54 protein-coding genes and 1 tRNA gene (2 of these 55 running past the window's edge) are annotated in these 56,887 nt (G+C 57.7%); 38 read left to right on the top strand and 17 right to left on the bottom strand.

Annotated features, from left to right (window positions below):
• On the bottom strand, positions 1–2,355 hold the 5' portion of the coding sequence (locus V8L70_RS04395) for an ATP-binding protein (RefSeq protein ID WP_336268965.1). It extends 1,311 nt beyond the left edge of the window; the window shows 2,355 of its 3,666 coding nt (coding positions 1–2,355); it begins with the start codon at positions 2,353–2,355; its stop codon lies beyond the left edge, outside the window.
• A 457-nt stretch (positions 2,356–2,812) separates the two neighbouring features.
• Between V8L70_RS04395 and V8L70_RS04390 the strand changes: the two genes are divergently transcribed.
• The gene (locus tag V8L70_RS04390) at positions 2,813–3,118 is read left to right on the top strand and encodes a helix-turn-helix domain-containing protein (protein WP_336268964.1); all 306 of its coding nucleotides are present in this window, start codon (positions 2,813–2,815) and stop codon (positions 3,116–3,118) included.
• Here the strand turns inward: V8L70_RS04390 and V8L70_RS04385 are convergent.
• Together V8L70_RS04385 and V8L70_RS04380 are read right to left on the bottom strand one after the other, a co-directional pair.
• Positions 3,115–4,152, bottom strand: a complete 1,038-nt coding sequence (locus tag V8L70_RS04385) for a histone deacetylase family protein (RefSeq protein WP_336268972.1) — start codon at positions 4,150–4,152, stop codon at positions 3,115–3,117. The genes V8L70_RS04390 and V8L70_RS04385 overlap by 4 nt on opposite strands.
• Positions 4,130–4,855, bottom strand: a complete 726-nt coding sequence (locus V8L70_RS04380; protein ID WP_101147293.1) for a GntR family transcriptional regulator — start codon at positions 4,853–4,855, stop codon at positions 4,130–4,132. Before V8L70_RS04380 ends, V8L70_RS04385 begins: the two co-directional genes overlap by 23 nt.
• Positions 4,856–5,083: 228 nt before the next feature.
• On the opposite strand from V8L70_RS04380, the gene V8L70_RS04375 reads away from it, so the two are divergent.
• The 6 genes from V8L70_RS04375 (at position 5,084) to V8L70_RS04350 (ending at position 12,789) form a co-directional block, all read left to right on the top strand.
• Positions 5,084–6,640 carry an ABC transporter substrate-binding protein gene (locus V8L70_RS04375; RefSeq protein ID WP_101147294.1) on the top strand — a complete coding sequence of 519 codons (1,557 nt, stop codon included), beginning with the start codon at positions 5,084–5,086 and terminating at the stop codon, positions 6,638–6,640.
• 76 nt (positions 6,641–6,716) lie between these two features.
• A complete protein-coding gene (locus V8L70_RS04370; protein WP_101147295.1) occupies positions 6,717–7,697 on the top strand; it encodes an ABC transporter permease in 981 nt (326 codons plus the stop codon).
• A complete protein-coding gene (locus V8L70_RS04365) occupies positions 7,694–8,527 on the top strand; it encodes an ABC transporter permease (RefSeq protein WP_101147296.1) in 834 nt (277 codons plus the stop codon). Before V8L70_RS04370 ends, V8L70_RS04365 begins: the two co-directional genes overlap by 4 nt.
• 9 nt (positions 8,528–8,536) lie before the next feature.
• Entirely contained in the window at positions 8,537–10,177 is a 1,641-nt protein-coding gene (locus V8L70_RS04360; protein ID WP_101147297.1) for an ABC transporter ATP-binding protein, read from the top strand.
• 35 nt (positions 10,178–10,212) lie between these two features.
• Entirely contained in the window at positions 10,213–11,592 is a 1,380-nt protein-coding gene (locus V8L70_RS04355) for an FAD-binding oxidoreductase (protein WP_101147298.1), read from the top strand.
• Positions 11,593–11,664: 72 nt separating this feature from the next.
• Positions 11,665–12,789: a pyridoxal phosphate-dependent aminotransferase gene (locus tag V8L70_RS04350; protein ID WP_101147299.1), complete on the top strand. Its 1,125-nt coding sequence runs from the start codon at positions 11,665–11,667 to the stop codon at positions 12,787–12,789.
• Between the two features lie 156 nt (positions 12,790–12,945).
• Here the strand turns inward: V8L70_RS04350 and V8L70_RS04345 are convergent, their stop codons facing one another.
• The 6 genes from V8L70_RS04345 to V8L70_RS04320 all read right to left on the bottom strand — a co-directional run bounded on the left by V8L70_RS04345 (position 12,946) and on the right by V8L70_RS04320 (position 18,276).
• On the bottom strand, positions 12,946–13,899 hold the full coding sequence (locus tag V8L70_RS04345; protein ID WP_101147300.1) for a branched-chain amino acid transaminase: 954 nt from the start codon (positions 13,897–13,899) through the stop codon (positions 12,946–12,948).
• Positions 13,896–15,002 (bottom strand): class II histone deacetylase, encoded by a 1,107-nt coding sequence (locus V8L70_RS04340; protein WP_101147301.1) that lies wholly within the window; start codon positions 15,000–15,002, stop codon positions 13,896–13,898. The genes V8L70_RS04345 and V8L70_RS04340 overlap by 4 nt, the downstream gene beginning before the upstream one ends.
• The gene (locus V8L70_RS04335; protein ID WP_101147302.1) at positions 14,999–16,030 is read right to left on the bottom strand and encodes a histone deacetylase family protein; all 1,032 of its coding nucleotides are present in this window, start codon (positions 16,028–16,030) and stop codon (positions 14,999–15,001) included. Before V8L70_RS04335 ends, V8L70_RS04340 begins: the two co-directional genes overlap by 4 nt.
• 21 nt (positions 16,031–16,051) lie before the next feature.
• Positions 16,052–16,999, bottom strand: a complete 948-nt coding sequence (gene lhpI / locus V8L70_RS04330; RefSeq protein ID WP_101147303.1) for a bifunctional Delta(1)-pyrroline-2-carboxylate/Delta(1)-piperideine-2-carboxylate reductase — start codon at positions 16,997–16,999, stop codon at positions 16,052–16,054.
• Between the two features lies 1 nt (position 17,000).
• Positions 17,001–17,357 (bottom strand): RidA family protein, encoded by a 357-nt coding sequence (locus V8L70_RS04325; RefSeq protein WP_101147304.1) that lies wholly within the window; start codon positions 17,355–17,357, stop codon positions 17,001–17,003.
• 151 nt (positions 17,358–17,508) lie between these two features.
• Positions 17,509–18,276, bottom strand: coding sequence for a helix-turn-helix transcriptional regulator (locus V8L70_RS04320; protein WP_101147305.1), 768 nt, complete (start codon positions 18,274–18,276; stop codon positions 17,509–17,511).
• 197 nt (positions 18,277–18,473) lie between these two features.
• Here V8L70_RS04320 and V8L70_RS04315 point away from each other — a divergent pair, with 197 nt between their 5' ends.
• Positions 18,474–19,844, top strand: coding sequence for a glycosyltransferase (locus V8L70_RS04315; RefSeq protein ID WP_101147306.1), 1,371 nt, complete (start codon positions 18,474–18,476; stop codon positions 19,842–19,844).
• Between the two features lie 107 nt (positions 19,845–19,951).
• On the opposite strand, the gene V8L70_RS04310 is transcribed toward V8L70_RS04315, so the two are convergent.
• Positions 19,952–20,038: transfer RNA gene (locus V8L70_RS04310), tRNA-Leu, on the bottom strand.
• Positions 20,039–20,152: 114 nt separating this feature from the next.
• Between V8L70_RS04310 and queA the strand changes: the two genes are divergently transcribed.
• The 5 genes from queA (at position 20,153) to secF (ending at position 25,799) form a co-directional block, all read left to right on the top strand.
• Positions 20,153–21,184 carry a tRNA preQ1(34) S-adenosylmethionine ribosyltransferase-isomerase QueA gene (gene queA / locus V8L70_RS04305; RefSeq protein WP_336268963.1) on the top strand — a complete coding sequence of 344 codons (1,032 nt, stop codon included), beginning with the start codon at positions 20,153–20,155 and terminating at the stop codon, positions 21,182–21,184.
• 92 nt (positions 21,185–21,276) lie between these two features.
• Positions 21,277–22,395: a tRNA guanosine(34) transglycosylase Tgt gene (tgt, locus tag V8L70_RS04300; protein WP_008959754.1), complete on the top strand. Its 1,119-nt coding sequence runs from the start codon at positions 21,277–21,279 to the stop codon at positions 22,393–22,395.
• A gap of 130 nt (positions 22,396–22,525) precedes the next feature.
• Positions 22,526–22,852, top strand: coding sequence for a preprotein translocase subunit YajC (yajC, locus tag V8L70_RS04295; protein ID WP_007111584.1), 327 nt, complete (start codon positions 22,526–22,528; stop codon positions 22,850–22,852).
• A 132-nt stretch (positions 22,853–22,984) separates the two neighbouring features.
• Positions 22,985–24,838: a protein translocase subunit SecD gene (gene secD / locus V8L70_RS04290; protein WP_336268962.1), complete on the top strand. Its 1,854-nt coding sequence runs from the start codon at positions 22,985–22,987 to the stop codon at positions 24,836–24,838.
• A 34-nt stretch (positions 24,839–24,872) separates the two neighbouring features.
• On the top strand, positions 24,873–25,799 hold the full coding sequence (gene secF, locus V8L70_RS04285) for a protein translocase subunit SecF (protein ID WP_008959756.1): 927 nt from the start codon (positions 24,873–24,875) through the stop codon (positions 25,797–25,799).
• A gap of 113 nt (positions 25,800–25,912) precedes the next feature.
• Here secF and V8L70_RS04280 read toward each other — a convergent pair whose 3' ends face one another.
• The gene (locus V8L70_RS04280) at positions 25,913–26,707 is read right to left on the bottom strand and encodes an inositol monophosphatase family protein (RefSeq protein ID WP_035564573.1); all 795 of its coding nucleotides are present in this window, start codon (positions 26,705–26,707) and stop codon (positions 25,913–25,915) included.
• A gap of 235 nt (positions 26,708–26,942) precedes the next feature.
• On the opposite strand from V8L70_RS04280, the gene trmJ reads away from it, so the two are divergent.
• From trmJ to V8L70_RS04195, 17 genes are all read left to right on the top strand, one after another.
• Positions 26,943–27,695, top strand: a complete 753-nt coding sequence (gene trmJ / locus V8L70_RS04275; protein WP_336268961.1) for a tRNA (cytosine(32)/uridine(32)-2'-O)-methyltransferase TrmJ — start codon at positions 26,943–26,945, stop codon at positions 27,693–27,695.
• A gap of 127 nt (positions 27,696–27,822) precedes the next feature.
• Positions 27,823–28,710 (top strand): serine O-acetyltransferase, encoded by an 888-nt coding sequence (gene cysE / locus V8L70_RS04270; RefSeq protein ID WP_336268960.1) that lies wholly within the window; start codon positions 27,823–27,825, stop codon positions 28,708–28,710.
• Positions 28,711–28,788: 78 nt separating this feature from the next.
• The gene (gene iscR / locus V8L70_RS04265) at positions 28,789–29,256 is read left to right on the top strand and encodes a Fe-S cluster assembly transcriptional regulator IscR (RefSeq protein ID WP_035564577.1); all 468 of its coding nucleotides are present in this window, start codon (positions 28,789–28,791) and stop codon (positions 29,254–29,256) included.
• Between the two features lie 39 nt (positions 29,257–29,295).
• Entirely contained in the window at positions 29,296–30,462 is a 1,167-nt protein-coding gene (locus V8L70_RS04260) for an aminotransferase class V-fold PLP-dependent enzyme (RefSeq protein WP_336268959.1), read from the top strand.
• 30 nt (positions 30,463–30,492) lie between these two features.
• Entirely contained in the window at positions 30,493–30,819 is a 327-nt protein-coding gene (locus V8L70_RS04255; RefSeq protein WP_336268958.1) for a HesB/IscA family protein, read from the top strand.
• Between the two features lie 212 nt (positions 30,820–31,031).
• Entirely contained in the window at positions 31,032–31,457 is a 426-nt protein-coding gene (ndk, locus tag V8L70_RS04250) for a nucleoside-diphosphate kinase (protein ID WP_008959763.1), read from the top strand.
• An 89-nt stretch (positions 31,458–31,546) separates the two neighbouring features.
• Positions 31,547–32,746 carry a dual-specificity RNA methyltransferase RlmN gene (gene rlmN, locus V8L70_RS04245; protein ID WP_336268957.1) on the top strand — a complete coding sequence of 400 codons (1,200 nt, stop codon included), beginning with the start codon at positions 31,547–31,549 and terminating at the stop codon, positions 32,744–32,746.
• A 143-nt stretch (positions 32,747–32,889) separates the two neighbouring features.
• Complete coding sequence (gene pilW, locus V8L70_RS04240; protein WP_336268956.1) at positions 32,890–33,624, top strand: type IV pilus biogenesis/stability protein PilW; 735 nt, start codon at positions 32,890–32,892, stop codon at positions 33,622–33,624.
• A 47-nt stretch (positions 33,625–33,671) separates the two neighbouring features.
• Entirely contained in the window at positions 33,672–34,736 is a 1,065-nt protein-coding gene (locus V8L70_RS04235; RefSeq protein WP_336268955.1) for a RodZ domain-containing protein, read from the top strand.
• 8 nt (positions 34,737–34,744) lie between these two features.
• A complete protein-coding gene (ispG, locus tag V8L70_RS04230) occupies positions 34,745–35,860 on the top strand; it encodes a flavodoxin-dependent (E)-4-hydroxy-3-methylbut-2-enyl-diphosphate synthase (protein ID WP_336268954.1) in 1,116 nt (371 codons plus the stop codon).
• Between the two features lie 61 nt (positions 35,861–35,921).
• Positions 35,922–37,223: a histidine--tRNA ligase gene (gene hisS / locus V8L70_RS04225; protein ID WP_336268953.1), complete on the top strand. Its 1,302-nt coding sequence runs from the start codon at positions 35,922–35,924 to the stop codon at positions 37,221–37,223.
• Positions 37,224–37,326: 103 nt separating this feature from the next.
• Positions 37,327–37,983: a YfgM family protein gene (locus V8L70_RS04220; RefSeq protein ID WP_008959769.1), complete on the top strand. Its 657-nt coding sequence runs from the start codon at positions 37,327–37,329 to the stop codon at positions 37,981–37,983.
• A complete protein-coding gene (gene bamB, locus V8L70_RS04215; RefSeq protein ID WP_336268952.1) occupies positions 37,980–39,164 on the top strand; it encodes an outer membrane protein assembly factor BamB in 1,185 nt (394 codons plus the stop codon). The genes V8L70_RS04220 and bamB overlap by 4 nt, the downstream gene beginning before the upstream one ends.
• Positions 39,161–40,564 (top strand): ribosome biogenesis GTPase Der, encoded by a 1,404-nt coding sequence (gene der, locus V8L70_RS04210; protein WP_336268951.1) that lies wholly within the window; start codon positions 39,161–39,163, stop codon positions 40,562–40,564. The genes bamB and der overlap by 4 nt, the downstream gene beginning before the upstream one ends.
• A 239-nt stretch (positions 40,565–40,803) precedes the next feature.
• Positions 40,804–41,412 (top strand): hypothetical protein, encoded by a 609-nt coding sequence (locus V8L70_RS04205; RefSeq protein WP_008959772.1) that lies wholly within the window; start codon positions 40,804–40,806, stop codon positions 41,410–41,412.
• Positions 41,413–41,535: 123 nt separating this feature from the next.
• Positions 41,536–42,339, top strand: coding sequence for a M48 family metallopeptidase (locus V8L70_RS04200; protein WP_008959773.1), 804 nt, complete (start codon positions 41,536–41,538; stop codon positions 42,337–42,339).
• A gap of 41 nt (positions 42,340–42,380) precedes the next feature.
• Positions 42,381–42,641: a hypothetical protein gene (locus tag V8L70_RS04195; RefSeq protein WP_008959774.1), complete on the top strand. Its 261-nt coding sequence runs from the start codon at positions 42,381–42,383 to the stop codon at positions 42,639–42,641.
• 96 nt (positions 42,642–42,737) lie between these two features.
• Here the strand turns inward: V8L70_RS04195 and aroE are convergent, their stop codons facing one another.
• The 5 genes from aroE to V8L70_RS04170 are packed head-to-tail and all read right to left on the bottom strand — an operon-like array spanning position 42,738 to position 47,402.
• On the bottom strand, positions 42,738–43,556 hold the full coding sequence (aroE, locus tag V8L70_RS04190; protein WP_336268950.1) for a shikimate dehydrogenase: 819 nt from the start codon (positions 43,554–43,556) through the stop codon (positions 42,738–42,740).
• Entirely contained in the window at positions 43,553–44,506 is a 954-nt protein-coding gene (gene hemF / locus V8L70_RS04185) for an oxygen-dependent coproporphyrinogen oxidase (protein WP_008959776.1), read from the bottom strand. Before hemF ends, aroE begins: the two co-directional genes overlap by 4 nt.
• 58 nt (positions 44,507–44,564) lie before the next feature.
• A complete protein-coding gene (gene tsaC / locus V8L70_RS04180; RefSeq protein WP_336268949.1) occupies positions 44,565–45,122 on the bottom strand; it encodes an L-threonylcarbamoyladenylate synthase type 1 TsaC in 558 nt (185 codons plus the stop codon).
• Between the two features lie 43 nt (positions 45,123–45,165).
• A complete protein-coding gene (gene dprA, locus V8L70_RS04175) occupies positions 45,166–46,320 on the bottom strand; it encodes a DNA-processing protein DprA (RefSeq protein ID WP_336268948.1) in 1,155 nt (384 codons plus the stop codon).
• 32 nt (positions 46,321–46,352) lie between these two features.
• On the bottom strand, positions 46,353–47,402 hold the full coding sequence (locus V8L70_RS04170; RefSeq protein ID WP_336268947.1) for a LysM peptidoglycan-binding domain-containing protein: 1,050 nt from the start codon (positions 47,400–47,402) through the stop codon (positions 46,353–46,355).
• A 192-nt stretch (positions 47,403–47,594) separates the two neighbouring features.
• Between V8L70_RS04170 and def the strand changes: the two genes are divergently transcribed.
• The 7 genes from def to V8L70_RS04135 all read left to right on the top strand — a co-directional run bounded on the left by def (position 47,595) and on the right by V8L70_RS04135 (position 55,142).
• Complete coding sequence (gene def, locus V8L70_RS04165; RefSeq protein ID WP_008959780.1) at positions 47,595–48,107, top strand: peptide deformylase; 513 nt, start codon at positions 47,595–47,597, stop codon at positions 48,105–48,107.
• 62 nt (positions 48,108–48,169) lie between these two features.
• On the top strand, positions 48,170–49,174 hold the full coding sequence (fmt, locus tag V8L70_RS04160; RefSeq protein WP_336268946.1) for a methionyl-tRNA formyltransferase: 1,005 nt from the start codon (positions 48,170–48,172) through the stop codon (positions 49,172–49,174).
• Positions 49,171–50,508, top strand: coding sequence for a 16S rRNA (cytosine(967)-C(5))-methyltransferase RsmB (rsmB, locus tag V8L70_RS04155; RefSeq protein WP_336268945.1), 1,338 nt, complete (start codon positions 49,171–49,173; stop codon positions 50,506–50,508). Before fmt ends, rsmB begins: the two co-directional genes overlap by 4 nt.
• Before the next feature lie 49 nt (positions 50,509–50,557).
• Complete coding sequence (locus tag V8L70_RS04150; protein ID WP_008959783.1) at positions 50,558–50,764, top strand: dodecin; 207 nt, start codon at positions 50,558–50,560, stop codon at positions 50,762–50,764.
• A 175-nt stretch (positions 50,765–50,939) separates the two neighbouring features.
• Positions 50,940–52,313: a Trk system potassium transporter TrkA gene (gene trkA, locus V8L70_RS04145; protein ID WP_008959784.1), complete on the top strand. Its 1,374-nt coding sequence runs from the start codon at positions 50,940–50,942 to the stop codon at positions 52,311–52,313.
• Positions 52,314–52,365: 52 nt separating this feature from the next.
• Positions 52,366–53,814 (top strand): TrkH family potassium uptake protein, encoded by a 1,449-nt coding sequence (locus tag V8L70_RS04140; protein WP_008959785.1) that lies wholly within the window; start codon positions 52,366–52,368, stop codon positions 53,812–53,814.
• A 44-nt stretch (positions 53,815–53,858) separates the two neighbouring features.
• Entirely contained in the window at positions 53,859–55,142 is a 1,284-nt protein-coding gene (locus tag V8L70_RS04135) for a TraB/GumN family protein (protein WP_336268944.1), read from the top strand.
• Positions 55,143–55,159: 17 nt separating this feature from the next.
• Here V8L70_RS04135 and V8L70_RS04130 read toward each other — a convergent pair whose 3' ends face one another.
• Complete coding sequence (locus V8L70_RS04130; RefSeq protein WP_336268943.1) at positions 55,160–55,963, bottom strand: tRNA-uridine aminocarboxypropyltransferase; 804 nt, start codon at positions 55,961–55,963, stop codon at positions 55,160–55,162.
• 179 nt (positions 55,964–56,142) lie between these two features.
• On the opposite strand from V8L70_RS04130, the gene bioB reads away from it, so the two are divergent.
• Positions 56,143–56,887: the 5' portion of a biotin synthase BioB gene (gene bioB, locus V8L70_RS04125; RefSeq protein WP_101147332.1), read on the top strand. 335 nt of this gene lie beyond the right edge of the window; 745 of the gene's 1,080 nt are visible here — the first part of the coding sequence; it begins with the start codon at positions 56,143–56,145; its stop codon lies off the right edge, out of view.

Here is a 56,887-nt window from a genome sequence, read left to right as displayed (position 1 = left end):
CTGGCTTGCCAGCCGCTCCTTGGTATCTTTTAGCTTGGCGGGGTCGACGCCCTGCTCGGCCAGCTCCTGGCTAAAGGCCTCTTCCAGCTCCGCGCGCTGGCGCTGGTGTTCGCTGTTGGCGTCGCTCAACTGCTGTTTATACTGGCGCAGCTGGGCATCCAGGCTATCCACCTGGCTCTGGCCGTCGGCCTTGAGCTCCAGCAGCTGACTTTGATGGGTCTCGCTGAGGGCGGTGAGCGCCTGCTGCTTCTCTTCGCGCAGCTCCTTTTGCGCCTGCTCTTGGCTGGCTAACGCGGTTTGATGAGCCGCGCGACGCTCCTGCTGACGCTTGGTATGGCGCTCCTGCTGCTGGCGGCGGGCCTCTATCGCAAACTCGACTTCCTGCTCGGCGCGCTTGTGGGCCATGCGGCCCTGATCCTGGGCTTCATCAGCCTGCTGTACCCGCTCGTTATGCTGCTTGAGCGCTTTCTCGGCGGCCTGGCTCTCCGTTTGCACCCGCCGTTTGGCGCCATCCGCCTCTTCGATAGCGGCCAGCAGGCTGGCTTCGTCCTGGGCGTAATCTGGCAGGGCAATGGCGGAAAGATCCAGCGCCAGCCCGAACAGGTCATCGCTAGCGCCTTCGGCCAGCTGCGGGGCGAGGTCACGCCGCTCCAGCAGCTCCGGGGCAATCACTTTGCCTAGCTGCTGCTCCCAACCGGGGCGGTGGTAGCGCAGGAAGTGGCGCAGGCTGCCCTGCTCCGGGTCGCGCTGCTGATAGAGCGCGTAGCAGCGCTGCTCGGCGCGCTCCAACTGCTGGCGAAGCTGCACCAGCTGCTGTTCGGCACTGTCGCGCTCGCGTTTGCGGCTTTCAAACTCCCGGCGCAGGCCATCCAGGGTAGCGGCCGATGCGTTGCGCTCCTGCTGGGACTGATCCAGGCGGGCCTGGGCAAGCTCCGCCTCGGAAGCCTCTTCAGCGGTCTGGGTCGAGAGCGAAAGTTGCGCTTTTAGTTCGGCTAGCTGCTCGACACCGAGTTCCAGCTGCGCCTGATACTCGCCCTCCAGGCGTTGGCGCTCCTGCTGGTAGCGCTCGTTAAGCTGCTGTTCGGACTCCCACTGCTGCTCCCGGCGCAGGGCTTTCTCTTCGACCAGGGCGTCGATCAGCTCCTGGGATTCACGGGTCTGGCGGGCCAGCGCCTCTGAAAGCTCGCGCAGCCGCCCGTCCAGGCGCGCCTGGCTCTCTTTTACCGCGTCCTGCATCACGTTCAGGTGGGTGCGCAGCTGGTCGCGCTGCTCCCGCCACTGGGGCAGCGCGTTGATGTCGCGCTCCAGGGCAGGCATGTCTGCCTCGGCGTATTGCTCGTACTGGGTTTGCAGGTCGTTAAGGCGGCGCTGGGTCTGCTGTAAATCGCTGACCACTTCGCTGTGGCGGTCGTTTAGCTTATCCCGCGCCTCACTATAGTCGCTCTCCCGCTGCTGGAATTCGCGGTGATGGCGGGCAAGCTCAGCATCCACATCGGCCATCTGGCGCTCTGCTTTCTGGCGGTCCTCTTCTAGCTGGGGCTTCAGTTGCCACAGGGTGGCATCTAGGTCGGCGAGTTCGCGGTCGATACCGGCGAGCCGGGCGAGAGAGGCCTGCAGCGGTTCCAGGCGCATGGATTGGCGCATCTGGGCGATCCACTCCCGCGCTTTGGTGTTGCGGATCCGAGTCACCGGCAGCTCGACGCCATCCTCTTCGAAAATCGCCGCCAGCATGGTTTTGAGGGTGTCCATCTTGCCCTCTTTGGCATGCACCGCCGAGACCAGCTTTTCGATATGACGGATGCGCCGCTCGGGTTTGACCAGACTGAACTGCGACGCGATCTGACGCAGCTTGAGGCCGTCGCGGCTGTTGCCGTGCAACTGGGTAAAGTCGTTCTGGATCACCGAGCGAAATTCAGAGGTCGCGCCCAGCTTGGGCGATACCGGCGTACCGTTACGCCGCAGGCCGCTGGCCCACTGGGTGTAGTCCAGCGCCGCCACGCCCGCCTCGCTCTCGACCAGATAGTCTTCCGGCTGGTAGGGCGCGCCGACAAAGCGGTACTCCACCCCGCCTTCTTGTTTACGCGTGAGCACCGCCTGACAGATATTGCCCGCTTCGCGGCGGTATTCGTACACCAGGTAGCTGTTGCGATTAGGCAGGTAAAACGCATCAAACTTCATGCGCGTTTTGGGCACGACCTTGTTGGGTAGCTCGCCGTAAAACACCGGCACCAGCCGCTGTAGCGTGGTTTTACCGGAGGCGTTGGTGCCGCAAATATTGGTGTGGCCGTCCACACACAGTTCGACCACGCCTTCCAGGTGGCCGTGAATCATCACGATGCGTAGCAGGTGGGCCATGCCGTGTCCTTTCGATGACTATTTCAAGGGCGATCTCAATGACGAGCCGGATCGTTTTGCTGATCGCCGAAAGTGGCTAGTTTGCCACTCTTACTTGATACAAGCCAAAGCAGCATTTTCTGGCGGCGCTGGATGGCTTGTGTTTTGAACAACCTCAGCTTCATGTCATTTTCTTTCTGCATCCTTTCTGCAATGCTTTCTGCATTCCTCAGTTTGCAGAAAGCATTTAGGATTAACGATTTTTAGTGCGGCTTTTGAAACTTACTTTATGATTCAACAGCTCGCAGCCCGTCGTTGTTGTAGCCAATGGCAATAATCACATTCAGATTGAAAAAATCGTACTGGCGATTAATTTCACGCTAACTTCCACGCTGATCCAACAAGAATATCTTGTGAGTTGCCTCCCACTACAGCCCACCTTCTTGGTATATGCTTTGAATAATTGAGGAAGAAAGAGATGGATAAATCCATTTTAGATATGGTGCATGAAACGGCTCAAGACCTGCACGCAGCTGGTGTGATGAAAGAAACCACGCTGCGCGAGTTCGATGCGCTCTGCCTGCCACCCGTCACAGAGTACACAGCAATACAGATCAAGCGGATTCGCACTAAGAATCATGCCAGCCAAGGCGTGTTCGCGGCCTATCTGAATACCAGCATATCCACGGTTCAGAAGTGGGAACAAGGCCAGAAGAAACCCAATGGCCCTTCGCTTAAGTTGCTGAACCTAGTGGCGGAAAAGGGGTTGGAAATACTGGCTTAATCTTTATTACTTTCTACTCTGCCCACCAACCCCTCAAAGAAACTCACCGCGTTGGCTTCCAACCCTTCCAGGTAGTAACCGCCCTCCTGCACAACTAGCGTGGGCATGTTCAGGCTTGCTACTTTGCGGCCAAGCTCAGCGAATCCCGCGGTAGAAACGGCGACTTTGGCTTGCGGATCGAGTTCGTAGATATCAAACCCTAGCGCCAGCACAATCGCATCCGGCTCGAACAGGCGGATGACCTGGCAGGCTTCTTCCAGGCGGTCAAAGAACACCGACTCCTTTGATCCATGGGGCATTGGCAGGTTGAGGTTATAACCCAGCCCTGCGCCCTGCCCGCGCTCATCTTCGAAGCCGGTGACCGCCGGGTAGAAGTTGGTGGTATCACCGTGGATCGAGATATACAGCACATCGTCGCGCTGATAGAAAATTTCCTGAATGCCCTGGCCGTGGTGCATGTCGGGGTCGAGCACGACGATGCGCGGGTAGCGCGTTTTAAGATGCTGTGCGGCAATCGCAGCATTGTTGAGAAAGCAGAAGCCACCGGCGGAATCGATGCCCGCGTGGTGGCCCGGCGGGCGCGATAGCGAATAGGCGAATCGATCACCGGCTATCAGAGCCTCTGCCCCGGCGACCGCACTTTGCGCGGACCAATAAGCAGACTGCCAAGTGTACTGGCCCACCGGGGCGCTACCGTCGGCCAGATAACGCCCAGCTTCTGCCAAGATGCCGCGCAGGGCGTTGGGCGAACGCACGAAGATATTGGAGATCACCTCTTCACCCCAGTCCTCCCCAAGGGCATGCCAGCGCCGGTGGGCACTTTCGAGAAAGCGCAGATAGGGCAGTGAATGCACCGCTCTCAATGGGCCCACGCCATAATCGCCGGGTGCTTGAACATCGAAGTTCATCCGCTTGGCCGCTGCCAGCAGTTGTGTGGCGCGCTCCGGCACTTCCTGGGGCGTGCGCATCTTTCCGCGGGAGAAGTAGGTTTGCGGCTGATGAAGCAGTTGGTCAGCGTGGAAGAACGTCTTCATCGGCACTATTTTCATCAGAACTATCTCCGGTTTCGCCCACACCCTTCACCACGAATTTGCGGGCAACGCCTATGTGGTAGTCAATCGCCTCACGGCAGGCGGCCGGGCTACCACTATCCAGCGCGTCGAGCAGCTTAAAGTGGCTGGTGGCGATGGTGTCGGGGGCTTCATGGGTTTTGGTAATCAGGGTGATGCAGAGGCGCAGTTCATGGGTCAGGTCGTCAAACGCGCGCAACAGTCGCTCGTTGCCGGCGTAGTGCAGCATGAGGCGGTGAAACTGCAGGTCCTCTTCAATCCGACGGGTGCCATCGTTACCGGCTGCTGCCTCACAGAGCACCTCAACCTGCTGCTTAAGCGCGCGCTGGGCTTCCGGCGTATAGCGCTCCGTTAAGCGCTGAATTGCATGACGCTCAAGGCATAGCCGCAAATCAAACACATCTTCGAGTTCAACGGTATTCAACGCGCGGACAAAGAAGCCGCGGCGAGGTTTGGAGATCAATAAGCCACGGCTTTCCAGCAAGCGCGCGGCCTCACGAACCGGTGCGCGGCTAACGCCCAAGTCACGGGAAAGCTGTACTTCCGAAAGCCGTTCGCCGGGTAAAAAGTGTTGCTGAATAATCGCTTGGGTCAAATAGTCAGCCACCTGCTCGACAAGGTTCTGCTGCTGGATTAAGGGCCTGGGAGCCGCCGTTGATAAGGCCATAAAATTTACTCGTGGGGTGTGGCGCGTTTCCTTAAGTATGACGAAAAATAACCATTTGTCGACGAACGATTGCCGACTGTCGACAGTTTTGCCACATGCTGCTAAGTTCAAAGTGCAAGGTTCAAAAAGGCCCCCAACAACCCACACAACTGGGCCTAACACGCCACGCCTCGCTCGCCTAACGACTACGTAAACCCATTACGTGCTAATAACCGAGGAGCAGGAAACATGAAAAAACCTTTAGCTTTGGCTATTTCCGCTGCAGCACTTGCTTTCACCTCCGCCGCCCTGGCCGATGACCCCAAAGAGGGCGGTGTGGTTAACACCATTATCCAGCCGGAGCCGCCCGGCCTAGTGCTAGGCATGGTTCAGAACGCCCCTACACGCACCGTCTCGGGCAACATCTACGAAGGCCTGTTGCGCTACTCCACCGACCTTGAACCCATGCCGCAACTGGCGGAGTCGTGGGAGGTCAGTGACGATGGCCGCACCTACACCTTTCACCTGCGTGAAGGCGTTACCTGGCACGATGGCGAAGCCTTTACCGCCGAAGACGTGGTGTTCTCCGCCGATGTCTTCCACCGCGAGTTGAACCCAAGCGCCCGCGCCGTGCTACAGCACGTGGAAAGCATCGAAGCCACTGACGATCACACCGTTGTATTTACCCTGACGCAACCCTTCGGCCCTTTCCTGCTCTCGTTTGAAGCAGGCACCTTTACCATGGTGCCCGAACACCTTTACGCGGGTACCGATTTCCGCAACAACGAACACAATGATCACCCCATTGGCACTGGCCCGTTCAAGTTCGACAACTGGGAACGCGGCACCGTCATCGAGCTGGTCAAGAACGAAGAGTATTACGAAGAGGGCTTGCCCTACCTGGACGGCGTGAATTGGCACGTTATTCCTGACGGCGCTTCCCGTGCAGTGGCGTTCGAGAACGAGACCATTGATGTACTGCCCAGTGGCACCGTCGAGAACTTCGATATTCCCCGCTTGGCCGAAATGGATAACGTCTGCATGACCGAAGAGGGCCACGAGTACTTCAGCCCCTTTGCCATGCTGTGGATGAACAATCGCGAAGGCCCCACCGCGGATAAACGCTTCCGTCAGGCGGTGATGTACGCCATGGATCGCGAGTTCGCCAAAAATGTGCTGTGGAACGGCCTGGGCAATGTCCCGCTCTCCGCCTTTGGCTCCAATGCGCGCTTCCAGAACGATGATCTGGAACCCTACGACTACAACCCGGATCGCGCCCGCGAGCTGCTGGATGAAATGGGCTACGACGGTGAAGAGATCACCATTCTGCCGCTGCCCTACGGCGAAACATGGACCCGCTGGGCCGAAGCCGTGCAGCAGAACCTGCGCGAAGTAGGCATCAATGTCGAAACCCAAGCCACCGATGTGGGCGGCTGGAACCAGCGCCTGGGCGATTGGGATTACGATCTCGCCTTCACCTATCTTTACCAGTACGGCGACCCGGCACTGGGTATTTCACGCACCTACCTTTCCGACAACATTGCCAAGGGCTCGCCCTGGAATAACGTGGAAGGCTATGAAAACGAGCGTGTCGACGAACTCTTCAACGAGGCCGCCACGGCCTACCCTGACGAAGAGCGCGAAAAACTTTACCGCGAAGTACAGGAAATCCTGCACGAAGACGTGCCGGTTGGCTGGCTGATGGAGCTGGGCTTCCCAACCCTGTATCGCTGTGATGTTCAAAACCTGGTCACCTCCGGCGTGGGTGTTAACGACGGCTTTAAAGATGCTTGGCTAGACCGCTAAACCCAAGCCACCCAGGTAGCGCGAGCTACCTGGGTTTTTCAGCCATGTCTTGAAGGTATTAGCCAGGAAACGACTTATGGTTTACGCGCGCCTAATCCTAATGCGGCTTTTCAAAGCCGTCATTGTGCTGTTTTTAATCGTTATTTTTAACTTTCTGCTGATTCAGCTGGCCCCCGGTGACCCGGCTGCCATTCTGGCCGGTGAAGCGGGTGCCGCGGATCAGGAGTTTCTTAATCAGTTGCGCGAGCGCTTTGGGCTCGATCAGCCGATGTACGTTCAGCTGTGGCGCTATATATCAGGTATCGCCGTACTCGATTTTGGTTACTCCTACCGCTTGGGCGTTCCGGTGTTTGATCTGATTATGGATCGCTTGCCCGCCACCCTGCTGCTCACCGGCACCGCTTTCGTGCTCTCGCTGGTACTCGGTATCGTCGCAGGTTCAATGGCTGCAGCAAGGGTTAAAAAACCTTCCGGCTCCATCATTATGGCGTTGGCGCTGGTGTTCTACGCCACGCCGCTGTTCTGGGTCGCGCTGATGTCGGTGGTGGTGTTCTCGGTCTACCTGGGTTGGCTGCCCGCCTACGGGCTTTACACCGTGGGAGCGGGCCACACGGGGTTTGCGCTGGTGCTTGATGTTGCCCAGCACTTGGTGCTCCCGGCGACCACCTTAGCGCTATTTTTTATGGCGATTTACACCCGCATGACGCGCACATCAATGCTGGACGCCGCGCAGCAGGATTACGTCAAAACCGCCCGCGCCAAAGGCTTGAAGCCCAGCATTATTCAGCGCCGCCATGTGTTGCGAAACGCCCTGCTGCCGATCATCACGTTAGCAGGCCTCCAGGCGGGGCAGATGGTCGGCGGCGCGATCCTGACCGAAACCGTGTTTGCTTGGCCCGGTATTGGTCGGTTGATGTTCGAAGCGCTGCAGCAGCGTGACTACAACCTGCTGCTGGGCATCTTCTTCTTCTCAGCGGCCTTGGTCATCGTCTTCAATATCATCACCGATCTGGTCTACAGCCTGGCTGATCCACGCATCAAAAAGGGGGCCGCATGAGCTTTTTCGCACGCTTCGCGCAAAACCGTGGCGCCCTCGTCGGGCTGATCATCCTGCTGCTGATTATCGCCATGGCGATACTGGCGCCGCTGCTGTTTCCTGAATCGCCCTGGCGCATGGTGCAACGGCCCTTTTTGCCGCCGCTCTCGCAAGATGGCTTTCCGCTTGGCACCGACACCATGGGCCGCAACGTGGCCTCGGGCTTAATGCACGGCGCCTGGGTATCGCTGCTGATTGGCTTGGTTTCCACTTGCGTGGCGCTCTTGATCGGTGTGCCGCTGGGTGCCATTGCTGGCTACTATGGCGGCATCATCGATGATGTATTGATGCGCTTTACCGAGTTCTTCCAGACCATTCCCAACTTCGCGCTGGCGATTGTGCTGGTGGCCATTATGCAGCCCAGTATCACTTCGATTGTGCTGGCGATTGCGATTGTCAGCTGGCCACCGGTAGCGCGTTTAGTGCGCGCCGAGTTTATGTCGCTGCGCAACCGAGAATACGTGGAAGCGGCGCGTTTGGTTGGTCAGTCCAACAGCACGATCATTCTGCGTCAGATTCTGCCCAACACGCTGTCGCCGATTATCGTGCTGGCATCGCTCATGGTGGCCACCGCGATTTTGCTGGAGTCGGCGTTGTCTTTCCTCGGCTTGGGCGACCCTAACGTGATGTCCTGGGGCTACATGATCGGCGCTGCGCGCACGGTGATTCGTCAGGCGTGGTGGCTAAGCTTCTTCCCTGGCGTGGCGATTCTGCTCACCGTTTTGGCGTTAAACCTGGTGGGTGAAGGGTTAGACGACGCACTGAACCCCAAACTATCACGCGAGCGCTAAGGACTTTATATGCCTATTACAGAGAATCCATCGGCTGACACCGTCCTCAGCATTCGCGACCTTAATATTGCGCTCCCCAAAGGCGCGGATCGCGCTCTGGCGGTGGAGGATGTGAGCTACGAGGTAAAGCGCGGCGAAATCATGTGCGTAGTCGGCGAGTCCGGCTCCGGTAAATCGATGGCCGCCAACGCGGTAATGGGGCTACTGCCCAAGGGCGTGAACGCCACCCATGGCGAGATACTGTTCGAGGGGCAGGACCTGCTCGCCCTGACGGAAAAGCAGCACCGCGCCCTGCGCGGGCTAAAAATTGGCATGATCTTCCAGGAGCCAATGACCGCCCTTAACCCGCTGATGCGAGTCGGCGCGCAAATTGCCGAGGTGTTCGAAGCCCACGGCCAGCTCACCCCCAAAGAGCGTCAGGCTCGCGCCCTGGAACTGTTGATCGAAGTGGGCATTCCACAGCCGGAGAAGGCCATTCGCGCCTACCCGTTCGAGCTTTCCGGCGGCCAGCGCCAGCGGGTCATGATCGCCATGGCGCTGGCGCTGGAGCCCATTCTGCTGATTGCCGATGAGCCCACCACCGCGCTGGATGTCACCACGCAAGCGCAGATTCTGGAGCTTATTCGCGACCTTCAGCAGCGGCGCGGCATGTCGGTGATGTTTATCACCCACGACTTTGGCGTGGTGGCCGAAATTGCCAATCGCGTTTGCGTCATGCGCCACGGCAAGATCGTCGAGCTGGGTGACGCCAAGTCGGTGCTTGAGAATCCTCAAGACGCCTATACCCAAGCGCTGATTGCCGCGATTCCCAGCAATGCGGTGCCACCCCACCGTGAAACCAGCCAAGTCGCCCCGCTGCTGGAGATCAAGCAGCTCAATAAGGTCTTTCGCTCCCGGGGCGGGTTCCTTAAACCTTCTCGCGAAGTGCGCGCCCTTGAGGATGTATCGCTCACCTTGGCGCGGGGTGAAACCGTAGGCATCGTAGGCGAATCCGGCTCGGGGAAATCTACCCTCGGACGCTGCGTGGTGCGTTTGGAACACCCCGACAGCGGCGAGCTGCTGCTGGATGGGGTGAACCTTTCCCAGCTGAAAGGCGACGCACTGCGCCGAGAGCGCCACCGGGTGCAGATGATCTTCCAAGACCCTTACGCTTCGCTCAACCCACGCACCAAAGTGGGCATGGCGATTGCCCAGGGGCCGATTGCCAACGGCACGCCCAAAGCCGCGGCGCTTAAACAGGCAGGCGAGCTGCTCGATATGGTCGGTTTGGGCGCCAGCGCCGTGGAACGCTTTCCTCACGAGTTTTCCGGCGGCCAGCGTCAGCGTATCGGGATTGCCAGAGCGTTGGCGCTTAATCCTGAGTTGATCGTGGCGGATGAAGCCGTCTCGGCGCTGGATGTTTCGATTCAGGCCCAGGTGCTGGAACTTCTAGAAGAGTTAAAACAGCGCCTCTCGCTTTCGCTGCTATTTATCACGCACGACCTGCGCGTCGCCGCGCATATCTGTGACCGCATTGTGGTCATGCAGAATGGCCGCATCGTCGAGCAGGGCAGCGCCGAGCAGATCTTCCTCGCCCCAAAAGAGGCGTATACCCAGGATCTGCTAAAGGCGATTCCCGGTCGCGAAGCGCCGGTGGCGGCGACAGCATGATTTATCGAACGGACAAGATAGGCTAAGGAAAACACATGCAAATAACCCTGGAAGCGCTGCGCGCTATTGTAGGCCCGGCCCACGTATTGACCGGCGACGATGTGCATAGCCGCCGCGTGGACTGGATGACCGGCGCGCCCTGCCAGGCAGGCGCGATTGTTCGCCCGGCGGATACTGAACAAGTCGCCGCGGTGATGCGTGCCTGCCATGAGGTGCAACAGCCGGTAGTGACTCACGGCGGCCTCACCGGCCTGGTTCACGGTGCAGAAGCGAGCCCGAATGAGCTGGTGATTTCGCTGGAACGCATGACCGCCATCGAAGAGATCGATCAAGTAGGCGGCACCCTCACCGTGCAGGCCGGGGCACCGTTGCAACGGGTTCAGGAAGCCGCGAAAGAGGTCGGCCTGCAGTTCCCGCTGGATCTAGGTGCTCGGGGCAGTTGCACGATTGGCGGCAATATCGCCACCAACGCCGGTGGCGTTCGGGTAATTCGCTACGGCATGATGCGCCAGCAGGTACTTGGCCTGGAGGCCGTGATGGCGGATGGCCGGGTGGTCAGTTCCCTGAACCGCATGCTGAAAAACAACGCCGGTTTTGATTTAAAGCAGCTATTCATCGGCAGCGAAGGCACCCTGGGCATCGTGACCCGCGCGGTGCTACGCCTGCAGCCGCCGACGCCCAGCGAGCAAACGGCGCTGGTAGCCTGCCCTTCGTTTGAGGCGTTAACCGGGCTACTCAGCCATATGGGCAAAGCGCTCGGCGGCAGCCTGGGTGCGTTTGAAGTGATGTGGCAAAATCACTACCGGTTGCTCACTGAAACCCTGGACCGCCACACTCCGCCGATTGCCACCGAGCATCCGTTTTATGTAATTATCGAGTCGCTGGGCAGCGATGCCGAGCGCAATGCCACTCAGTTCAGCGAAGCATTAGAAAGTGCATTAGAGAACGAGCTGATTGTCGATGCGGTGATTGCGCAGTCGACTACCCAGCGCGATGGGCTTTGGGCGATTCGTGAAGATATCGAGGGGCTGGTCAAGGGCATGGCGCCGGTGCTTACCTTCGATGTCAGCCTGCCGATTGCCGATATGCAGCGCTACACCGATGCCTTGGAAGCGCAGCTAACCCAGCGCTGGCCCGAGGCGCGTTTGGTGGTCTTTGGCCACCTGGGCGATGGCAACCTGCATATCTCCGTTAGCGTGGGGAGCGCTGAAGTCGAGGTGCGCCGTGAAGTGGAAGCGATGGTCTATCAACCGCTGGCCGCACTGGGCGGCTCGGTCTCTGCCGAGCACGGCATTGGCCTGGAGAAACGCCCCTGGCTGAGCACCTGTCGCTCCAGCGCCGAGATCGCACTGATGCAGTCGCTCAAGCAGGCGCTCGATCCGCTTAATCTGTTAAATCCCGGTAAAGTACTTTAAATAAGAGTGCGTTAAATAAACGCGCTACGTTAATCGTTACTACTGATTTGAAAATCGTTTTTAGGAATCGTTATGCCTTCTCAAAGCACGCCCCCTTATCCCAACCACTTACTGAGTGAAGGCCCTGTTAATCCGTTTCCGGGCATTAAGGTGCTGGAGCGTCGACTTGGCCGAGAGATCCCCCATCGGCTGGGCTCAAACGAAGGTCTGGACATGCCTCACCTTGCCCTGCGCGACCACTTTGGCGATGCCCTGGCTGAACACGTTTACTGCTACGGAGATTCCGAAGCGCTAGGGGTGCGCCAACGCCTGAGCGCGCAGCAGGGGATTGCGCTGGAAACGATGCTGGTGGATGCCGGTGCCGATAGCTTAATCGCCCTGGCGCTGCGCACCACCTGCGAACCGGGCGACACCGTGGTGAGCACCGCCGGCACCTACCCCACCTTGGGCTATTTTGCCAAAGGCCAGGGCTGCCGTTTGATCGAGCCCAGCTATTTTGAGGCGCCCGGTGTGCTGGCCCCCGATCTGGAAGCACTTATCGCAGCGGCACATCAGGAGAACGCGCGGCTGGTGTATCTGGCCAACCCGGATAACCCCAGCGGCCATTTGCACAGCGACAGCGCCATCCTCAAGCTGCGCGAGGCGCTGCCTGACACCTGCTGGCTATTGTTAGACGAAGCCTATGGGGATTTCCGTGATGACGCGGGTAGCGATTTCGCTGCCAAAGCCATACCGGGAGTGATTCGCCTGCGCACGCTCTCCAAGGCTCACGGTCTAGCGGGCCTGCGCATTGGCTATGCCATCGCCGACCCTGAAGTGCTGGCAATGATGATGAAGGTGCGTATTCACTACGCGGTCTCGTCACTGACTCTGGCCGCTGCGGAAGTGGTGCTCGATCACCCTGACGAAGTGCAACAACACGTTTCCGACGTAAAAGCCCGTCGTGAGCAGCTGGCTGAGCACTTTCGCGCACTGGGTGCCGACGTGCTCCCCAGCGCCACCAACTTCATCGGCATTCGCCTGCCCAGCGCCGAACTCGCCGCCGAGGTACATCAGCAGCTGCTCGACGAAGGCGTATTAGTCACGCGCCTGACACACCCAGAACTTGCCAATGTGATACGTATTACGGCGGTACAAGCAGCGCTGGAACCGGGGAGATTGAACGCTCTCGAACAGGCGATTAAAGAACACGCCTGATTCAGTTGGTAAATTTGATCAGTAGGTGGGAGGGCAGGTTGGAGCGAGGGTCTTTCGCCCATGGATGGCGAAAGTAGCGCCCATGGACGGGTTCACAGCGCCCTCGCGGAAACCTGCCCTCGCACCGGGGCATGCTGATTGCCTGCCACAATAACCCTAAGGCGTTAACCAATGCCTGAAATCATTCAGTTCGCCGCGCACCGCCTGACGATATAAGCCCTGCAGTTGCGCCGTCACGCTGTCTTGGCTGATGGGTTCGTTGGCGGGTGGTGCGCCCGCGCGCCCGCCAATTCTGCGGCCATCCAGCTCGCGAAGCGGGAGTATTTCGGCGGCGGTGCCGGTTAAGAACGCCTCATCAGCGGTGTAGAGCTCATCACGGGTAATTCGCCGCTCGCGCACTTCAATATCCAGCACTTTTTGCGCTAGCTGAATCACGCTATCACGGGTGATGCCTTGCAGGCAGGAGGTCACTTCTGGGGTGTGCAGCACGCCATCGCGCAACAAAAAGACGTTCGCCGCCGAGGCCTCGGCTACATAGCCCTCCGGGTCGAGCATGATGGTTTCATCGAACCCGGCCTTGATCGCCGTATTCAGCGCCAGTATCGAGTTGACGTAGTGGCCATTGGTTTTCGCCCGACAGAGGCTGATATTGACGTGGTGGCGCGCCCAGGAAGAGGTTAGCGCGCGCAAACCGTGGGTGGCGGCCTGAGGCGAAATGTAGGGGCCTAAATCCCACGCGGCCACCATCACATGGGTCGTCAGCCCCTGGGCACGTAGTCCTAAACCTTCCGCACCAAAAAACACGGTAGGCTTCAGGTAGGCATTGCTCAGGCCGTTTTTGGTCAGGCACTCGCGCTGGGCATTGATCAGTTCCGCTTCACTAAACGGCAGCGGCATATCCAGCGAATGGGCGCTTTCTGCCAAGCGGCGGGTATGTTCAGCTGCACGAAATAGATGCGTGCCGCTAGGGCCAGCATAGGCGCGCACACCTTCAAAACAGCCCATGCCATAGTGCAAGGTGTGGGTGAAGACATGCACCCTGGCCTCGCGCCACTCCAGCCATTCACCGTCCTGCCAGATCCAGCCATCGCGGTCATAAAGCGGTGTCATTGTTTGCGTTGCTCCCACTGTTGGCACCAGTCGTCTATCAACGACTGCTGGTGCGGTTGCAGGGCCTGATAGCCCCAAGCGGCAATTTCATCGTTTTGCGGGTCGGGCACGGCAATCTGGGTATCTGACAAAGTCTGGATCACCGCGTGGCCACAGAGCGGTACATAGCCTTCTGAATAACCGCCTTCATGGACGAACACCAGCTTGCCCTCGCAGCAGCGCTCGGCCAGGGCTTTTAGCTGGGCGGTCATGGTGGCGAAGGCTTGGCTATTGAGCAACATCTTGCCTAAGGGATCTTTGGCGCAGGCGTCGTAACCGCAGGCCACCACGATCATGTCAGGTTTGAACGCCTCAAGCGCGGGCAACACCAGTTTTTCCATAGCATAGGCGTAGGCACCCAGGCCGCAGCCCGGCGGCAGCGGCAGGTTGAGATTGGCTGCCAGGCCTGCGCCTTCGCCCTGCTCGTCAAAACTGCCGGTTTCCAGCGGATAGTTGGCCGCTTGATGCATAGAAACGGTCAACACATCAGGCTCATTATAAAACGCTGCCTGCTGACCGTTACCGTGGTGAACATCCCAATCGAGTATCGCCACGCGGTTAACCTGCCCCAAGGCCCGGGCGCGCATCACCGCCACGGGGATATTGCCCAGCAGGCAGAACCCGCGGCCTTGATCGGCTTCGGCATGATGTCCCGGCGGGCGGCATAGGGCATAGGCGTTACTCACCTCACCCACTGCCACGGCTTCAACGGCGGCGATGGCTAAACCTGCGGACTGCGTGGCCGCTGCCCAACTGCCGGGCATATAAGGGGCGCAGTCGCCGCCGTTGCCGCCGCGTGCCTTATCCCCCGCCTGCAGTTCATCCAGGTAACGCGGAGTGTGAAAACGCAGCAGGTCAATAAGCGCAGCAGCGGGTGGTTTCACCACGTGCAGCTCATCAATCAGCCCGCTGACTTCGAGAATATTTTTCAGGCGTCGTTTACTTTCCGGGCTTTCCGAAGCGGCCTGGGGCTGCAGGAATTCGCCTGGTGCGGAGAACACCCCAATCGCGCCCTGGTCGTGCCAAAAGCAGCGTTCGTGCCAATAGAAACCGGTTCTGCTCATGCCGTAAAACCCTGCATAAAGGCGGTCAGGTTGGCGCTTAGATGTTCGGTTGGGTAACCGCCTTCCTGAACAATCACCATGGGTAGCGACAGCGCCGCTAAACGTTTGCCTACCTCGACAAATGCCTCGGTTTCCACCGTAAGCCCTGCTAGCGGGTCATCTTTATGAGCATCTAAACCGAGCGCTACCACCACGGCACCCGGCTCATAACGTTGCAGGTGATCAATCAGGATCGCCAGGGCATCGAGATAAACGTCGCCATCACTGCCCACCGGCAGGGGCAGATTCACATTGGTTCCAACACCTTCATCGCTGCCCTCTTCCTCTGCACCGCCCCAGAAAAATGGGTAAAAGTCGCTAGGGTCAGCGTGCAATGAGCCGGTCCACACATCGCTTCGATAATAAAAAATATCCTGGGTGCCGTTGCCGTGATGCAAATCCACATCGATGATCGCGACTTTGCCGTAGCGTTCACGCAGCACGGTCGCCGCCAGCGCGGAATTATTCAGCAGGCAAAAGCCCCCAGCGCGCTCCGGCCCGGCATGGTGGCCCGGCGGACGACACAATGCATAGGCCGTTGAGGCGCCATTCAGCACCTCTTCTGCTGCCGCTTCAGCGCTAGCCGCCGAGGCCAGCGCGCCTTGAAAGCTCGTAGCACTTAGCGGGCAGGCCATATCATGCAGATGCCAGCCCGCTTGCCCAATCGGGTGGCGCGGGTAGTGGTGGCCACCCCCGCAGGGGTGAATGTTTGGCGCAACCACTTCCGACGCGTTGGGCAGCGCCTGCCAGCGAGCGTAAATGGTGTCCAAAAACGTGAGGTAGCGCGGCGTATGGATCTGTTCCAGGCGCTTGCGCAGCTTAGGCGAATCGGCCTCGGCAGGTGTGGTCAGGGTCAGCCCTGCCGTTGCTAGCCCCTGGGTAAGCAGCTCCGCGCGCACCGGGCCTTCCGGCGAGGGCACGGGCTGACCGCGCAGCAGGAAGGTCGGTGGCGCGTGGTACGCTTGGTCGGGGTGGTAAAAGCATTTCATGGGACGCATTCCTTAGCGAAGCTATGATGCAGTAGATTCAGGCAATGACTCCCACACTTCAATGGCAGCAGCCAGATCTTCCAGCGAAGCGCCTACCGATTTGAATAGCGTGATGGCCTCCGGCCCTGAGCGCCCCGATTTAGTCCTTGCGAGCACCTCAGCAAGCTCCGCTTGAATCTGGTCGAACTGGAATTCGCTCTCTTCAATGGCTTGCAGAATATCGCCCGCTTCGCCTTTGGCACCGGCGTAGGTGTCTACAAATACCTCTGAGCGACGCAAACACAGCGCATCGGTTTCACGCATCTGTGGCCGAAACGCACCGATCAAATCCAAGTGGGTGCCAGGCGTCAGCCACTCGCCCTTGACCAGCGGCTGGGTAGAGAGCGTCACGCAACTGACGATATCCGCTTCTGCCACAGCATCCGCCAGATCTTCCACCACGTGGGTCTCAAAGCGTTCGGCGTATTCATCGGCGATGGCGGCCGCTTTACTGGGATTACGGCCCCAGATCAGCACACGTTTGATGGGCCGCACGCTGGCGTGAGCCTCGATCACCATGGGCGCCAACTTGCCCGTACCCACCACTAGCAGCGTTTCTGCGTTCTCATTCGCCAACGCTTGGGAGGCCAGCGCCGAAGCAGCCGCCGTACGGCGCCGGGTTAACTCGCTGCCATCGATACAGGCCAACGGCTGGCCGTGTTTGCCCTCGCTGAGCAAATAAAGCCCAGAGATGGCTGGGATACCGTGGTCGGCGTTTTGCGGGAACACGTTGACCATTTTCACGCCGATATAGCCCGCCGCTTCCCAGGCGGGCATTAGCAGCATGGTGGCTTCGCCATCGGGCCGGTGCATCGCATGGTGATGGCGTGGAGGAGACTCCACGCCGTTCACGAACGTTGTGTGTAGCCGCTTGATCAAGCCATTCCACGACAGGTGGCGAGTGACCTCTTCGGCAGTAACAACCCGCATATCAGGCCTCCGGCAGCGCGGCGATCACCATGATCTCAACTTTCCACTCAGACTTGGCGAGCTGGGCTTCAAGCGCTGCGCGCACCGGCGGGCGACCGGGCACAACCCAGGCGTCCCAAGCCGCGTTCATTTGGTCAAACTCCGCCATGCTAGTGACCCAGATTTGCGCTGAAATCAGATGCTCTTTCGAGGTACCCGCTTGGGCTAGCAGTTGGTCGATACGCGCCAGTACCTGCTCAGTTTGGCCGCGCATATCCGCCGTGGCATCAGGTGGAACCTGGCCTGCGAGATAAACGGTGCCGTTGTGAATCGCCACTTGGCTCATACGTGCGTTGCTGTCTTGATAGGTAACGCCCATGGTGTTTTTCCTTGAAAGAGGTTGTGTTGATTTAAAAGGGATTATCAGAGACTAGTGCGCTCGCCGACAAATTACTTGCCCGACACTGCGGTAGATTTGCCCGCAAGTCATGCAGGCAAGAAAATTTTATCACTAGCGGTCCGATGAGGGTCTAGCGATCTGAAGAAGGAGAGAGGTCGAAATAACGCCGATAGGCGCGGGAAAAACTGCCTTGATCGCGAAAGCCGACCAGCATGGCGATATGCCCCAGGCTGAGTGTGCTGTGGCGAACCAAGGTGCGGGCATGCTCTAAGCGCCTGCGCTGCACATAGGCTAGCGGCGTTACGCCGGTCAGCTCGCGAAAGCAGCTGTGAAAGTGCCCGGGGCTCAAAGCACACAAAGCAGCTAACTGCTCCACACGGATCTCATCGGCAAGATGCTGATCCAACCAGGCATCCAAACGAGCAAGATCCAGGCGCTCGCTAATACAGTGTTGGCCCAACTGCCCGACCGCCGTGGGAGAGGCATCATGCAGATACATGGTCAGCGCCCGTAACAACAGAATCGCGATTTCATTCTGCAGCGCGGGACACTGCTCAAGCTGATTCGCCAGGGCGTGGGTAAGCTGGTTTAACGCAGGGGGTACGCTGAAAAAGCGCGGCTTATCAAAGAGACGCTCGATCTCACTGCCCTTTTCAAGCGACGCCAAATGCGCAACGGGAATATCCAACACCAAGGTGCGGTTACTGCCATCCCCTTGGTACTCGTGATGGCGCGACGAAGGAATCAAACACCCGCGGCGAGCGGTAACCCGCTCCCCCTGGCCTTCCATCGAAAGCTCCGTAACGCCACAAGTGGCCAGAATAAGCTGATGAAAATCGTGGGTATGGGCCACCTGCTCCTGGGCTAAGTTGCGGCTATGCAGCTCAAAAAGGGCCATGGTGGATACCGTCTGTACATCGAATGCTATTTCAGCACTATAAAACGGCTAAGCAATAAAAAGCGAGGAAGCGGTCAACTGTGCGTTAACGCTCTGCCGGAAAGGTGCACGGGTATTTACTAAGCGCGCTGGCTGTCATGCGCCAGTCATGGACTCAGGATAGCTTGTTCGTAAGCTGCTATAAGAGTCTAAACAACATGTCACAGCACCGACGCCATCCTCTTAGTCACCCTCTCAGCGAATCAGAAATCGCGTCCCTCTCTCAGCTAGCCAATGGCAACGCCATCACCCAGCAGCGCGAAGCAGAGCGTGAGTCGCGGCTGGCATCAGCATTAACGCTGTTTCACTCGACGACACCCGCAACCGCGATGCCACTGGGCGGTATGAAAGTACTTATGATTTCGGATGTCTACTTTCCTCGCGTTAATGGTGTTTCTACTTCCATAGCCAGCTTTCGTGGCGCCCTTGAACGCTTGGGCCACTCGGTCACGCTGATCTGCCCCGACTACCCCGTAGGCCAAGTGGATGAGCCAGGCGTGCTGCGTATCCCGTCACGCGGCGTGCCCGGCGACCCTGAAGACCGCATGATGCGCTACAGGGACCTACTTGCCCTGGCACCATCACTGGCAGGTGAGACCTTTGATCTTATTCATGTGCACACACCCTTTACCGCCCACTATGCTGGCGTGGCGCTGGGGCGTCGGCTTGGACTACCGGTGGTGGCGACCTATCACACGCTTTTTGAGGAGTACATTCATCACTATATCCGCTGGCTTCCGCGGCGCTGGCTGCGCTTTGCTGCACGAAGGCTCTCGGTGCACCAGTGCCAGCAGCTCGACGCCTTGGTCGCTCCTTCACGGGCAATGCAGCACGCACTCGCCCACTACGGCGTAACGACACCCATCATGGTCATTGCCACTGGTTTAGCGCTGGAGGCGTTTTGCCACCCCCAAGGAGCCCAGGATGCTAGCGACTTTCGTGCTCACTACGACCTGCCTACAGATGCACGGCTGCTGCTCTATGTCGGCCGCGCCGCCTTTGAGAAGAACATCGATTTTCTGATTGATATGCTGCCCCAGGTGTTAGTCGAATACCCCACTACCCGTTTAATTATTACCGGCGAAGGCCCGGCCCACGAAACACTCGTCAAACGCGCCCAAGAAATAGGCGTGGCAGACGCCGTACTGTTCCTCGGCTATCTCGACCGCAACGGCCCACTGCAAGCCGCCTACCGCGCCGCCGATGTATTCGTATTTGCATCACGCACGGAAACCCAGGGGCTAGTCCTGCTAGAAGCGATGGCACTCGGCACGCCGGTAGTTTCCACCGCGATGATGGGTACGCTGGATGTATTAAAAGAGGGAGAAGGCTGCCTGATCGCCGAGGATACCCATGACGACTTCGCCGCCAAGGTCAACCGCCTGCTAGGCAATGAACCCCTGCGCCAACAGCTCGCCGAACGCGCCCAAACCTACGCCGCTAGCTGGCACGAAGATGCCAAGAGTGTGGAGTTAGTGGAGCTCTATCAACAGTTGGCGGTAGATCGTTGTGAGAGAATAGGGAGATAAGTGACAATGTTCGGTTGACACTTTGTGGACACATCCAGGGATTTAGAAAGGGAAAAACACAAATCGCAGGCACAAAAAAGGCGCCTAAGCGCCTGATTTTTAATGTTTGGTGCCGGTAGCCAGACTCGAACTGGCACACCCGTAAAGGCGGCGGATTTTGAATCCGCTGCGTCTACCAATTCCGCCATACCGGCAATGCGTGCGTAGTATACGTAAATTTCTAGGTAGGTCAATCACATTGACTGACTTTATGCAGCCAAAGCGCTATCCTATGCCGCCTGTTTGATCAACGCTAAGAGTTATACGCCATGCAGCGCGCGGATTTTCATTACGAGCTACCCGACGAATTAATTGCTCGCTACCCTTCTGAACAGCGTAGCGACTGCCGTTTGCTGTGTGTGGATGGCCAGAGCGGCACGCTGGAACATCGCCGCTTTCCTGATTTGCTTGAGCTTCTTGAGCCGGGCGACCTGTTGGTGTTTAACGACACCCGCGTGATTCCGGCGCGCCTGCACGGCCATAAGGCCAGCGGCGGCAAGGTGGAGATGCTGCTGGAGCGCCCGCTGGATGCCCACCGCGGCTTGGCGCACATTCGTTCGAGTAAATCGCCAAAGCCCGGCACCGAGCTGATTTTCGAGGGTGACGTTCACGCCATTGTGGAAGGCCGCCGTGACGCACTGTTCGAGCTGCGCTTTTTAGGCGATACGCCGATGATCGCGCTGCTTGAAAAGCACGGCCATATGCCGCTACCGCCTTATATTACCCGCGAAGACGAACTCAGTGACCGTGAGCGCTATCAGACCGTTTATGCCCGGCGTGACGGCGCAGTGGCGGCGCCAACCGCTGGGCTGCATTTTGATCAGCCGCTGCTAGATGCCCTTGCCGATAAAGGCATTAACCGTGCCTTTGTAACGCTGCACGTAGGCGCGGGCACTTTTCAGCCGGTGCGCGTCGACAACATCCTTGAGCACCATATGCACAGCGAGTGGATTGAGGTCACGGAAGCCACCTGCCAGCAAGTGCGCGAGACCCTGGCAGCCGGCAAGCGGGTGGTGGCAGTGGGCACCACCAGCGTGCGCTGCCTGGAAAGCGCCTGCATGAAAAGTAGCGACGGGCAGATCGCGCCTTATAGTGGCGATACCGATATTTTTATCTATCCCGGTTACCAGTGGCGCTGCGTGGATGCTTTAATTACCAACTTCCATTTGCCTGAATCGACACTGTTGATGCTGGTGTCCTCCTTTGTGGGCTACGACACCATCATGCACGCCTACCAACGGGCAGTGGCCGAGCGCTATGCGTTCTTTAGCTATGGCGACGCCATGCTGCTGACCCGCTAGTTACTGACTGCTAATTGTTGACCGCTTGCTCTGCTCCAGTCGCGCCAAACGAACGAGATTAACGAGTTACCTTTATGCGAAACGAATGCTTTATGCGCTTTGAGCGCTTGGCCGACGATGGCCGCGCCCGCCGTGGCCGCCTCCACTTCCCCCGTGGCACGGTCGAAACACCGGCGTTTATGCCAGTAGGCACTTACGGCACGGTGAAAGGCATGACGCCGGACTCTGTCAAAGAGATCGGTGCCGAAATCATCCTGGGCAACACCTTTCACCTGTGGCTGCGCCCCGGCACCGAGGTAATTGAAGCCCACGGCGATCTGCACGATTTTGCCCAATGGGACAAACCGATTCTGACCGACTCCGGCGGCTTTCAGGTTTTTTCCCTGGGTGAGACGCGCAAGATCACCGAGCAGGGCGTGCACTTCCGCTCGCCGGTGGATGGCAGCAAAGTCTTTATGGGCCCGGAAGAGTCCATGGCGGTTCAACGTTCGTTGGGCTCCGATGTGGTCATGATCTTTGATGAGTGCACGCCCTACCCGGCCACGTTTGAAGAAGCCGAGAAATCGATGGAGCTGTCGCTGCGCTGGGCCAAACGCTCGCGGGATGCCCATGGCGATTCCCCTTCCGCGCTGTTCGGTATTATTCAGGGCGGCATGCACCCTGAGCTGCGCGAACGCTCGCTCAAAGGGCTGCTGGAGATCGGCTTTGATGGTTTGGCGATTGGTGGGCTTTCCGTCGGCGAGCCGAAAGAAGAGATGATCAAGGTGCTCGACTACCTGCCCACCTGGATGCCGGATGAGATGCCGCGCTACCTAATGGGTGTCGGCAAACCCGAAGACCTGGTGGAAGGCGTTCGTCGCGGCGTGGATATGTTCGATTGCGTGATGCCCACCCGCAACGCGCGTAACGGCCATCTGTTCACCTCGGAAGGCACGGTCAAAATTCGTAACGCCAAGCACCGTTTTGACACCCGCCCCCTCGATGAAGAGTGCGATTGCCATACCTGCAAGAGTTTCTCGCGGGGCTACCTGCACCATTTAGACCGCTGCAATGAAATGCTTGGCTCAATGCTCAACACCATCCACAACTTACGTTACTACCAGCGTGTGATGGCTGATTTGCGCGCGGCAATTGAAGCGGGTACATTGACGACCTTTGTGGAAGGCTTCTATGCACGGCGCGGCCTGCCGGTGCCTCCCCTTGCTACCTAAAACCTAGCGAATTAATCGCCACGCGCCTTGGCGTGTGGTTTAAACTGTTTGACCATGTTTTTTGAACCAAGCTTTTAAAAACCTAAGCCTTTAAAAAATTAAGCTTTTTCTAACTCAGGAGCTCTCTACAATGCTGGATTTCTTCATCTCACCAGCCCATGCCCAAGAAGCCGCCGCTGGCGGTGGTATTGCGCAAATCGTCATGCTGGTCGGCTTCGTGCTGATTTTCTACTTCCTGTTGTGGCGCCCGCAAGCCAAACGCGCTAAGCAGCACAAGCAGCTAGTCACCAATCTGGACAAAGGCGATGAGATCGTCATTGGTGGCGGTTTGGTGGGTCGTATCACTAAGGTGAGCGACGAGTTCCTGACCATCGAGATCTCTGAAGGCACCGAAGTTAACGTGCAGAAGAACGCCGTTGCCGCCGTACTGCCTAAAGGCACCATCAAGTCCATCTAAACCTTGTATTACCCCTGCCGAGCCAGTGCCAGCCACCCCGGCAGGGGTGACATGGTATAAATGATGGTGAACTTTGCTGTGCACGGCGAGTCCGTGCACAGCATTCCGTTTGTAATTGAAGGCAGGGCTTGCATGCTCAACCGTTACCCCCTGTGGAAGTATCTGCTGATACTGGTCGTCCTGGTGGTTGGCCTTATCTACTCGCTTCCCAATCTGTTCCCCGAAGATCCCGCTATTCAAATCAGCAGCGCCCAAGGCGATTCGCTGAATGAGCAACAGATAGACCGTGTTGAAACCGCGCTTAGCGAAAACGGCATTGCGATCAAAGCGTTCGAAGAAGAGAACGGTCAGTGGCTCATTCGTTTGCGCCAAGACGATGATCAACTTCCCGCACGCGACATTGCCGCCGATTTATTGGGCGATGAGGCAACGGTAGCGCTAAACCTTGCTGAAGCAACGCCGGAGTGGCTACAGGCATTCTCTGCCTCCCCCATGACGTTAGGCCTTGATTTGCGAGGTGGCGTGCACTTCCTGCTGGAAGTGGATATGGATGCCGCGTTAATCCAGCGCCTTGAAGTCAACGGCAGTGCCATGCGTGAGCTGCTGCGTGGTGAGCGTATCCGCTACCGCAACACTGAAGTCGAAGAGCGTTCGCTTTCGATCGATTTCGCCAGCACCGAAGACCGCGACACAGCCCGCAGCCTGATCAGCCGCGACTTCCCTGAGTTTGAATACAGCAGCGAAGGCGATGGCCGCGCTTCAACGCTGGTCATGACGCTTAGCGATCAGTCGGTCAGCGAAATTCAGGATTACGCGATCAACCAGAACTTGACCACCCTACGCAACCGGGTCAATGAACTGGGCGTGGCAGAGCCAATGGTGCAGCGCCAGGGGCCCAACCAAATCGTGGTCGAACTTCCCGGCATTCAAGACACCGTGGCCGCCAAGCGCATTGTAGGCGCAACGGCCAATCTGGAATTCCGCCTGGAAGCCCGCCCTGACACCCCGGAAAACGAAACAGAAACCCTAACGTTTCGTAACGAGCCTGCGCGCACCGCTGAGCTAATGCGCGATGTGATCATTACCGGTGATAGCGTTTCCAGCGCCAGCAACAGTTTCGATGAAAATGGCCGTCCTCAGGTCAATATTGACCTGGATGGCACCGGCGGTACGCTGATGAACCGCGCGACGCGCACCAACATTGGTCGCAACATGGCGGTGCTGTTCATTGAGCACAAGAGCGAAGATACCGTGGTGACCGACCCGGAAACGGGTGAAGAAACCATTGAGCGCGAGCCCTATGTTGAGCGCGGCCTAATCAGTCTGGCAACGATTCAAAGCGCTCTGGGCAACAGCTTCCGGATTACCGGCCTCGACTCTCCGACGGAAGCCGCTGAACTTGCGCTACTGCTGCGTTCGGGCTCCCTTGCAGCTCCCATCTACTTCGTGCAAGAGCGCACGATTGGGCCAAGTCTGGGCGCTGAAAATATTGAGCGCGGTTTGCTCTCGGTGCAGATTGGCCTGCTGCTGGTCGTGCTGTTCATGCTGGTGCGCTACAAGGTGTTTGGCGTGTTTGCCAACATTGCCCTGGCGCTGAACTTAACGCTGCTGGTCGCGGTGATGTCAATGCTGGGCGCCACGCTAACGCTGCCGGGTATTGCCGGTATCGTGTTGACGCTGGGCATGGCGGTCGATGCCAACGTGCTGATCTTTGAGCGAATACGCGAAGAGCTGCGCAACGGCATGTCGGTGCAACAGGCGATTCAAGCCGGTTATGAGCGCGCCTTTACCTCCATCGTCGACGCCAATATCACCACGCTGCTGGTGGCCGTTATCCTGTTCTCGATTGGCTCCGGCCCGGTGAAAGGGTTTGCCGTCACGCTCTCTATCGGCATTTTGACGTCGCTGTTCACCGCTCTGATGGTGACTCGCGCCATGGTCAACTTGTTCTATGGCAGCAAACCCGTCAAAAAGCTGTGGATCTAATCCACGTGCTTAGCCCAGAACTTAAGAGGTGGTAATGAAACCCCTATCACACCTGCAAATCGACTTTATGGGACGACGCAATATCGCGTTTGTCGTCTCTGCTTTGCTTTTGGTCGTGTCGATTGGCGCCATTCTGTTCCAGCAGCTCAACCTGGGGCTGGATTTCACCGGCGGTACGCTGGTTGAGGTGCGTTATGGCGCTGCGCCCTCACTTGATGCTATTCGTGTGCTGCTTGAAGAGAGCGGTTTCCAAGATGTCTCCGTGCAGACCTTTGGGGCGTCAACAGAAGTATTGATCCGCTTACAACAAGCGTTTGATGCCGATGTCGGTGGCGAAGTCGTCAACTTGCTGCGCAATGATGGCGATACGGTCAATCTAGTACGCTCCGAGTTTGTTGGCTCCCAAGTCGGTGACCAACTTCGCGATCAAAGCGGCCTGGGCCTGCTAGTTGCCCTTGGCGTGGTGATGCTCTACGTGGCCTTCCGCTTTCAGTACAAGTTTGCGATTGGCGCACTGCTGGCACTGCTGCATGACGTGATTATCGTCGTAGGCGTTTTCGCACTGTTTCAGCTCGATTTCGATCTTACCGTGCTCGCAGCGATCCTAGCGGTTATCGGCTACTCGTTGAACGATACCATCGTGGTTTATGACCGTGTGCGCGAAGCCATCCGCACCTCGCGCATCGACGATATGCCGCAGATCTTCAACGAAGCGATTAACGCCACGCTCTCGCGCACCCTGGCAACCTCGGGCACCACCATTCTGGTGTTGCTTGCGCTACTGCTGCTGGGCGGGGATATGATTGAGAACTTTGCCATTGCGCTGCTGGTCGGCATCGTCGTGGGTACGTTCTCTTCTATCTATATTGCCGCGGCGCTACTGCTACCGCTGAAGCTGTCGCGGGAAGATTTGATTCCCACCAAGAAAGAGCTTGACGAAGAAGAGGAGGAGTTGCCTTAACGGCTCCTCCATTTAGATGGCTTCTTTAGCCGACAAAAAAGCCCCTGCTGGGTTACCAGCAGGGGCTTTTTTCATCTTTACAGCTTTTATCTTTAAAAGCTCAGCATTACTGCTTAAAAGTGCGGCGTTAGCTGCTTGATCAGTGCTTTATAAAGACGCGGCCCAGCAGCCATTAACTGCCCTTCCACTTTCACCGTGGGCTGGCCGTCGGGCGTGCCCATCAAGGCGCCTGACTCTTTCAGGAACAACGTGCCTACCAGCATGTCCTGCTCTTCTAAGCCGAGCACGAAAGCACTGTCCACTCGCCCAGTGGCTAACTCACACAAATCCAGCAGCCCACAGCCTGTTGCCAGCAGGTTTTCTACCTGTGGGGCAAGCTGCTGTGAAACGGTTAGATAGGCAGGCAAATTACGGGGGCGCAGCCAAACTTCCGGCAGGCTCATGGCCATGCGCGTACCGCTGATGGCGGTCGGCTTGCTAACGCGCATGCGCTTGTCATTGTGCTGGGCACCGCGACCGCGGCTGGCGATATATTCGTCGTCGGCGAACGGGCAGATAATCACTGCGTGCTCGGGACGACCTTTGATAAGACACACCACTGAGAGTGCAAAGCCCTTACCGGCAACGGCTAAATTGGAGTAGCCATGCATCGGTTCAATTTTCCAGACGGTATCCGCGCCTTCGCCTTCACCCGCGCGATGCGGCGTAAAGCGGCCGGTAACACCGTGCTGGGGATAACCGCGTTCCAACTGCTGAACAATCGTCGCTTCGGCCTTGCGCGCTGTCTCGTCGAGCAGGCGGTCAAGGTTAAATTCATCGTGAGCGTTTTCAATACGTTCGCGTACGCGCAGGAAGTGTTCAACAGCGCCACGCGCAGCGCGCAGCGTAAATTGGACCATCGGATTCATGGTTGGGCCTTGTGACAGTGATGTTAAAGAACGTGATGCTAATAATAGAGCATAAGTAGGCGCAGGTGCCGCCTTTGGCGCGCAATTCTAGCAGACCACTCTCGGGCATGCCATCGACTCATGCTAGACTGCGCGTTTTACGCATTAATGATCCCTTGTTTTTATTAACAGGGCCTTATTAGCAGGATCTTATTAACCGGATCTTATTAACAAAGACTATTTACCGAGCCCTATCATGCTTGAGCGCATTCGCATTGTTCTTATCGGCACTAGCCACCCTGGCAATATTGGCGGCGTGGCACGCGCCATGCACAATATGGGCTTGGCAGATTTAGCCCTTGTTGCACCCCGCTGCGAGGTCATTACCCAGGACAGCATTTCCCGCGCGTCCGGCGCTGACCACCTGCTTCATCAAGCCAGTGTGCACGCTACTCTTGAAGAAGCAGTGGCTGATTGCACCCTGGCCGTGGGCGCCAGTGCGCGCTCACGCACCCTGCCATGGCCGATGCTCTCACCGCGAGAATTAGCCGACCGGCTGCCCGCCGAGTGCCAAACGGCTGAGTCACGCGTGGCGTTGGTGTTTGGCCGCGAGGACAGCGGCCTTACCAATGCTGAGCTACAGCGCTGCCACGCCCACGTGCATATTCCGACTAATGCCGATTTCAGCTCGCTCAATTTGGCGGCGGCGGTGCAGGTGCTTGCTTATGAGTGTCGCATGGCCTGGCTAAGCCAAACGGATGCGCCTTCAGCGGTGCCGAGTGACGACGATGATCTGGCCACTCACGCGGAGCTTGAGCGCTATTTTGAGCATTTGGAGCGCACGCTGATCGGTATCGATTTTCATGACCCCGATCAGCCGCGGCAACTGATGGCGAGACTGCGCCGCTTGTATCTGCGCGCCCGTCCGGAGCGGATGGAAATGAATATTCTGCGTGGAATACTGTCGGCCACCGAGAAGGCCGCCAACACCAAGCAAACCAAGTCATAATTGATTAGGCTTGAAGATGCTGACTTGAAGACGCTATCTAACGCCCCCACGTTGAAGGTCTGTTTAGTTATCTTCATGCGATGCACTTAGTTGAGTGACTGCACCTCTACCGCCCAAGGATCACCTCATGTTTCAACGTCTACGTGAAGACATCAACAGCGTATTTGACCGCGACCCAGCCGCACGTAACTTTCTTGAGGTGCTGACCAACTACCCCGGCCTGCACGCTCTACTGCTGCATCGCTGCGGCCACTGGCTGTGGAAAAAAAACCTCAAATGGCTAGCGCGGACGCTATCGACGTTTTCACGCTGGCTGACGGGTATCGAGATACACCCGGGCGCCACCATCGGACGGCGCTTTTTCATCGACCACGGCATGGGCGTGGTGATTGGTGAAACGGCTCAGGTCGGGGATAACGTCACGCTGTACCAGGGAGTTACGTTAGGCGGTACCAGTTGGAACAAAGGCAAGCGCCATCCAACGTTAGGCGATGGAGTGATTGTCGGCGCGGGCGCCAAGATACTGGGTCCCTTCACCGTGGGCGCCGGAGCCAAAATTGGCTCTAACGCGGTGGTCACGAAAGAAGTACCGCCGGGCGCCACCGTGGTCGGTATTCCCGGTAAAATTGTCAAACGCACCGACCCTGATGTGGAAGAGGCGCTGGATGTCGACCCCGCCCGTCGCGAGGCTATCTGCCAGAAATTTGGCTTTGATGCTTATGGTGTCAGCCAGGATATGCCTGACCCCGTAGCCCGCTCAATGCAGGCCATGCTCGACCATATGCACGCCGTGGATGAACGTATTGAGCGCATGTGCTCAACCCTGCGCAAGCTAGACGACAACTACCGTGACGGCCAGCTCCCGGCGCTACGCGAAGAAGATTTTGCCGGCATTCTGGATGAGCACGACACCGGCTGCCCAGGCGTTGGCAAACGCTCGGCGACACCGCCATCAGCTAAGCAAGAGGCTGGGCAAGAGACCGAGCACGAAACACTGCCGCCGCGTAATGGTTGACCAAAGCACTCAGGTTTTCCCATAATGGCAGCACATTTGCCGTCAGTGCGCTGAGCGTTCAGCGTCGAGGGGCTTGCCATGCGCTTGACCACCAAAGGCCGTTACGCCGTTACCGCCATGCTCGATTTAGCCTTGCATGCCCACAACGGCCCGACCAGCCTAAGCGATATCTCCCAGCGCCAAGAGATATCGCTCTCCTATTTAGAGCAGCTTTTTGCTCGCCTGCGCCGTGCAGGCTTGGTCAACAGCGTACGCGGCCCAGGTGGCGGGTATCTGCTGTCACAACCTGCGGAAGAGATTAGCGTTTCAAAGGTGATCGATGCGGTGAACGAAAGCGTCGATGCCACTCGCTGTCAGGGGCTTTCCGATTGCCAGCAGGGCGACACCTGCCTGACGCACCATTTGTGGTGCGAGCTTTCCGTTCAGATACGCCATTTCTTTGACGAGATGACGCTGGCACAACTGATGCTGCGCCCTGATGTCATACGTATTGCATCGCGACAGAAACAGCGTGCCGAGGCGGGTATTCTTGCCTCCTCACCCTGACCCAACTCTACCTGACCGACAAACTGCTGGAACATAACGATGACCACACCCACGCTGCCCATTTACCTGGATTACGCCGCCACCGCGCCGGCGGATGCCCGCGTGGTTGAGGTTATGCAGCGCTACCTAACGGTTGACCAGCTATTCGCCAACCCGGCTTCGCGCAGCCATATGTTAGGTTGGCAGGCAGAACAGGTGGTTGAGCAGGCCCGCCGCCAAGTGGCCGACGCGATTGGCGCCGACCCACGAGAAATTGTCTGGACCAGCGGTGCCACCGAAGCGGACAACCTGGCGCTGATCGGCTTTATGCGCGCTAACCGCGAGCGCGGCCTACACTTGGTGACCTCGACGATTGAGCATAAAGCCATCGTAGACACGGCCCATGCATTGGAAAAAGAGGGGTTTGAGGTGACGTGGCTCACGCCTGGGCGGGATGGCTGTATTCAGCCTGAAAAGCTGCGCGAAGCCATGCGCGACGATACTGCACTGGTCTCACTCATGGCGGTTAATAATGAGCTGGGCAGCATCAACGATATTGCCGCCTTGGCAGCCATTGCTCATGAGTTTGGTGCGGTCTTTCATACCGATGCCGCCCAGGCGGTAGGTCGCATCCCCTTAGACGTGGTGGCCCAGCAGATTGACCTGATGTCGCTCTCCGGTCACAAAACCTACGGCCCCAAAGGCGTCGGCGCGCTATATGTGAAGCGCCACCCGGATATTCGCGTAGAGGCATTGATCCATGGCGGCGGTCACGAACGCGGCATGCGCTCCGGCACGCTACCGACGCACCAAATTGCTGGCATGGGCGAAGCTTTCGCGCTGATGCAGCAACAGTACGATGACGACAACGCTCACATTAATCGTTTGCAGCAGCGTTTTTTGCGCGGTCTTGAAGGCGTTGAAGGTGTTTTTGCTAACACACCACTAGACAATGCGGTTCCCAACATTCTCAACTTGGCGTTTGAAGGCGTCGACGGTGAGTCATTACTGATGGCGCTGCGCGATGTAGCGGTCTCTACTGGCTCCGCGTGCAACTCGGCAAGCGTTGACCCTTCTTATGTACTGCTTGGCATCGGCACGCCCCGCTCGCTGGCGCTCTCGTCGCTGCGCTTTAGCTTCGGGCGTTTTACTACCGAAGCAGAAATCGATCATGCGCTAACGCTCATACGCCATGCGGTGAGCGGTTTACGTACACCGCCCGGTTAAGCGGCTGACTATTTTTAAGGAGAACGCCTCATGGCAACACTCAACATTACCCCGGCTGCCGCACAACAGATTCGTCACGTGCTTGATGAGCGCGGACAAGGCCTAGGCCTACGCGTTTCGGTCAAGCCAAGCGGTTGCTCCGGCTACAGCTACGTACTTGATTTCGCCGACACCGTTAGCGAAGAAGAAGTCCATTTTCAAGAGCACGGCGCCAGTGTCTATGTGACGCCCGATGCGGTCGAGATGCTCAACGGTAGCGAAGTGGATTACGTCAGCGAAGGTCTAAACCGCTTTTTCCGCTTCAACAACCCTAACGTCAAAGACGAATGCGGTTGCGGCGAAAGCTTTACTGTTTAGCCTTTGCACGGACAGCTCTCATCACCGGTATTCATCCCCCGGCTTAAGCGTTATAATCGCGCCCCTGAATACCTAACATCAGGCCGCCGGGTACTCCCGTACGCTTGTGAAACGCTAGCTGCTGAAATGCTATTAGCCGAATTATTTTCTAGGCCGCCCCGGCTTTCTGGGGCGGCAATTTTGCTTAGCCCCCATTTATGGAGACCATTTACATGGCTACTGAACGCACTCTTTCTATCATCAAGCCTGATGCCGTTGCTAAAAATGCGATTGGTGAAATCATCGCCCGCTTTGAAAAAGCTGGCCTGAACGTTGTTGCCGCGAAGATGGTTCACCTCTCTGAAGAGAAGGCTGGCGGTTTCTACGCAGAACACAAAGAGCGTCCTTTCTTTAAAGACCTGGTCGGTTTCATGACCTCTGGCCCGGTCGTTGTGCAAGTGCTTGAAGGTGAAGGCGCCATCGCTAAAAACCGTGATCTGATGGGCGCGACGAACCCGAAAGAAGCCGCACCTGGCACTATTCGCGCTGATTTTGCGGAAACTATCGATGCGAACGCTGTCCATGGTTCTGATTCTCCGGAAAGCGCTGAGCGCGAAATTAGCTACTTCTTTGGCAACGACGAAATCTGCCCGCGCTAAGCCTTTCAGGTAGCGCCGCCGCATCTACTTCCGTTGCCGGCCATTTTGCGGGGGCCTCGCCCCCGCCCCTTTCTAAAACGCTGACCGCCATGACCACCACTGTAGCCCAACATACGCCCGCCCCCCATACTGACGCTGATAGCTCAGACGCCGCCAGCACGCCTGCTGCCAAAGCGACGCCTGAACGTCACAACCTGCTTGGCATGTCCCGCGAGCAGATGGAAGACTTCTTTTTGTCGATTGGTGAAAAGAAATTCCGTGCTGCGCAGCTGATGAAGTGGATTCACCAGGAAGGCAGCGATGACTTTGCTGCCATGACGAATCTCTCCAAGCCGCTGCGTGAAAAACTGGCGCGGGTAGCTGAAATTCGTGGTCCAGCGGTGATCTACGAAGGCACCTCTAGCGACGGTACGCGTAAGTGGGTGCTTGAGGTAGAAGATGGCAGCTACGTCGAAACGGTATTGATCCCGGCCGAAAACGGTAAACGCCGTACGCTGTGTGTCTCCTCCCAGGTGGGCTGTTCGCTGGATTGCAGTTTTTGCTCGACCGGCAAACAGGGATTTCAGCGCAATTTAACCGCCGCTGAAATTATCGGCCAGGTGTGGGTCGCCCAGCGTAGTGTTGGCCCGCGTCGCGATACGGCCAACCGTCCGGTGACCAACGTAGTAATGATGGGCATGGGCGAGCCCCTGCTCAACTTTGATAACGTCGTGCCCGCCATGAAGCTGATGCTTGACGACAACGGCTATGGTTTATCCAAACGCCGCGTGACGCTGTCGACTTCCGGTGTGGTGCCGATGATCGACAAGCTCGGCGATGAGATGGATGTCAGCTTGGCGATTTCGCTGCACGCCTCCACTGACGAGCTGCGTAATACACTGGTACCCATCAACCGCAAATATAATATTCGCTCGCTGTTGGATGCGTGCCACCGCTACCTTGCCAAGTGCCCGGATAATCGTCAGGTCACGATCGAATATACGCTGATCAAAGACATCAACGATCAGCAGGAACACGCCGAACAGCTCGCCGCACTGCTTAAAGAGCTGCCGTGCAAGATCAACTTGATCCCGTTTAACCCGTTCCCCAACTCAGGGTACGAAAAGCCATCGCGCAACCAAGTCATGCGTTTTCAGCAGTGGTTGTACGATTTGAATTACAACGCCACGGTCAGAACGACCCGCGGTGAAGATATCGACGCCGCCTGTGGTCAACTCGTTGGTCGCGTGAAAGACCGTACCAAACGCAGCGAACGCTATATTCAGTCGGTACAGCTTGATGCCGACTAAACGTATATGACCAACATGTGCGGTGAGCCTATTGAGCACAAAACAGGGCTTATCTTGACTTCCGCCTAGCACGGCGCTTTGATGGTCACGGTTTTTATGTAGCATTAGGTTAGTTGTTGGACGTTCACCACAAGAGGATTTACATGATCGCTCACCGCAGGCGCCTACACCCATCACGGGTGCCCATGCTAGCCGTTCTTATCGGCAGCCTGTGGCTAGTCGGCTGTGCTTCGTCCAGTACCCAGACATCTCAGGCCAACCCAGCGGCAGCAGACGCCTATACCCAATTAGGCGTTGCTTACCTGGAACGTAATAACCTTCCTCGCGCACTCAATGCACTGGATCGGGCACTAGAGATTGCCCCACACCATGCAGAAGCGCTGCAAGCACTAGCGCTGGTTTACCAACGCCAGGGCGAGAGCGCGCTTGCCAACGACTATTTTCAACAGGCGGTTAACGCTGAGCCGGATTACACACGCGCCCGCAACAACTATGCGGCGTTTTTATACGGGCAGGGCCAGTTCAACGCTGCCTGTGAACAGTTAGAAACCGCATCCGAGGATGCCCAGTACGCCAACCGTGCCCAGCTATTTACTAATTTAGGGCAGTGTTATCTGGCACTGGAAGAATTTGATAAAGCGCGCGCTCGGTTGGAGCGCGCACAGAGTATTGATCCGCGTAATTCACGCGGTTATTTAATGTTAGCTGAACTCGAATATTCGCAGGGCCATTACACTCAGGCCTGGGCGCCGCTGCAAACCTATTTACAGCTCGCCGAGCCCGACCAAGCAGCGCTAAGAATGGCGGTTGATATCGCCGAAGCACGCGGCGAACATGATGTTGCCGCCGAATACCAGCGCTTGCTAGGCAACGACTGACTGATTGACGCCCGGATCACCGCTTATTTAATGAAGGATGCTCAGCCATGAGCGATACACAGTCACAAGAAAACATTATCGATACTCCTAACACTACTGATAGCGCCTCGCCTGGCGAACTTCTTGCTCGCCAACGCGAGCAGCTCGGCATTCCACTCACCGATGCGGCCCGGGCGCTGAATTTGCGCCCCGCCGTGATGGAAGGGCTTGAGCAGGATAATTACCAAGAAATACCCGTCGCCGCTTATCGGCGCGGCTATCTGCGTTCTTACGCCAAATACCTGGGAATGGATGACCGGCTGGTGCTTGAAGCGTATCAGGCCCGTAGTGGCGGTACCGACACCGAACACAAAGTGACGCCGGTCTCCACCGCCAGGCCGCCCTCTCGCATTGGCGCTTGGCTATTTAAGCTGGTTACTTTACTAGTAATCGCCGGCCTTATCGCCGTGACCGTGATGTGGTGGCAAAGCCGAGGCGGCAACGAGCCGCCGGGCTTTGGCTCAACCTCCACGGAAGAAACCGCCAACGCCGCCGCGGAGCCAGCTAATGAGCCAGCTGAAGCAGAGAACTCCACAGCTGGCTCAAGCTTCACCAGTGGCGATGAGAGCGCGACGCTACCGAGCAATGCTACCAACGTGTCGCCTTCGTCATCAGTTACCCAGGATCAAGCCCCCAGCGCGCAGGATGACGCTGACGCCGTTGCGGGTCTTAACGACTCAATCCTGGATAGCGATAGCGGCACGTCCAGCACTGCCGCGGAAAATGATGAACCGAACAGCACTGAGCAGAATGACAGTGAACAGCTCGCTACCGAACAAGAGAGTAACGCTGACAGCGAGCAAACCGCCGCTGCAGAGCCAGCCACCAATGCTAATGTGCTTGAGCTGACGTTTAACGAGCAGTCGTGGACTGAAATTTTTGATGCCACCAACCAGCGCGTTTTCGTTGGTCTACAAACGCCCGGCACCTCGACAAGCGTCGAAGGTGAACCCCCTTTTCGTTTAACCGTGGGTAATGCCACCGGCGTTGAACTGCGCTACCAAGGCGAGGAAGTTGATCTTCCCGCCCGCGCAGGCGCCAACAATGTTGCCCGATTCACCTTGGGAGAGTGACCCGTCCTATGCACGCCCCTTCTCCGATAAAACGCCGCCATTCCCGTCAGATTCAGGTTGGAAATGTAGCTGTGGGCGGTGATGCGCCCATTGCCGTACAAAGCATGACCAACACCAACACCCTGGACGTGGCCGCGACCGTAGCGCAAATTCAGCAGCTGGAAAAAGCCGGCGCAGATATCGTGCGCGTCTCCGTGCCTGACATGGACGCCGCCGAAACCTTTGGCCAGATCAAAAAGCTGGTCAATGTCCCGCTGGTTGCCGACATCCATTTTGATTACAAAATTGCCCTGCGCGTTGCCGAGTTAGGCGTCGACTGCCTGCGCATCAACCCAGGCAACATCGGCCGCGAAGACCGCGTACGCGCGGTGGTAAGTGCGGCCCGTGACAATGGGATTCCGATTCGCATCGGCGTCAACGCTGGGTCGCTTGAAAAAGACCTGCAAAAGAAATACGGCGAGCCAACGCCTGCCGCGCTGGTGGAATCCGCTATGCGCCATATCGACTACCTTGATCGCCTCGATTTCCAAGAATTCAAGGTCAGCGTAAAAGCCTCAGACGTGTTTATGGCGGTCGCCGCCTACCGCGACCTTGCCGAGCGCATTGAACAGCCGCTGCACCTGGGCATTACCGAAGCCGGTGGGCTGCGCTCAGGCACGGTGAAATCATCGATTGGCCTGGGCATGCTGCTGATGGACGGTATCGGCGACACGATCCGTGTATCGCTGGCCGCTGATCCGGTGGAAGAGATTAAAGTCGGCTTCGATATGCTGCGAAGCCTCAAGCTGCGCTCTAAAGGGATTAACTTTATTGCCTGCCCCAGCTGCTCACGCCAGAACTTCGACGTCATCAGCACCATGAACCAGCTCGAAGAGCGGTTAGAAGACGTGATGACGCCGCTGAACGTCTCGGTAATTGGCTGCGTGGTCAATGGCCCCGGCGAAGCCAAAGAGACCGACATCGGCCTAACCGGCGGCAGCCCCGCCAACCTGGTCTATATCGATGGCAAACCGGCCAGCAAGCTACGTAACGACCACTTGGTCGACGACCTGGAGCAGCTGATTCGTGAGAAAGTGCGCGAAAAACAGCAGCAGCAAGACGCTATGATCGCCCGCAGCGTTTAACCGCTGGGGTTAGCTGCCAGCCTGGGCAACCAGCGCTAAATGGCAGAATAAGGAGTTTTCATTGAGCAAGTCCGCCGTTAAAAAGATTCAAGCCATCCGTGGTATGAACGACTTATTGCCCAGCGACAGCCCGCGCTGGCAATTTTTTGAAGCCAAAGTACGCCAGCTCATGCTGCGCTACGGCTTCAACGAAATTCGCACGCCGATTGTTGAGCAAACCGCGCTGTTTGCGCGCTCTATTGGCGAAGTGACCGATATTGTCGAAAAAGAGATGTACACCTTCGACGATCGCAACAACGAAAGTTTGACGCTGCGCCCTGAAGGCACCGCCAGCTGCGTGCGTGCGGCAATGGAACACGGCCTGCTGTACAACCAAACCCAGCGGTTGTGGTATCAGGGTCCCATGTTCCGTTACGAGCGCCCGCAGAAGGGCCGCTACCGCCAGTTTCATCAAATTGGTGTCGAGGCTTTCGGTTTTGATGGCCCGGATATCGACGCTGAGGTGATTCTGCTTTCAGCGCGGCTTTGGAAAGAGCTGGGTCTAATGGAGCACGTTACCCTTGAGCTTAATTCGCTGGGCTCATCTGAGGCGCGTGCGGCCTATCGCGACACGCTGGTGGCTTATTTTGAGCAGCATCATGATGTGCTTGATGAAGACTCCCAACGCCGCCTAACCAGCAACCCGCTGCGCATTCTTGACTCCAAAAATCCGGCCATGGCCGAGATGCTGGATGCCGCGCCGCAGTTGATGGATCACCTGGATGTGGAATCCCGCGAACACTTCGAGCAGCTCACCAAGATGCTTGAAGCGGCAGGTATAGATTATGTGATCAATCCCCGCCTAGTGCGTGGGCTCGACTACTACTGCCGCACCGTATTCGAGTGGACCACTACCGCACTGGGCAGCCAAGGCACTGTTTGCGCAGGCGGCCGTTACGACGGCTTGGTCGAGCAGCTGGGTGGCAAGCCTACCCCGGCGGTGGGCTTTGCCATGGGCATTGAGCGGTTGATTCTGCTGCTCGACACCCTGGAACTGATTCCTCATGATGCGCTCGGCGGCTGCGATGTGTATGTGCTCCCGATGGATGATAACGCCACCATGGCGGCGATCACGCTGGCGGAGAATTTGCGCGGTGAACTGCCTGAACTGCAACTGCAACTTCACTGCGGGGGCGGCAGCTTTAAAAGCCGGATCAAAAAAGCCGATAAGAGTACCGCCTCCATGGCGATCCTGCTCGGCGAAGATGAGATTGCACAGCAGTCGGCGACACTCAAGTTTTTACGCGATGACCGCGAACAGCAGCGTGTGCCGTTAGCCCAACTAGGGTCCACGCTGCGTGAGCTATTAGCCCCTGGCGATTAAGCCCACGCCTCGCGCTTAAACCCTGCAGGCGCCGTGCCTGCTACATACGACTGTTTGTGCCTACTGTTTGTGCCTACGAAAATTGAGATATAGGAGCCCGCCCGTGGTGGAGCTGAGAAGCGAAGAAGAGCAGCTAGACGCGGTAAAGCGCTGGTGGAAAGAGAACGGCATGTCGTTGATTGCAGGCGCTGTCCTGGCGGCGGCGGGGGTATTCGGCTGGAATGCTTGGCAGAACTATCAGCAGGGTCAGTCAGAAGCCGCCTCCATGCGCTACCAGCAGTTGGTCAACATGACCGCTGGTAACGAGCTTGAAGACGACCAACTGGCAAGCGCGCGCGAAATGGTTGTCGAACTGACTGACGAGCATGGCGACACGCTCTATGCCGAACTCGCCCTGCTGCTTGATGCTCGCCTGGCGGTGCAGCAAGGCGACCTGGAAGGTGCGCGTACCGCGCTGGAAAGCGCTGCCGAATCATCGCGGCGCTACGTGCAGAGCCTGGCGTGGCTGCGCTTAGCGCGGGTTGAGCTTGCCGACGGCAATCCCACTCAGGCGCATGCGTTGCTGGACGAGCCGATCAGCGACGCCCTGGCGGCCCAACGGGCGAACGTGCGGGGCGATGCCTTTGCTGCTCAAGGCGACACTGACGCGGCCCGTGATGCCTGGGAGACCGCGATGGAAGTGTCACAAACCCAAGACCAGCCGCTTTACGGCGTGCAGTTCAAGCTTGACGATCTCGGCGCTGAGGAGGCGACACAATGACTATAAGCACTGTAATTAATCGGGGTATTTCCAAACAGCTGGCCCGAGTAAGCGTGGGTGCACTGACGCTGGCACTGTTGGCTGGTTGCGCCAGCAAAGGCGAACCCGCTTTTACGCCCAAAGAGCTGCGTAGCTTCGACGAGACCTCCTCGCTAAACACCCAATGGAAGCGTACCGTAGGCGATGGCTTAGGCCACGCTCGCTACCCCATTGCACCTGCCCGTGAAGGCGATACTGTGTTTGCCGCCGACGTCGAAGGGGTGGTGATGGCCATGAATGCCAACAGCGGCGATGTTGAGTGGGAAATCGATCTCGATACCACCATCTCCAGCGCGTTAACGGCGATTGCCGGTCAGGTTTATCTGGCGACCGGTAACGGCGAGGTCATTGCGCTGGACCAAAATGATGGCAGCGAAAGCTGGCGTTCACGGGTCTCTAGTGAAGTGCTTGCCGCGCCTCAGGCCAATCAGCAACTGCTAGTCGTGCAAAGTGTCGATGGCCGCGTGACAGCCTTGGATCGCGCCAGCGGCCAAGAGCGCTGGGTATACACCAGTTCGCAACCTTCACTCACCCTGCGCGGCACCGGCACGCCGATGGTGATTGACCCGGTTAGTTTTGTTGGCCTGGCCAATGGCCGTCTCGCCACGCTGGATAACCGCAGTGGCCAACCACTATGGGATATGCAGATTGCCACGCCGCAGGGGCGTAGCGAAGTTGAGCGTCTGGTTGATCTTTCCGGCCAGCCGATCATCAGCCCCGATGGCCGCCTGTTCGTGACCAGCTACAATGGCCGCGTTGTGGCGCTTGAAGCCACCCAAGGCGATCTACTCTGGGAAGCAAACCTGTCTAGCCGCCATACGCCCATCCTGGTCGGCGATTTACTGTTTGTGGTTACCGATAACAGCCAAGTAGTCGCGTTAGATGCTAACAGTGGCCGTGAAATCTGGCGTAATGACGACCTGCAAGACCGCTGGTTGACCGCGCCCGCCTTTGCCGATGGCCGCTTGGTCGTGGGCGATTTTGACGGTTATCTTCACCTGATTGACGCTCGTGAAGGCAATATTGTAGGACGCACTCGCGTGCACAGCTCGGGCATTACCGTTCGCCCGGTCACTGAAGGCAGCACCATTCATGTCCAGGCCAACAATGGTCGCCTGGAAACCCTGGAAGTAACTCCATGACACCCGTCATTGCTTTAGTCGGTCGCCCCAATGTGGGCAAATCGACGTTGTTTAACCGCCTAACGCGCTCGCGTGATGCACTGGTGGCCGACTTTCCCGGCCTCACCCGCGACCGCAAGTACGGCAATGGCATGCTGGGCGATAAGGTCTATACGGTGATCGACACCGGCGGTATCAGCGGTGACGAAGAAGGTATTGACGCTGCGATGGCCGAGCAGTCGCTTGCTGCCATTGATGAAGCCGACATTGTGCTGTTTATGGTCGACGCTCGCGCCGGCCTTATCGCCGCTGACCAGGCGATTGCTAATCACCTGCGGGTTAATCAGAAAAAAACTTGGCTGGTGGTGAATAAAACCGACGGGCTGGAAGAGCACTCGGCGATGGGCGACTTCTGGTCGCTGGGATTAGGCGACCCCTGGCCGATTGCCGCTGCCCACGGCCGCAATGTTTCTACGCTGATGGACGTGGTACTTGAACCGTTTCCCGAGCGCGATGCCAGCATCCCTGCCGACACCGGCAGCAAAGGCGTTCGAATCGGCGTCATTGGCCGCCCCAATGTGGGTAAATCGACCCTGGTCAATCGCCTGCTCGGCGAAGACCGTGTTGTGGTCTTTGATGAAGCGGGCACCACCCGTGATGCCATCGAAATCCCCTTCGAGCGCCGCGGCAAGCCTTATGTACTGATTGACACCGCAGGTATCCGGCGGCGTAAGAACGTGAGCGAAATCGCTGAGAAGTTCTCCATCATCAAGACGCTGGATGCGATTAAAGAGTCGCATGTAGTGATCATGGTGCTGGATGGTTCCAGCGGTCTGGTGGAGCAGGATTTGCACCTGCTCGACTACGTATTAACCACCGGGCGCGCACTGGTGCTGGCGGTTAACAAGTGGGACGGCCTGGAGAGCGAAGCCAAGGACAAGATGCGCGCCGAAGTGAAGCGCCGCCTGGGCTTTGCCGATTACGCCGAGCTCCACTTTATCTCTGCCCTTCACGGTACGGCAGTGGGTGATCTTTACCCGTCGATTGACCGCGCCTTTGATGCCGCTAACGCTCACTGGTCGACCAACCGTTTAACGACCCTGCTGCAGGATGCCGTCAGCCAGAATCCGCCGCCGATGGTACAAGGCCGGCGGATCAAGCTGCGCATGGCTCACCAGGGTGGCAGCAACCCGCCGATTATCGTCGTCCACGGTAACCAAACAGAGTCATTGCCTGAAGCGTACCGTCGTTATCTCACCAATACGTTCCGCAAGGTATTGAAGGTACGCGGCACGCCTATTCGCTTTGAGTTTCGCTCGGGCAGCAACCCGTTTGACACCATGGCGGGCGCCAGCGACAAAGAGAAAGCCAAAAAGCGCGAGCTGAACCGCACTAAAGAAGCCCGCAAGAGCCGTCGTTAATTCGCTATCTTGGTTATTTAAATTCGCCCGTTTGCACCGTCAAGCGGGCGTTTTGGTTAACCCCTTTTCCAAGTAACACTCACGATAATAGTTTCGCTTGACAGCGCCCGCTTTCGGCCCTCAAATAGCCGCGATTTTACTGGGCTGTCATTCATGCCCACTCCATATCACCCACCCCCATCACCACTCTTGCTGCCCTACTTGTATGCTGCTTATGCGCTGCGTAGGGGGAGAACGTTATGCTTTATGCTGCTCGCCGTTGGCTAATTCTATTGGGCTTAACCAGCCTGTTAACGGGCTGTCTCGCCCTGCCGCAAACAGGCCTGTTTGCCTTTCGTTTGGCGGTGACGTCGCTGGGCATTGAAGATGTGCGCATCGGCCCTTACAGCATTAATGCCGGGCTAGATACGAGTGACTTAACCAGCCTGATTGCTTCCAGCCTGGGCGCGGGCAGCCTGCCCATACAAGCCACCATTGCCATGGGCCTTGGCTTACCTGCTGGCATGCCGCCGGTGGAAATGTCAGGCTTTCGCTGGTCGCTGGATATGCCGGGCGTTGACCCTGTGCAGGGTAACTATGAGCAGGATGTCACGCTTACCTCCGGCGACGATGCCAATTTACGCCTGCCAGTTGCCTTTGATGTGCTGGGAACCGACACCCAAAAAATGGCGCCGATGCTTGAGCTTGCCAGTCAGCTGGCGTCTCAAGGCGAGCTACCGCCCGGTAGCCAACTGGCTATCACGCCAGGCGATCTGCGCGGTTTAGGTATGCGGCTCCCTGCAGGTTTGTTGACGCCCACGATTCGCCTAAACGTGGGTGCCGATGGGCAGCTAGTCCCTCAGCGCTGAGGGTTGCTCAGTTCAGCCTCCAACCTCACCCTCCAGGTAGGTTATGATGGGAGGGATTGATTTACTGTTATCAGCGGTTATCTTGTGAGCAAGAAACCCACTCGTCTATAAGGAAACCGTCTCATGCGTTGGCTTCGCCCTATCGCCGTTACCGCTCTATGCGCTTCTATCGCCGCTTGTACCACGTCTCCCACCGGACGTTCGCAGCTATTGCTGCTTTCTGATGGTGAGCTTAATGAGATGGGACGGCAGGCATTTTCTCAATATCAGCAGGAGCTTCCTACTGCCAACCAGGCTAGCCAGCGCTATGTACAGTGCATTGCCGATGCCATCGTCGCGGAATTGCCCGCCGAGCAGCAGCAGCTAGATTGGCAGATTCGCGCATTTGAATCGGAACAGCCCAATGCCTTCGCCTTACCCGGCGGCTATATGGGCGTCAACACTGGCATGCTGGATATCGCGACCACACAAGACCAGCTGGCTTCCGTCATCGGCCATGAGATTGGCCACGTGCTGGCGAACCACGCGAATGAACGCGCCTCTACCGAGAGCGCTACCTCATTGGGCCTGTCAGTGATTTCCAGCACTTCTAGCATGCAGTCCGCCGGTGGCCAGCAGTTGATGGGCGTACTTGGTATGGGCGCACAGTATGGCATCGTGCTGCCGTTCTCGCGGGCGCATGAAAGCGAGGCCGATGTGATTGGTCTGGACCTAATGGCGCAAGCCGGCTTCAACCCAAGTGAGAGCGTCACTCTGTGGGAAAATATGCAGGCAGCCACCGGCGGCGGTTCTCCGCCCGAGTGGATGTCGACCCACCCTGGCCAAGGTCAACGCATTGAAGGCCTGCAAGGCAACATGGATCAAGCGATGGCCCTCTATGAGCAAGCCCGCAACAATGGTCGCACGCCGAACTGCCCACGCCCTTAACGGTTTGCGTTGAGGTTTGACATTCGGCTCTTGAGGTTTCAATGATTAGACTAGGGTTACTGCTGCTGGTGTTGCCGCTGTTTGTGCTGATGGGCGTCTTTTTCTGGGAGTTGAACGATGTACGTGCGTGCCAGCTAGACGGCGGTCACTGGAACTATATCGAGAGTGTCTGCGTTGACACACCGCAGCCGTTCGTCTCCTGGCTGCAGCGCTCTCCACTGCTCGTCAACGGTGGAATGGTGCTCTCGGTAGTAGGCCTGGTGATGTGCATGGTGGGGTTGTATATAAAACGCGCTAAATGAAGCGTTTTTAGCATCAAAAAAGCGGGGCGGATAAATTATCCGCCCCGCTTTTTTTTCGCTGCACTAACCAGGCGCAATGATTACCAGACTCAATGATTAATAATTAAGCGATTGGCGCAGTATTTCCCGCACAGGGACGGTATCCGGCCTTACGTTACGCCAGAGAAAAAACGACTCGGCGGCTTGCTCTACCAGCATACCTAGGCCGTCAAGCAGCTTCGCACCACGCGGGCCTGCCCATTGTAAAAATACCGTCGGTTCGGCCCCATACATCATGTCGTAGGCCCAGGCGTGTGGGGCAAACAAGGTATCAGGTAACGGTGGTAGCTCCCCCGTCAGGCTGGCGCTGGTGCCGTTAATTACCACGTCAAAGACACCACTGACGGTGTCAAAACCACCGCCATGAACGGTTCCCAGATCAACAAAATCGCTGGCCAGTTGCGCGGCCTTGGCGGCAGTGCGATTAACCACGACGACTTCGCTGGGCTGCTCGGCAAGCAAGGGTTCCAGAATGCCACGCACGGCGCCACCGGCGCCTACCACCAGGATACGTTTTCCGGCTAATGCAACGCGGTGAAAGGTCAAGTCACGCACTAGGCCAATGCCGTCGGTGGTATCGCCGTAGGTGCGGCCATTGCCGCCAAGAATCAACGTATTGACCGCGCCCGCCCGCCGTGCGCGGTGGCTCAACGTATCGCACAGCGCGAAAGCATCCTCTTTGAACGGCACGGTGACATTAGCGCCGCGACCGCCCGCATCGATAAAGGCGCGCCACGCGCCTGCAAAGCCATCCAACGGTGCTTCTTCAGCGGTGTACTCAAGCGCTTGTTGGGTTTGATGGGCAAACTCAGCGTGGATCAGCGGTGACTTGGAGTGCTTGATGGGGTTGCCAAATACGCAGTAACGATCGGTCATGAGAGCTCTCCGCTTTTTCTTTCACCTGCATCCGCAGCGGATTCACCGAGCCAGTCGCGAGCATGTAAAAAGTCACTCAAACGCGCTTCGGCGCTACCGGGCTGTGGCTCAAAGGCGTACTCCCAGCGCGCCAAGGGGGGCATCGACATTAAAATGGACTCCGTGCGCCCGCCACTCTGTAGGCCAAACAGCGTACCGCGATCCCACACCAGGTTGAACTCCACGTAGCGGCCTCGGCGGTAAAGCTGGAACTCGCGCTCGTGTTGGGTCCAGGCATCGTTCTTGCGGCGCTCCACGATGGGCAAATAAGCCTCTAGGAAGCTGTCGCCCACCGCCCGCTGCATGGCAAAACAGTCGGCAAACTCGCCTTCATTTAAGTCATCGAAAAACAGCCCGCCCACGCCGCGGGTTTCGTCGCGATGTTTGAGATAAAAGTACTCGTCGCACCAGGATTTGTAGCGGGCGTAAACGTCATCGCCAAAGGGGTCACAGGCGGCTTTTGCTACCCGGTGCCAGTGGACGACATCTTCCATCACAGGATAAAACGGTGTTAAGTCGAAACCGCCGCCAAACCACCATACCGGTGGCTCGCCGACTTTCTCAGCAATAAAGAAGCGCACGTTGCCATGGCTGGTGGGAACATGGGGATTTTCAGGGTGCAGCACCCAGGAAACGCCCACCGCGTGGAAGCTACGCCCGGTAAGTTCAGGGCGCGCGGCGGTAGCCGATGGCGGCAGCTGAGTGCCATACACATGGGAAAAGTTGACGCCGCCCTTTTCAAATACGCCGCCATTAGTCATCACCCGCGAACGGCCACCGCCCCCCTCTTCACGCTCCCAACTATCTTCTTGGAACTGGGCAGCCCCATCGGCTTCGGCTAATCCAGCGCAGAGCCTTTCCTGCAGATCAAGAAGGTAGCGTTTAACGTCATCAAGGTGCTCGTGTGCCACGGTAACTCCTGAGGGATAAAGGGTAAGTAGTGGTGCGTAAATCGAAATGAAGTACTGCTTAGGGACGCATGATTTTGCCAGTGGCTAAATCCCTAATCGTGCTGGGCTTGGCATTGCCGCCCAACTCGCCTTCTACAAGGTAAGCCACTTCATGGCCAAAGATTGAAGCGATGTCAGCGGCACTCATGGCGGGCGGCTCCCCGGCACGATTAGCCGACGTCGATACCAATGGGCCACCGAAGGCTTCGCACAGGGCTTTCATCAGCGGGTGGTCTGTGACACGCAGCGCCACACGTTCGTGGGCGCCACGCACCAGCCCATGGCTGCGGCCATTATCAGGGACTAACCATGTGTTGGGGCCTGGCCAGCTTGCCGCGAGAGGTGCATGCAGCGCTAGAGGAAGTTGACTCAACCAGGGTTGGAACTGCTCGATACTGGCGGCAACGAGAATGACCCCTTTAGCCGGGTCACGCTCTTTCATGCGCATCAAGTGAGCCAAGGCTTCGTCGTTTTCGGGATCACAGCTAAGCCCCCAAACCGCTTCGGTGGGGCAAGCTATCACTCCCCCGGCACGCAGCGCGCTAATCGCTGGGGCTAGATCAGTCGCCAAACTCATGGTCTCTCCTCACGGCTAACATGCCTTTAATGGGCTTATCCTATCATGGCCTCGGCAACCGCACCCAGCCTCCCGCCTGCTGGCTTACCCAACCGTCTAATTCAAGCATCAGCAGGCGTTGCTGGCAGTCGCTGACCGTCACGCCGGTGGTGTGCACCAAGAGATCAATCGGCGTTGGGGTGGCCGATAATGACGTTAACAATGAATCGGGTAAGCTATCGTCTGACAAGCTTTCGGCAGGCAAGCTTTCATTGGACAAGCTATCGGGAAGAGGTGCTTGCTCCGATGGCTTGTCTTCGGCCGAAGGCTGGATAAACGCCTCCGCCCAGTGGCCAAGATCGGCGATGATATCGTCGACACTGCAGGCCAGATGAGCCGCCCCTTGACGCAGTAGTGCCAAACAGCCGCGGGCCTGCACGTTGTGCAGCGAACCGGGCAGCACGAACAGCTCGCGATTTTGCTCTAAGGTGAGCCGCGCGCTGACCAACGAACCGCTTTTTTCGGTAGCTTCGACCACCAGTGTTCCGAGCGAGAGACCGGTAACAATTCTATTGCGGCGCGGAAAAAACGCTGGGCGGGCCACGGTTCCAGGCGGGTGCTCTGACAACAACAGCCCACCGGGCAGACGACTGAGCTGTTCATGAAGGTCACGATGGGAGGCGGGATAGATCACATCCACACCGCAGCCGAGTACCGCCACCGTGCTTCCACCGGCGGCTAAGGTCGCACGCTGGGCAACGCCGTCTACCCCTAGCGCCATGCCACTCACCACGCACCAGCCGCGGCGGGCCAGGTCACGGGCAAACGTTTGAGCATTGTGGGTACCTTCCCCGGTCGGGCGGCGGGTGCCGACCATGGCCAGTTTGGGGCCTTCCAGCGCGCCAAGATCCCCCTGAGCCCAGAGCACTACGGGTGGGTCGGGCAACTCATTTAGTAGTGCAGGCCAAGCGGGGTGGTCACGATGCAGCAGATGCCGGTTTGGGCCGTTTTGCTGCCACGCCAGGGTCTCATCAACGACCTTTTGCAGTGGGCTACGGGCCGGGTGTTCTAACCACAGACGCAGCTCGCTGGCCGCACGACTAGGTAATGCTGCCAACCACCCTTCTGGCCACTGCGGCTGGCGGGCTACTAATTGTGCAATACGCAGCGCGCCCATACCGGGTAATGCATTGACCGCCAGCCATGCCTGAGCGTCCATACCACCTCCTTAATCAACACGTTTGCCGCCCGCTAGTTAGCCGGTGACGCTACTTGATCACCTACTTCCAATACGCGGGACGCCTGCATCACTAATGCGTAGCTAACGTGATCATAGGGTTTAAACACCATCACAATGCCTGCCTCGGTGCTGGGTAGTCGCACCAGCTCCTGGGTCCGGGGGTCATTGATTAACTCCCCTTGCTGATTAACCCGCAGCACATGGCCCGCCTGCAAGCCATCCAGGGTGCCCAGATCCAACGCGACAATTTGGTAGCGGCCAATAAAACGCACGCCACCGGGTACGGCAATAATATGCCCTTCAACCGGGTTTAACGGTGCGCGGGGCATAAACTCACTGCTTAGCTCGCGCTCTTCCAGTGGCAAGACAATATCGTTAACGCGCACTTCCTGATGGGAGCTAATGACTTCAAGCTGGACAATATCGCCCTCACTGCTGATATGTCGGGCGACGCCTACATTGATCAGCTCCAGTCCAAGCGGTGTGCCATCCATCGCCTGATAGGGTTCCGATTGCCGGTAGATACCCACCTCACCATGGCGCGGCACCTCCCCTCGCACATAGATACGATCACCGGCACCGCTGATCAAGCGGCGATCATTACCGGCGACCACATAAGCCAGCTCCTGCAACTCAGCAGCATCATCCACGACGCGATGTTCGCGTAAAAAAGCCCGCGCCACCTCCATGGGAATCGGCGCAATCGCCTCCCGGTGAGGCAAGGTACGCACCTGCGGAGAAAGCTTCACCACATTTTGGCCACGTTCAAGCGCTAAACAGGGGGAACCCTGGCAATCATTAAGCACTAGTACATCACCTGGGTAGATCAAGTGCGGGTTAGCGATCTGGGGGTTGTGCTGCCACAACTGGGGCCACTGCCAGGGGGTGTGCAGAAAACGCCCGGCGATATCCCAAAGCGTGTCACCTGAAACCACCTGATAGCGTTCAGGCGCATCGCTACGCAGGCGCTCCCACGCGGCAGCATCGAAACTTACCAGCATCACTGCACTCAGCAGCAAACCACTTAAAGCCCCGCCATAGGCGTGTCGTTTCGCCGCCATCCTACCCTCCCCTGTGAGTGTGTCATTATGAATGTTCTATTATTGATAACACGCCCCTCGCCTTGGCCACCCATGCCCAGAAACGTTGACAGCATGATATAGTGACCCATCATAAAGTACCTAGGTGAGAAGACGCTCGTCACCACCTAGCTTGACTTAATTTAGACTCAGCATAACGGTGATTGTAACGCCATGGCCAAACTCCCTATTCTTGAATTCCCCGATGAGCGCCTGCGCACCAAGGCTGCTGCGGTGGAAACCGTCGATGATGAAGTGCGTAAACTCGTCGACGATATGCTGGAGACCATGTATGACGCCCGTGGTATCGGTCTCGCCGCGACGCAGATTGATGTTCATCGGCGTGTTGTCGTCATGGATGTCAGCGACGATAACTCCCAGCCGCTGGTGCTCATCAACCCGCGCTATACCCCGATTGGCGATGAAAAAGAGCCTTTGTCAGAAGGCTGCCTGTCGATTCCTGACTACTACGCTGAAGTGCCGCGCTTTCTGAAAGTGCAGCTCAACGCGCTTGATCGCAATGGCGATGCCTACGAGTTAGAGGCGGAAGGCCTGCTGGCGCACTGTATTCAGCATGAGTACGACCACCTCGAAGGCGTGCTCTTTGTTGACTACCTGTCGCCGCTCAAGCGTGACCGCATCCTCAAGAAGATGCAGAAACGCCATAAGCAGATCCAGGACGCCTAAGCCCTTTTCTACCGATCTCTTTTCCTACTTACATTCCAGATACGCCAGGTAGCCCTCAACTTATGTCACGATTGCGCGTTGTTTTTGCCGGCACGCCTGAATTCGCCGCCTCTAGTCTTGCAACGCTGCTGGAAAGCCAGCATGAGGTGGTCGCGGTGTATACCCAGCCCGACCGCCCCGCTGGGCGCGGGCGCAAACTCACGCCCAGTCCAGTCAAACAGCTGGCGCTGGAGCACGGTCTGCCCGTTTATCAGCCCCAGACGCTAAAAGAGCCCGCGGCTCAGGCCGAGCTGGCCGCGCTTAATGCGGACATCATGGTCGTTGTCGCCTACGGGCTGCTGCTTCCCCAGGCCGTGTTGGATATACCGCGCTTAGGCTGCGTGAACGTGCACGCCTCGCTACTACCCCGCTGGCGCGGCGCTGCCCCCATCCAGCGGGCAATCGAAGCGGGCGATAGTGTATCGGGCGTGACCATCATGCAGATGGACGCTGGCCTGGATACCGGCGCAATGCTTTCAGAAGTACGCACACCAATTACGCCACGCACCACCGGCGGCGATTTGCACGACCGCCTCGCGATTCAAGGCGCCAATGCGTTGATCAACACGCTGGATGCCCTGGCCACCGGCACCGCTCACGCCACGCCTCAGCCGGATGAAGGCGTGACCTACGCTGCCAAACTCAGCAAAGCGGAAGCCGAACTCGATTTCACTCAGCCCGCGCAGCAACTCGCCTGCAAAATTCGCGCTTTCAACCCCTGGCCGGTGGCTTGGTGCGCACTAGGGGATGATCGTTTGCGCCTGCTAATGGCGAACGTAGAGGAAGGCGTGCAGCCACCAAGCGTCCCAGGCACGCTGCTTGAGCATGGTGACGATCATTTACGCATTGCCTGCGGCACCGAAGGACGCGAAGTATTGTGTATCACCAGCGCGCAACTGCCCGGCGGTAAAGCCATGGCCGTGCGAGAGCTACTTAATGCGCGCCACGCACGCCTTGCTACCGGCACTCGTCTTGGTGCTCATTTTGAAAGTTCTGCGGCTCAGGCCAGCGAAGGAGAAACACCATGAGCCAAAAACGCTCCCCTCAAAGCGGCGGCAGCGGCCAGGAAGTACGCGCTGCTGCAGCCCGCGCGCTGGCACCGGTACTCAGCGACCAAGGCTCACTGGCGGGGTTGGACGAGCACAGCGTGGTCGCTCGCGACCGCGGGCTGCTCAAAGAGCTCTGTTTTGGCACCTGCCGTCGCTTACCGCGTCTTGAAGCGTTAGCGGGCGTGCTGCTTAAGCAACCGTTTAAGAAGCGCGACAGCGATGTTCAGGCGCTGCTGCTGATAGGCATCTATCAACTGCTCTACATGCGCATCCCTGCACACGCAGCGGTAGGCGAAACCGCGGGCGCTGCGCGCTTACTGAACAAAGAGTGGGCCACCCGCGTGCTCAACGGCTGCCTGCGTCGCCTGCAGCGCGAATCCGAGGCGCTCCAGGCCCAGGTAGATCGGGATGAGAGCGTCGCGCTAGAGCACCCGCCGTGGCTACTCAATGCCTTGCGTCAGGCGTGGCCGGAGCAGTGGCGGGTGATTATTGAAGCCAACAACCACGCTGGCCCGATGACATTAAGGGTGAACCAGCACCACAATGATCGTGAAGCCTACCTGTCGCTGCTCACCGAGCAAGGGCTAAGTGGCCACCTGTGCCCTCACGCACCAGACGCCATCACGCTGGAAACACCCTGCGATGTGATGTCGCTGCCTGGCTTTGAAGAGGGGCATGTCAGCGTTCAGGACGAGGCCGCTCAGCTCTCGGCGGTGTTGTTAGGCCCGGTGCTCGCGCCACGGCCAGGCGCGCACGTTTTGGATGCTTGTTGCGCGCCCGGCGGCAAAACAGCCCATTTGCTCGAACAATTCGACATCAACCTAACCGCGATCGATAGCGATAATCAGCGCCTGGCACGGGTGGAAGACACTCTTAACCGACTAGGCGTAGAGGCCGTTCTTCAGCATGCCGATGCCACCGAGCGCGACTGGTGGAACGGCACACCGTTTGATGCCATTCTGCTCGATGCCCCTTGCTCGGGTACTGGGGTCATTCGACGCCACCCGGATATCAAAAAGCTGCGCCGTAAAGACGATATTCGCCCACTGGCCAAGCTTCAGCGCCAGTTGTTGGATAATTTGTGGCCAATGCTGCGCGAAGGCGGCACCCTACTCTACGCCACCTGCTCGGTACTGCCGGAAGAGAACAGTGAGCAGATCGAAGCGTTTCTTGCCCGCACGCCTGACGCTCATGTTACTACACCTAACGACGTTGCCTGGGGCATTCCCAGCGGAGCGGGGCGCCAATTGTTTCCGGCGCAGAGCAGTCACGATGGCTTTTTTTATGCCAGACTAGAGAAGCGGTCTGCCTAGGCGCTAACTGATGCCAGGGCAGTGAATTTCAGACAAGGAAGGAGACATTATGAGTCATCACACCTACAAGCATGTAGAACTGACCGGATCTTCCGAGAAAGGTATTGAAGAAGCGGTACAGAATGCATTGGCCAAAGCATCAGAAACGATTAAGCACATGCGTTGGCTAGAAGTGGTCGACACCCGTGGCCACATTGAAGATGGCCAAGTGGCTCACTGGCAGGTCACGGTCAAAGTCGGCTTTACGCTAGAATAATCCTCACCTGCTTTTCAGCGGCGGCTGGTTTACACTGGCCGCCGTCTTTATTGCAGCGCATGATAAACGCTCCTGAATGAAAGTTTACGTCTTGAACGTCAGGACTGGGTCTTAAGACTGCCTCCTGGTCTTAGCGACATCGCGCTGGCGCTTTTAATGGAACCGATGCTCAGCAATGAAAATCATCATTCTCGGCGCCGGCCAAGTCGGCGGCACCCTGGCAGAACACCTCGCTCGCGAGGAGAACGACATCACTGTCGTTGATACCGACGCCAAAAAACTGCGCGACCTACACACCAAACTCGATATCCGCACCGTGACCGGCGCGGGCTCTTACCCTATTGTGCTGCGTCAGGCAGGCTGCGAAGACGCCGATATGCTGATCGCCGTCACCAACAGCGACGAGATCAATATGATCGCCTGCCAGGTCGCCCATACGCTGTTTCGCACTCCGACCAAGATCGCCCGGGTGCGTGCTACGGCGTATTTAACCCGTAAAGGCCTTTTTGCCCACGAAGCGATTCCCATTGATGTCCTCATCAGCCCCGAGCAGGTGGTCACCGACCACGTGCGCCGCCTGATTGAACACCCCGGTGCGTTACAGGTATTGGAGTTTGCCGGTGGTCTGGTGCAGCTGGTGGCGGTAAAGGCATTCTACGGCGGCCCGCTGGTGGGTCAGGATTTAGCCTTTCTACGCCGCCATATGCCCAACGTGGATACCCGCGTGGCCGCCATCTATCGCCGTAGCCGACCGATTATCCCCCGCGGCGATACAGTCATCGAAGCCGACGATGAGGTTTTCTTCCTGGCCGCTCGCCGCGATATTCGCGCGGTGATGAGCGAGCTACGCCGGGTCGAGCGTGATTTCCGCCGCGTCGTCATTGCCGGGGGCGGTAATATCGGCGAGCGGCTGGCGGAGCATTTGGAGCATAGCCACCAGGTCAAGATCATCGAGCACAACTTGGAACGCTGCACCACGCTCTCTGAGCGGTTGGATCGCACCGTGGTGCTCCATGGCAGCGCCACCAGCAAGCGCCTGCTGGAAGAAGAGAACATCGAAGAGTGCGATATCTTCTGCGCGCTGACCAACGACGACGAAGTCAATATCATGTCGTCGTTGCTCGCCAAGCGTTTAGGCGCCAAGAAGGTGCTGACACTGATTAACAACGCCGCTTACGTAGACCTGGTGCAGGGGGGCGAGATTGATATCGCCATTTCGCCCCAACAGGCGACCATCGGCAGCCTGCTGACCCACGTGCGTCGCGGCGACATCGTCAACGTGCACTCGCTGCGACGGGGTGCCGCCGAGGCCATCGAAGCGATTGCCCACGGTGACAAGCAGTCCTCTAAAGTGGTCGGCCGTACTATCCGCGAGATCGGTCTGCCCGAGGGCACCACCATCGGCGCGATTGTGCGCGGTAAAGAGGTCATCATTGCCCACGGCGATGTGATGGTTGAGAGCGGCGACCACGTGATTCTGTTTGTGATCGACAAGCGCCGCATCCGAGACGTAGAGCGCTTATTCCAAGTCGGTCTCACGTTCTTTTGATAACCCCCGAACCACTGCCGCTGGCAGCCAATAACAGGAGCATGCGACAACCATGAGTCTGCGGGTTATTTTGCGCATTTTAGGGCTGTTGCTGATGCTATTCAGCCTGACCATGCTTCCTCCAACGCTGATTTCACTCTGGTTTCGCGACGGCGTATGGAGTGCCTTTATTAGCGGCATTGCAATTTCGGTGGTGACCGGATTGCTGCTTTACCTGCCTAACCGCCGCGCGCAAAAAGAGCTGCGTATCCGCGATGGTTTTATTATCGCCGCAATGTTCTGGACGGTGCTGGCGCTATTTGGCTCGCTGCCGCTAATGCTGTTTGGCGAAGGCTCACTGAATATTACCGATGCGGTATTTGAATCGTTCTCCGGTTTAACCACTACCGGCGCTACCGTGATTACCGGCATCGACTTTTTACCCGAATCGATTCTCTACTACCGCCAGCAGCTCCAGTGGCTGGGCGGCATGGGGATCGTCGTATTGGCCGTCGCCATTTTGCCCACTCTAGGGGTTGGTGGCATGGCCCTTTATCGCACCGAAATACCGGGGCCGCTGAAAGACTCCAAGCTCACCCCACGTATTACCGAAACCGCCAAGGCACTGTGGTATATCTACGCCACGCTCACCCTCGCCTGCATGATCGCCTATATGTTAGCGGGCATGAGCTGGTTCGATGCGTTAAGTCATAGCTTTTCGACCGTCGCCAACGGCGGGTTTTCTACCTATGACGCCAGTATCGGCTATTTTGATAGCGCCACGATTGAAATGATCTGCATCGCCTTCATGCTTATTTCTGCGTTCAGTTTTAGCCTGCATTTCATCGCTTGGCGTGAAAAGAGCCTGATGCACTATTTTCATGACCCCGAAGCACGTTTTTTGATGCTGTTTCTGCTCGCCTTGTCTGTGATCACCGTATTGTCGCTGTGGTTAACCAATACCTATGACACACTGCGCGGGCTGCGCCATGGGGTTTTCCAAGTCGTCTCGGTCGCCACCACGGCGGGTTATAGTGTCGCCGACTTCTCCATGTGGCCTGGCGCCCTACCCTTTCTGCTGTTTGTCGCGGCGTTCGTCGGTGGCTGCTCCGGTTCTACCGGTGGCGGCATGAAGGTCATTCGGATTATCTTGATCCTTAAACAGGGCATGCGCGAGATTATGCGGCTGATCCACCCCAATGCGGTGATTGCGGTCAAAGTGGGCAAAGTCAGCGTGCCCGACAGCATTGCCCAAGCGGTATGGGGGTTCTTTTCAGTTTACATGTTGCTGTTCTTTATAATGTTGGTTGGGGTGATGGCGACTGGGGTTGATCAGGTAACGGCTTGGTCCACGGTGGGGTCAGCACTCAACAACCTAGGCCCAGCGCTGGGGGAAGCAAGCACCCACTATGGTGAGATGCCCACGCTAGCAAAATGGATTCTGGTACTCGCCATGCTGCTCGGGCGGCTGGAAATTTTTACGGTGCTCGTGCTATTCACACCCGCCTTCTGGCGGCGTTAAGCACTTCACGCCTGACCCCTTATTGATCGATTTGAGAGCTGTAAATGAACCAAGATGATACGTCTCACCAAGAAGCTTCTCAGGAAGAGAGCGGGCCACTGACGGCAACCCTGACTTCACTCCCGGCCACTAGCGGGCCGTTAAAAACCTTCACTATCGGTGAAACCCGCTACACGCTGTTGGGTACGGCTCATGTGTCGGCGGAAAGTGCCGACGATGTGCGCCAACTGATAGATAGCGGCGCCTTTGATGCGGTGGCCATCGAGCTTTGCGATGCCCGTCACCACAGCATGTCGAATCCGGATGCCATGGGCGAACAGGACCTGTTTCAAGTGTTCCGGGAAGGCAAAGCGGGCATGGTCGCGGCGAGCTTAGCGCTTGGCGCCTTTCAACAGCGTATTGCCGATCAATCCGGCATTCAGCCAGGGGCTGAGATGCGCGCCGCCGTTGAAGAAGCCAGTCGTCTCAAGCTGCCACTGCTGCTGGTCGACCGCGATGTAGGCGTAACGCTAAAGCGCATCTACCGCAACGTGCCCTGGTGGCAGCGCTTTTCGCTCTTTTCAGGGCTTATCGGCAGCGTGCTTTCGCGTCAGGACGTTTCCAAAGAGGATATCGAAAAACTCAAAGAAGGCGATATGCTGGAAGCCACCTTCAGCGAGTTTGCCGCCGAATCCGAAGCGCTGTATACGCCGCTGATTCGCGAGCGTGACCGCTACATGGCGCTACGGTTAGCCGAAGAAGCGCCGCCGGGGCGCTACCAGCACGTGCTGGTGGTGATCGGTGCAGGCCACTTAAAAGGCACCGGCGAACACTTGGAAGCACCGCTGCCCGCCGACCCAAAAGTAGAGCGCGAATCATTGGAGGCCACCCCGCCACCGTCCAAAATTTGGAAGGCGCTGCCCTGGCTGATTACCGCGTTAGTGCTCACCGGCTTTGCGATTGGCTTCTCGCGCAATACCGGCCTGGGCTGGCAGCTGGTGCTTGAGTGGTTCTTGATTAACGGCATTCTCTCTGGCGGAGCGACGATTATCGCCCTGGCACACCCCGTTACCGTGATTGCCACCTTCTTTGCCGCCCCGCTCACCTCGCTGAACCCCACCATCGGCGCGGGCTTTGTGGCCGCCGGGGTTGAGCTGTATATGCGCAAACCCAAAGTGCGCGATTTTTCATCGCTGCGCCACGATGTGACGCAATTAAAAGGCTGGTGGCAAAACCGCGTATCGCGCACCCTGCTGGTGTTTATTCTCGCCACGCTAGGCTCCGCGGTGGGTACCTGGGTAGCTGGGTTCAGAATCGCCGGTGCCCTGTTTGGCAGTGGCAGCGCGTAAAACGACCCTAGCAGCGCTCATATTTCTATGGGCGCTGCTTCTTGCTGAGCTAATAGGCGCCGCATCGCCGCGGTCGGTGAGGCGATTCTGTGATGCAGACGGCTCGCCGCGTAGCTATCGTTAAACACCTCAAAGTAATCATCCAGCACATCCGCAGCGACCGTATCCCCGCCCTGTCGCAGCAGCTCGATAGCCACTTCCGCAGTACAGAGGTGCGATTTTGACGCCGGTTTGCGCAGCCGATAACGCGTCTCCCGCTCGGTTCTCAATGGCAGCACAGGCAATGCATCCAGATAGGCGCTTTTACGGAACATGCGCCGCGCCTGACGCCAGGTGCCATCCAGAATAATAAATACCGGGATGCGCGCCTGCGCTTTCGCCGCATGCACCGCTTCGATACCCACCACCCGATCCGCGTAGTCGGGCTGGTCATCGGGGAAAATCACAAAGGGGACATAGCGAGGGTCTTTCAACAGCGCTGCCAGCTGCGCATCCGGCGCCGTACGGTACCAGGTAAAGATTCGCGTCTCGTTAAGCACATCACCAATCAAGCGACCGGTATTTGTCGGTTTGTAGTGCTCGATCGAATGCGTTAACAGCCACACCTGAGCGACGCTTTCCGCCTTCACTTGATAGGGGCACAAACAATTAAGCACCGGTAAATTGCACCCTTCACAGCGCGTGACAAAACTGCCGCGCGCTTTGAATTCACGCCTGGGCGGGCGCGGATGCTCAGCAGCTGAGTAATGATTTACGGTGTCATGATCAATAGAGTGATCGTTCAAAGCACTCTCATCAGCAGAGCTTTTAAAAGCAGACATCCGCGCTCCAAAGAGTGGGGGAAACTAAGAGTGAAAAAGGGCGCAGAGTATAAATGAGCACGGCGTCCTTTGACGAATATTTCCAACACCACCGTAAACCTAAAAATATCTCAACGTTGACACCCAAAGCGCAACGCCGCTAAAGTCTCGTCAACTAATACAGATAATAAGGTTTACAGATGACCGTGCATCACGAACAGTTCCTTCATGAACAACGCCACGACTGGACGCTAGAAGAGATCAACGCGCTTTTCGCGCTGCCGTTCAATGATCTGCTGTTTCAAGCCCAGCAGGTTCACCGTGCCCACTTCGATGCTAACGCGGTGCAGGTCTCTACCCTGCTATCGATCAAGACCGGCGCCTGCCCGGAAGACTGCAAGTACTGCCCCCAGTCCGGCCACTACAACACCCAGCTGGAGAAAGAGAAGCTGCTGGAGATTGAAAAGGTGGTCGAACAAGCCAAGGCCGCGAAAGAGGCAGGCGCCAGTCGCTTTTGCATGGGCGCCGCCTGGCGCAGCCCTCGCGATAAGGATCTACTGCTGGTCGAAGAGATGGTTCGTCAGGTAAAAGCCGTGGGCCTGGAGACCTGCATGACGCTGGGGATGGTCGACGGCGAACAGGCCAGCCGACTGGCCACGGCAGGACTCGATTACTACAACCACAACCTGGATACCTCGCCGGAGTTCTACGGCGAAATCATAACCACCCGCACCTACAGCGACCGGCTGGAAACCCTCTCCAACGTGCGCGATGCAGGCATGAAAGTGTGCTCCGGCGGCATTCTGGGTATGGGTGAGGATGCCAAGGATCGTAGCGCCCTGCTGCAACAACTGGCTAAGCTGTCGCCACATCCGGAGTCCGTACCTATCAATATGCTGGTGAAAGTGCCCGGCACGCCGCTGGAAAACGTCGAGGATTTAGACC

This window comes from Vreelandella arctica (assembly GCF_037070215.1).
GTDB lineage: Bacteria > Pseudomonadota > Gammaproteobacteria > Pseudomonadales > Halomonadaceae > Vreelandella > Vreelandella arctica.
The sequence above is the reverse complement of the archived record's forward strand: the minus strand, read 5'-3'. Positions and strand labels throughout refer to the sequence as shown.

What these genes read in the sequence shown, in the direction of transcription:
- V8L70_RS04365 (WP_101147296.1), top strand. Translation starts at nt 7,694, where the DNA reads ATGAGCTTTTTCGCACGCTTCGCGCAAAACCGTGGCGCCCTCGTCGGG.
- iscR (WP_035564577.1), top strand. Translation starts at nt 28,789, where the DNA reads ATGCGCTTGACCACCAAAGGCCGTTACGCCGTTACCGCCATGCTCGAT.
- V8L70_RS04335 (WP_101147302.1), bottom strand. Translation starts at nt 16,030, where the DNA reads ATGAAATGCTTTTACCACCCCGACCAAGCGTACCACGCGCCACCGACC.
- yajC (WP_007111584.1), top strand. Translation starts at nt 22,526, where the DNA reads ATGCTGGATTTCTTCATCTCACCAGCCCATGCCCAAGAAGCCGCCGCT.
- V8L70_RS04205 (WP_008959772.1), top strand. Translation starts at nt 40,804, where the DNA reads ATGCTTTATGCTGCTCGCCGTTGGCTAATTCTATTGGGCTTAACCAGC.
- V8L70_RS04130 (WP_336268943.1), bottom strand. Translation starts at nt 55,963, where the DNA reads ATGTCTGCTTTTAAAAGCTCTGCTGATGAGAGTGCTTTGAACGATCAC.
- cysE (WP_336268960.1), top strand. Translation starts at nt 27,823, where the DNA reads ATGTTTCAACGTCTACGTGAAGACATCAACAGCGTATTTGACCGCGAC.
- ispG (WP_336268954.1), top strand. Translation starts at nt 34,745, where the DNA reads ATGCACGCCCCTTCTCCGATAAAACGCCGCCATTCCCGTCAGATTCAG.
- aroE (WP_336268950.1), bottom strand. Translation starts at nt 43,556, where the DNA reads ATGACCGATCGTTACTGCGTATTTGGCAACCCCATCAAGCACTCCAAG.
- def (WP_008959780.1), top strand. Translation starts at nt 47,595, where the DNA reads ATGGCCAAACTCCCTATTCTTGAATTCCCCGATGAGCGCCTGCGCACC.
- queA (WP_336268963.1), top strand. Translation starts at nt 20,153, where the DNA reads ATGCAGCGCGCGGATTTTCATTACGAGCTACCCGACGAATTAATTGCT.
- V8L70_RS04375 (WP_101147294.1), top strand. Translation starts at nt 5,084, where the DNA reads ATGAAAAAACCTTTAGCTTTGGCTATTTCCGCTGCAGCACTTGCTTTC.
- V8L70_RS04170 (WP_336268947.1), bottom strand. Translation starts at nt 47,402, where the DNA reads ATGGCGGCGAAACGACACGCCTATGGCGGGGCTTTAAGTGGTTTGCTG.
- V8L70_RS04235 (WP_336268955.1), top strand. Translation starts at nt 33,672, where the DNA reads ATGAGCGATACACAGTCACAAGAAAACATTATCGATACTCCTAACACT.
- tgt (WP_008959754.1), top strand. Translation starts at nt 21,277, where the DNA reads ATGCGCTTTGAGCGCTTGGCCGACGATGGCCGCGCCCGCCGTGGCCGC.
- ndk (WP_008959763.1), top strand. Translation starts at nt 31,032, where the DNA reads ATGGCTACTGAACGCACTCTTTCTATCATCAAGCCTGATGCCGTTGCT.
- V8L70_RS04345 (WP_101147300.1), bottom strand. Translation starts at nt 13,899, where the DNA reads ATGACACCGCTTTATGACCGCGATGGCTGGATCTGGCAGGACGGTGAA.
- V8L70_RS04380 (WP_101147293.1), bottom strand. Translation starts at nt 4,855, where the DNA reads ATGGCCTTATCAACGGCGGCTCCCAGGCCCTTAATCCAGCAGCAGAAC.
- V8L70_RS04200 (WP_008959773.1), top strand. Translation starts at nt 41,536, where the DNA reads ATGCGTTGGCTTCGCCCTATCGCCGTTACCGCTCTATGCGCTTCTATC.
- bamB (WP_336268952.1), top strand. Translation starts at nt 37,980, where the DNA reads ATGACTATAAGCACTGTAATTAATCGGGGTATTTCCAAACAGCTGGCC.
- rlmN (WP_336268957.1), top strand. Translation starts at nt 31,547, where the DNA reads ATGACCACCACTGTAGCCCAACATACGCCCGCCCCCCATACTGACGCT.
- trkA (WP_008959784.1), top strand. Translation starts at nt 50,940, where the DNA reads ATGAAAATCATCATTCTCGGCGCCGGCCAAGTCGGCGGCACCCTGGCA.
- dprA (WP_336268948.1), bottom strand. Translation starts at nt 46,320, where the DNA reads ATGGACGCTCAGGCATGGCTGGCGGTCAATGCATTACCCGGTATGGGC.
- V8L70_RS04255 (WP_336268958.1), top strand. Translation starts at nt 30,493, where the DNA reads ATGGCAACACTCAACATTACCCCGGCTGCCGCACAACAGATTCGTCAC.
- fmt (WP_336268946.1), top strand. Translation starts at nt 48,170, where the DNA reads ATGTCACGATTGCGCGTTGTTTTTGCCGGCACGCCTGAATTCGCCGCC.
- trmJ (WP_336268961.1), top strand. Translation starts at nt 26,943, where the DNA reads ATGCTTGAGCGCATTCGCATTGTTCTTATCGGCACTAGCCACCCTGGC.
- secD (WP_336268962.1), top strand. Translation starts at nt 22,985, where the DNA reads ATGCTCAACCGTTACCCCCTGTGGAAGTATCTGCTGATACTGGTCGTC.
- V8L70_RS04385 (WP_336268972.1), bottom strand. Translation starts at nt 4,152, where the DNA reads ATGAAGACGTTCTTCCACGCTGACCAACTGCTTCATCAGCCGCAAACC.
- V8L70_RS04350 (WP_101147299.1), top strand. Translation starts at nt 11,665, where the DNA reads ATGCCTTCTCAAAGCACGCCCCCTTATCCCAACCACTTACTGAGTGAA.
- V8L70_RS04280 (WP_035564573.1), bottom strand. Translation starts at nt 26,707, where the DNA reads ATGAATCCGATGGTCCAATTTACGCTGCGCGCTGCGCGTGGCGCTGTT.
- V8L70_RS04360 (WP_101147297.1), top strand. Translation starts at nt 8,537, where the DNA reads ATGCCTATTACAGAGAATCCATCGGCTGACACCGTCCTCAGCATTCGC.
- V8L70_RS04390 (WP_336268964.1), top strand. Translation starts at nt 2,813, where the DNA reads ATGGATAAATCCATTTTAGATATGGTGCATGAAACGGCTCAAGACCTG.
- rsmB (WP_336268945.1), top strand. Translation starts at nt 49,171, where the DNA reads ATGAGCCAAAAACGCTCCCCTCAAAGCGGCGGCAGCGGCCAGGAAGTA.
- tsaC (WP_336268949.1), bottom strand. Translation starts at nt 45,122, where the DNA reads ATGAGTTTGGCGACTGATCTAGCCCCAGCGATTAGCGCGCTGCGTGCC.
- V8L70_RS04325 (WP_101147304.1), bottom strand. Translation starts at nt 17,357, where the DNA reads ATGGGCGTTACCTATCAAGACAGCAACGCACGTATGAGCCAAGTGGCG.
- der (WP_336268951.1), top strand. Translation starts at nt 39,161, where the DNA reads ATGACACCCGTCATTGCTTTAGTCGGTCGCCCCAATGTGGGCAAATCG.
- V8L70_RS04140 (WP_008959785.1), top strand. Translation starts at nt 52,366, where the DNA reads ATGAGTCTGCGGGTTATTTTGCGCATTTTAGGGCTGTTGCTGATGCTA.
- V8L70_RS04260 (WP_336268959.1), top strand. Translation starts at nt 29,296, where the DNA reads ATGACCACACCCACGCTGCCCATTTACCTGGATTACGCCGCCACCGCG.
- V8L70_RS04135 (WP_336268944.1), top strand. Translation starts at nt 53,859, where the DNA reads ATGAACCAAGATGATACGTCTCACCAAGAAGCTTCTCAGGAAGAGAGC.
- V8L70_RS04370 (WP_101147295.1), top strand. Translation starts at nt 6,717, where the DNA reads ATGGTTTACGCGCGCCTAATCCTAATGCGGCTTTTCAAAGCCGTCATT.
- secF (WP_008959756.1), top strand. Translation starts at nt 24,873, where the DNA reads ATGAAACCCCTATCACACCTGCAAATCGACTTTATGGGACGACGCAAT.
- V8L70_RS04315 (WP_101147306.1), top strand. Translation starts at nt 18,474, where the DNA reads ATGTCACAGCACCGACGCCATCCTCTTAGTCACCCTCTCAGCGAATCA.
- V8L70_RS04320 (WP_101147305.1), bottom strand. Translation starts at nt 18,276, where the DNA reads ATGGCCCTTTTTGAGCTGCATAGCCGCAACTTAGCCCAGGAGCAGGTG.
- V8L70_RS04340 (WP_101147301.1), bottom strand. Translation starts at nt 15,002, where the DNA reads ATGAGCAGAACCGGTTTCTATTGGCACGAACGCTGCTTTTGGCACGAC.
- V8L70_RS04195 (WP_008959774.1), top strand. Translation starts at nt 42,381, where the DNA reads ATGATTAGACTAGGGTTACTGCTGCTGGTGTTGCCGCTGTTTGTGCTG.
- lhpI (WP_101147303.1), bottom strand. Translation starts at nt 16,999, where the DNA reads ATGCGGGTTGTTACTGCCGAAGAGGTCACTCGCCACCTGTCGTGGAAT.
- pilW (WP_336268956.1), top strand. Translation starts at nt 32,890, where the DNA reads ATGATCGCTCACCGCAGGCGCCTACACCCATCACGGGTGCCCATGCTA.
- V8L70_RS04355 (WP_101147298.1), top strand. Translation starts at nt 10,213, where the DNA reads ATGCAAATAACCCTGGAAGCGCTGCGCGCTATTGTAGGCCCGGCCCAC.
- V8L70_RS04150 (WP_008959783.1), top strand. Translation starts at nt 50,558, where the DNA reads ATGAGTCATCACACCTACAAGCATGTAGAACTGACCGGATCTTCCGAG.